At 59.0% G+C, this 57,671-nt stretch carries 46 protein-coding genes, 1 tRNA gene and 6 pseudogenes (2 of these 53 running past the window's edge); 24 read left to right on the forward strand and 29 right to left on the reverse strand.

Annotated features, from left to right (window positions below; genetic code table 11):
- The 10 genes from LIY36_RS14180 to LIY36_RS14225 all read left to right on the forward strand — a co-directional run.
- Positions 1 to 658, forward strand: partial view of a xanthine dehydrogenase family protein molybdopterin-binding subunit gene (locus LIY36_RS14180; protein ID WP_226456029.1) — the final stretch only. It extends 1,559 nt beyond the left edge of the window; the window shows 658 of its 2,217 coding nt (coding positions 1,560-2,217); its start codon lies off the left edge, out of view; the stop codon is at positions 656 to 658.
- Positions 659 to 673: 15 nt separating this feature from the next.
- Positions 674 to 2,005 (forward strand): c-type cytochrome, encoded by a 1,332-nt coding sequence (locus tag LIY36_RS14185; RefSeq protein WP_226456030.1) that lies wholly within the window; start codon positions 674 to 676, stop codon positions 2,003 to 2,005.
- A gap of 444 nt (positions 2,006 to 2,449) precedes the next feature.
- A complete protein-coding gene (locus tag LIY36_RS14190) occupies positions 2,450 to 2,746 on the forward strand; it encodes a DUF6124 family protein (RefSeq protein ID WP_226456031.1) in 297 nt (98 codons plus the stop codon).
- 813 nt (positions 2,747 to 3,559) lie between these two features.
- The gene (locus LIY36_RS14195; RefSeq protein ID WP_226456032.1) at positions 3,560 to 4,573 is read left to right on the forward strand and encodes an iron ABC transporter substrate-binding protein; all 1,014 of its coding nucleotides are present in this window, start codon (positions 3,560 to 3,562) and stop codon (positions 4,571 to 4,573) included.
- A 39-nt stretch (positions 4,574 to 4,612) separates the two neighbouring features.
- The gene (locus LIY36_RS14200) at positions 4,613 to 6,166 is read left to right on the forward strand and encodes an ABC transporter permease (protein ID WP_226456181.1); all 1,554 of its coding nucleotides are present in this window, start codon (positions 4,613 to 4,615) and stop codon (positions 6,164 to 6,166) included.
- Complete coding sequence (locus tag LIY36_RS14205; protein WP_226456033.1) at positions 6,163 to 7,230, forward strand: ABC transporter ATP-binding protein; 1,068 nt, start codon at positions 6,163 to 6,165, stop codon at positions 7,228 to 7,230. The genes LIY36_RS14200 and LIY36_RS14205 overlap by 4 nt, the downstream gene beginning before the upstream one ends.
- A 61-nt stretch (positions 7,231 to 7,291) precedes the next feature.
- Positions 7,292 to 8,056, forward strand: coding sequence for a COG4705 family protein (locus LIY36_RS14210; RefSeq protein WP_226456034.1), 765 nt, complete (start codon positions 7,292 to 7,294; stop codon positions 8,054 to 8,056).
- 23 nt (positions 8,057 to 8,079) lie between these two features.
- Positions 8,080 to 8,502, forward strand: coding sequence for a hypothetical protein (locus tag LIY36_RS14215; protein ID WP_226456035.1), 423 nt, complete (start codon positions 8,080 to 8,082; stop codon positions 8,500 to 8,502).
- 85 nt (positions 8,503 to 8,587) lie between these two features.
- Positions 8,588 to 9,253, forward strand: coding sequence for a response regulator transcription factor (locus LIY36_RS14220; RefSeq protein ID WP_226456036.1), 666 nt, complete (start codon positions 8,588 to 8,590; stop codon positions 9,251 to 9,253).
- Positions 9,229 to 10,575: an ATP-binding protein gene (locus LIY36_RS14225; protein ID WP_226456037.1), complete on the forward strand. Its 1,347-nt coding sequence runs from the start codon at positions 9,229 to 9,231 to the stop codon at positions 10,573 to 10,575. The genes LIY36_RS14220 and LIY36_RS14225 overlap by 25 nt, the downstream gene beginning before the upstream one ends.
- Before the next feature lie 218 nt (positions 10,576 to 10,793).
- Here LIY36_RS14225 and LIY36_RS27830 read toward each other — a convergent pair.
- Positions 10,794 to 17,066: pseudogene (locus tag LIY36_RS27830) on the reverse strand (DUF3320 domain-containing protein); the annotation flags it as partial.
- Between the two features lie 85 nt (positions 17,067 to 17,151).
- On the opposite strand from LIY36_RS27830, the gene LIY36_RS14235 reads away from it, so the two are divergent.
- Positions 17,152 to 18,720, forward strand: coding sequence for a sensor domain-containing diguanylate cyclase (locus tag LIY36_RS14235; protein ID WP_226456038.1), 1,569 nt, complete (start codon positions 17,152 to 17,154; stop codon positions 18,718 to 18,720).
- A gap of 77 nt (positions 18,721 to 18,797) precedes the next feature.
- Positions 18,798 to 21,935: a DEAD/DEAH box helicase gene (locus LIY36_RS14240; protein ID WP_226456039.1), complete on the forward strand. Its 3,138-nt coding sequence runs from the start codon at positions 18,798 to 18,800 to the stop codon at positions 21,933 to 21,935.
- A gap of 24 nt (positions 21,936 to 21,959) precedes the next feature.
- Here the strand turns inward: LIY36_RS14240 and LIY36_RS14245 are convergent, their stop codons facing one another.
- Positions 21,960 to 22,502, reverse strand: a complete 543-nt coding sequence (locus LIY36_RS14245; RefSeq protein WP_226456182.1) for a thioesterase family protein — start codon at positions 22,500 to 22,502, stop codon at positions 21,960 to 21,962.
- A 296-nt stretch (positions 22,503 to 22,798) separates the two neighbouring features.
- Positions 22,799 to 23,590, reverse strand: a complete 792-nt coding sequence (locus LIY36_RS14250; protein ID WP_226456040.1) for an EAL domain-containing protein — start codon at positions 23,588 to 23,590, stop codon at positions 22,799 to 22,801.
- 239 nt (positions 23,591 to 23,829) lie between these two features.
- Between LIY36_RS14250 and LIY36_RS14255 the strand changes: the two genes are divergently transcribed.
- On the forward strand, positions 23,830 to 24,843 hold the full coding sequence (locus LIY36_RS14255; protein WP_226456041.1) for an AraC family transcriptional regulator: 1,014 nt from the start codon (positions 23,830 to 23,832) through the stop codon (positions 24,841 to 24,843).
- A 317-nt stretch (positions 24,844 to 25,160) separates the two neighbouring features.
- On the opposite strand, the pseudogene LIY36_RS14260 reads toward LIY36_RS14255, so the two are convergent.
- The 3 genes and pseudogenes from LIY36_RS14260 to LIY36_RS14270 form a co-directional block, all read right to left on the reverse strand.
- Positions 25,161 to 25,987: pseudogene (locus LIY36_RS14260) on the reverse strand (IS3 family transposase); the annotation flags it as partial.
- An 88-nt stretch (positions 25,988 to 26,075) separates the two neighbouring features.
- The gene (locus LIY36_RS14265; protein WP_226456042.1) at positions 26,076 to 26,420 is read right to left on the reverse strand and encodes a hypothetical protein; all 345 of its coding nucleotides are present in this window, start codon (positions 26,418 to 26,420) and stop codon (positions 26,076 to 26,078) included.
- Between the two features lie 303 nt (positions 26,421 to 26,723).
- Entirely contained in the window at positions 26,724 to 27,530 is an 807-nt protein-coding gene (locus LIY36_RS14270) for a hypothetical protein (RefSeq protein ID WP_226456043.1), read from the reverse strand.
- 285 nt (positions 27,531 to 27,815) lie between these two features.
- Here LIY36_RS14270 and LIY36_RS27640 point away from each other — a divergent pair, with 285 nt between their 5' ends.
- Positions 27,816 to 28,199 carry a hypothetical protein gene (locus LIY36_RS27640; RefSeq protein WP_230412767.1) on the forward strand — a complete coding sequence of 128 codons (384 nt, stop codon included), beginning with the start codon at positions 27,816 to 27,818 and terminating at the stop codon, positions 28,197 to 28,199.
- Here the strand turns inward: LIY36_RS27640 and LIY36_RS14280 are convergent.
- From LIY36_RS14280 to LIY36_RS14295, 4 genes are all read right to left on the reverse strand, one after another.
- Entirely contained in the window at positions 28,193 to 29,410 is a 1,218-nt protein-coding gene (locus LIY36_RS14280; RefSeq protein ID WP_226456183.1) for a TolC family outer membrane protein, read from the reverse strand. The two genes, LIY36_RS27640 and LIY36_RS14280, sit on opposite strands and share 7 nt — an antisense overlap.
- A 453-nt stretch (positions 29,411 to 29,863) precedes the next feature.
- Positions 29,864 to 30,784, reverse strand: coding sequence for a homocysteine S-methyltransferase family protein (locus LIY36_RS14285; RefSeq protein WP_226456045.1), 921 nt, complete (start codon positions 30,782 to 30,784; stop codon positions 29,864 to 29,866).
- Positions 30,781 to 31,830 (reverse strand): ABC transporter substrate-binding protein, encoded by a 1,050-nt coding sequence (locus LIY36_RS14290; RefSeq protein ID WP_053139792.1) that lies wholly within the window; start codon positions 31,828 to 31,830, stop codon positions 30,781 to 30,783. Before LIY36_RS14290 ends, LIY36_RS14285 begins: the two co-directional genes overlap by 4 nt.
- A gap of 14 nt (positions 31,831 to 31,844) precedes the next feature.
- Entirely contained in the window at positions 31,845 to 33,905 is a 2,061-nt protein-coding gene (locus LIY36_RS14295) for an ATP-binding cassette domain-containing protein (protein WP_226456184.1), read from the reverse strand.
- Positions 33,906 to 34,227: 322 nt separating this feature from the next.
- Here LIY36_RS14295 and LIY36_RS14300 point away from each other — a divergent pair.
- A pseudogene (locus LIY36_RS14300) lies at positions 34,228 to 34,377 on the forward strand (helix-turn-helix domain-containing protein); the annotation flags it as partial.
- On the opposite strand, the gene LIY36_RS14305 reads toward LIY36_RS14300, so the two are convergent.
- A complete protein-coding gene (locus LIY36_RS14305; protein WP_226456046.1) occupies positions 34,365 to 35,240 on the reverse strand; it encodes an alpha/beta fold hydrolase in 876 nt (291 codons plus the stop codon). The pseudogene LIY36_RS14300 and the gene LIY36_RS14305 sit on opposite strands and share 13 nt — an antisense overlap.
- Positions 35,233 to 35,715: pseudogene (locus LIY36_RS14310) on the reverse strand (ATP-binding cassette domain-containing protein); the annotation flags it as partial. The gene LIY36_RS14305 and the pseudogene LIY36_RS14310, both read right to left, overlap by 8 nt.
- Positions 35,716 to 35,717: 2 nt before the next feature.
- On the opposite strand from LIY36_RS14310, the pseudogene LIY36_RS14315 reads away from it, so the two are divergent.
- The 3 genes and pseudogenes from LIY36_RS14315 to LIY36_RS14325 form a co-directional block, all read left to right on the forward strand.
- Positions 35,718 to 35,993, forward strand: a pseudogene (locus LIY36_RS14315) (ABC transporter permease); the annotation flags it as partial.
- 11 nt (positions 35,994 to 36,004) lie between these two features.
- Positions 36,005 to 36,779, forward strand: a pseudogene (locus LIY36_RS14320) (ABC transporter ATP-binding protein).
- A gap of 57 nt (positions 36,780 to 36,836) precedes the next feature.
- A complete protein-coding gene (locus LIY36_RS14325) occupies positions 36,837 to 37,223 on the forward strand; it encodes a M20/M25/M40 family metallo-hydrolase (RefSeq protein WP_226456047.1) in 387 nt (128 codons plus the stop codon).
- A 5-nt stretch (positions 37,224 to 37,228) separates the two neighbouring features.
- Here LIY36_RS14325 and LIY36_RS14330 read toward each other — a convergent pair whose 3' ends face one another.
- From LIY36_RS14330 to LIY36_RS14360, 8 genes are all read right to left on the reverse strand, one after another.
- Positions 37,229 to 38,140 (reverse strand): ADP-ribosylglycohydrolase family protein, encoded by a 912-nt coding sequence (locus LIY36_RS14330; RefSeq protein ID WP_226456048.1) that lies wholly within the window; start codon positions 38,138 to 38,140, stop codon positions 37,229 to 37,231.
- A gap of 134 nt (positions 38,141 to 38,274) precedes the next feature.
- A complete protein-coding gene (locus LIY36_RS14335) occupies positions 38,275 to 38,523 on the reverse strand; it encodes a hypothetical protein (RefSeq protein WP_226456049.1) in 249 nt (82 codons plus the stop codon).
- A 153-nt stretch (positions 38,524 to 38,676) separates the two neighbouring features.
- Entirely contained in the window at positions 38,677 to 38,808 is a 132-nt protein-coding gene (locus LIY36_RS27680; protein WP_268945288.1) for a hypothetical protein, read from the reverse strand.
- Between the two features lie 203 nt (positions 38,809 to 39,011).
- Positions 39,012 to 39,087: transfer RNA gene (locus LIY36_RS14340), tRNA-Gly, on the reverse strand.
- 60 nt (positions 39,088 to 39,147) lie between these two features.
- Positions 39,148 to 39,708 carry a CDP-diacylglycerol--glycerol-3-phosphate 3-phosphatidyltransferase gene (gene pgsA, locus LIY36_RS14345; RefSeq protein WP_003232771.1) on the reverse strand — a complete coding sequence of 187 codons (561 nt, stop codon included), beginning with the start codon at positions 39,706 to 39,708 and terminating at the stop codon, positions 39,148 to 39,150.
- A 32-nt stretch (positions 39,709 to 39,740) separates the two neighbouring features.
- Positions 39,741 to 41,564 carry an excinuclease ABC subunit UvrC gene (gene uvrC, locus LIY36_RS14350; protein ID WP_192300387.1) on the reverse strand — a complete coding sequence of 608 codons (1,824 nt, stop codon included), beginning with the start codon at positions 41,562 to 41,564 and terminating at the stop codon, positions 39,741 to 39,743.
- Between the two features lies 1 nt (position 41,565).
- The gene (gene gacA, locus LIY36_RS14355) at positions 41,566 to 42,207 is read right to left on the reverse strand and encodes a response regulator transcription factor GacA (RefSeq protein WP_032886613.1); all 642 of its coding nucleotides are present in this window, start codon (positions 42,205 to 42,207) and stop codon (positions 41,566 to 41,568) included.
- A gap of 151 nt (positions 42,208 to 42,358) precedes the next feature.
- Complete coding sequence (locus LIY36_RS14360; protein ID WP_192300386.1) at positions 42,359 to 42,724, reverse strand: helix-turn-helix domain-containing protein; 366 nt, start codon at positions 42,722 to 42,724, stop codon at positions 42,359 to 42,361.
- A gap of 81 nt (positions 42,725 to 42,805) precedes the next feature.
- Here LIY36_RS14360 and LIY36_RS14365 point away from each other — a divergent pair, with 81 nt between their 5' ends.
- Entirely contained in the window at positions 42,806 to 43,045 is a 240-nt protein-coding gene (locus LIY36_RS14365; protein WP_192300385.1) for a DNA-binding protein, read from the forward strand.
- 34 nt (positions 43,046 to 43,079) lie between these two features.
- Here LIY36_RS14365 and LIY36_RS14370 read toward each other — a convergent pair whose 3' ends face one another.
- Together LIY36_RS14370 and LIY36_RS14375 are read right to left on the reverse strand one after the other, a co-directional pair.
- Positions 43,080 to 43,511 (reverse strand): GNAT family N-acetyltransferase, encoded by a 432-nt coding sequence (locus LIY36_RS14370; protein WP_192300384.1) that lies wholly within the window; start codon positions 43,509 to 43,511, stop codon positions 43,080 to 43,082.
- The gene (locus tag LIY36_RS14375; RefSeq protein ID WP_226456050.1) at positions 43,512 to 44,261 is read right to left on the reverse strand and encodes a carbon-nitrogen hydrolase family protein; all 750 of its coding nucleotides are present in this window, start codon (positions 44,259 to 44,261) and stop codon (positions 43,512 to 43,514) included.
- A 609-nt stretch (positions 44,262 to 44,870) separates the two neighbouring features.
- Here LIY36_RS14375 and LIY36_RS14380 point away from each other — a divergent pair.
- Both LIY36_RS14380 and dkgB read left to right on the forward strand, forming a co-directional pair.
- Positions 44,871 to 45,950, forward strand: coding sequence for a 3-deoxy-7-phosphoheptulonate synthase (locus LIY36_RS14380; protein WP_226456051.1), 1,080 nt, complete (start codon positions 44,871 to 44,873; stop codon positions 45,948 to 45,950).
- Positions 45,951 to 46,100: 150 nt separating this feature from the next.
- Positions 46,101 to 46,919 carry a 2,5-didehydrogluconate reductase DkgB gene (gene dkgB / locus LIY36_RS14385; protein WP_226456052.1) on the forward strand — a complete coding sequence of 273 codons (819 nt, stop codon included), beginning with the start codon at positions 46,101 to 46,103 and terminating at the stop codon, positions 46,917 to 46,919.
- Here the strand turns inward: dkgB and LIY36_RS14390 are convergent.
- The 5 genes from LIY36_RS14390 to LIY36_RS14410 form a co-directional block, all read right to left on the reverse strand.
- The gene (locus tag LIY36_RS14390; RefSeq protein WP_226456053.1) at positions 46,916 to 47,338 is read right to left on the reverse strand and encodes a chemotaxis protein CheY; all 423 of its coding nucleotides are present in this window, start codon (positions 47,336 to 47,338) and stop codon (positions 46,916 to 46,918) included. The genes dkgB and LIY36_RS14390 overlap by 4 nt on opposite strands.
- A 124-nt stretch (positions 47,339 to 47,462) precedes the next feature.
- On the reverse strand, positions 47,463 to 51,077 hold the full coding sequence (locus LIY36_RS14395; protein WP_226456054.1) for a transporter substrate-binding domain-containing protein: 3,615 nt from the start codon (positions 51,075 to 51,077) through the stop codon (positions 47,463 to 47,465).
- A 1-nt stretch (position 51,078) separates the two neighbouring features.
- A complete protein-coding gene (locus tag LIY36_RS14400; RefSeq protein WP_192300378.1) occupies positions 51,079 to 51,705 on the reverse strand; it encodes a response regulator transcription factor in 627 nt (208 codons plus the stop codon).
- Between the two features lie 262 nt (positions 51,706 to 51,967).
- A complete protein-coding gene (locus LIY36_RS14405) occupies positions 51,968 to 52,684 on the reverse strand; it encodes an MgtC/SapB family protein (protein ID WP_192300377.1) in 717 nt (238 codons plus the stop codon).
- A 479-nt stretch (positions 52,685 to 53,163) separates the two neighbouring features.
- On the reverse strand, positions 53,164 to 53,508 hold the full coding sequence (locus LIY36_RS14410; RefSeq protein WP_192300376.1) for an FKBP-type peptidyl-prolyl cis-trans isomerase: 345 nt from the start codon (positions 53,506 to 53,508) through the stop codon (positions 53,164 to 53,166).
- 174 nt (positions 53,509 to 53,682) lie between these two features.
- Between LIY36_RS14410 and LIY36_RS14415 the strand changes: the two genes are divergently transcribed.
- Together LIY36_RS14415 and LIY36_RS14420 are read left to right on the forward strand one after the other, a co-directional pair.
- Entirely contained in the window at positions 53,683 to 55,173 is a 1,491-nt protein-coding gene (locus LIY36_RS14415) for a PAS domain S-box protein (RefSeq protein WP_226456055.1), read from the forward strand.
- Positions 55,174 to 55,282: 109 nt separating this feature from the next.
- Positions 55,283 to 55,555 (forward strand): DUF1652 domain-containing protein, encoded by a 273-nt coding sequence (locus LIY36_RS14420; protein ID WP_226456056.1) that lies wholly within the window; start codon positions 55,283 to 55,285, stop codon positions 55,553 to 55,555.
- Here LIY36_RS14420 and LIY36_RS14425 read toward each other — a convergent pair.
- A complete protein-coding gene (locus tag LIY36_RS14425; protein ID WP_226456057.1) occupies positions 55,518 to 56,711 on the reverse strand; it encodes an MFS transporter in 1,194 nt (397 codons plus the stop codon). The two genes, LIY36_RS14420 and LIY36_RS14425, sit on opposite strands and share 38 nt — an antisense overlap.
- 76 nt (positions 56,712 to 56,787) lie before the next feature.
- Positions 56,788 to 57,096: an RcnB family protein gene (locus LIY36_RS14430; protein ID WP_226456058.1), complete on the reverse strand. Its 309-nt coding sequence runs from the start codon at positions 57,094 to 57,096 to the stop codon at positions 56,788 to 56,790.
- Positions 57,097 to 57,360: 264 nt separating this feature from the next.
- On the opposite strand from LIY36_RS14430, the gene LIY36_RS14435 reads away from it, so the two are divergent.
- Positions 57,361 to 57,671, forward strand: partial view of a helix-turn-helix domain-containing protein gene (locus LIY36_RS14435; RefSeq protein ID WP_192300370.1) — the 5' portion only. 247 nt of this gene lie beyond the right edge of the window; the window shows 311 of its 558 coding nt (coding positions 1-311); its start codon is at positions 57,361 to 57,363; the stop codon falls past the right edge of the window.

The following is a 57,671-nucleotide window of genomic DNA, read 5'->3' on the forward strand; positions in this document are numbered from 1 at the left end:
AGGCCCGGCGATGCTGGGTTATTGGCGTTCGGTGGGCAATTCGCTGAATGACTTTTTCTACGAAGCGTTCCTCGACGAGTTGGCGGACAAGGGCGGCCACGATCCTTACGAGTTGCGCCTGCACCTGCTGCGTGACAACCCACGGCTGACCACCCTGCTGCAAGCGGTGGGCGAGTTGTCCGGCGGTTGGAAACGCGGGCCGTTCACCGCCGAGGACGGCAGCCGCCGTGCGCGGGGCGTGGCCATGGCCTCGCCGTTCGGCTCCCATGCGGCGGTGATCGCCGAGGTGTCGATTGAACACGGCCAGGTCAAGGTGCATGACATCTGGGAAGCAATTGACCCGGGCAGCATCGTCAACCCGGCGATTGTCGAAGCCCAGGTGAATGGCGCGGTGGCGTTGGGCTTGTCCCAGACGCTGCTGGAGGAAGCAGTATTCGTCGACGGCAAGCCGCGGGCACGCAATTACGACCTGTACCCGATCCTGCCGCCGTCGCGGATGGCGCGGGTGCATGTGCGGATTGTCGAGAGCGGCGAAAAGATGGGCGGCATCGGCGAACCGCCGCTGCCCGCCGTCGCGCCGGCCGTGGCCAATGCGGTGGCGCAGTTGACCGGCCAGCGCATCCGCAGCCTGCCCCTGAGTCGCCACACCTTCAGCTAACGCCAGGAACCGCCCATGAACAACCGTCGATTCGCAAGAACCGCAGGCTGGCTGGCGCTGCCCTGCCTGGTCGCCGCCGCCGTGCTGGCCTGGTATGTCACCCGCCAGCCCGCTTCGCCCTTTGAGCAAACACAAAGTGTGGATGCCGCATTGGTCAGTCGCGGCGAATACGTCGCCCGGCTCAGTGACTGCGTGGCCTGCCACAGCCTGCCAGGCAAGGCGCCGTTCGCCGGCGGCCTGGAGATGGCCACGCCGCTGGGCGCGATCCACGCCACCAACATCACGCCGGACCGCGACAACGGCATCGGCAACTACTCCCTGGCCGACTTCGACCGCGCAGTGCGCCATGGCGTGACGCCGGACGGGCGCCGGCTCTACCCGGCGATGCCCTACCCGTCCTATGTGAAGCTCAGCGACGACGACATCCGGGCGCTGTACGCGTTTTTCATGGCAGGTGTGCAACCGGCCAACCTGCCGAACATCCCCAGCGACATTCCCTGGCCGCTGAACCTGCGCTGGCCCATCGCGTTGTGGAACGGCGTGTTCGCCCCCAGCACGCCCTACGCGGCCAAATCGGCGCAGGACGAACTGTGGAACCGTGGCGCGTATATCGTGCAAGGCCCCGGCCACTGCGGCAGTTGCCACACCCCGCGAGGGCTGGCGTTCAACGAGAAGGCCCTGGACGAGTCCGGCGCGCCCTTCCTCGCCGGCGCCCTGCTCGACGGCTGGTACGCCCCCAGCCTGCGCCAGGACCCCAACAGCGGGTTGGGACGCTGGGGCGAGGCGCAGATCGTGCAATTCCTCAAGACCGGGCGCAACGCCCATGCGGTGGTCTACGGCTCGATGACCGAGGCGTTCAACAACTCCACCCAGTTCATGCAAGACGCCGACCTGGCCGCCATCGCCCGTTACCTCAAGTCGCTGCCCGGCGACCCGCAGCGTGACGGCGCGCCGTGGCAATACCAGGCGGCGGCCGCCAGCAACGCGCCCGGCGCCCACACCTATGCGACCCGCTGCGCGTCCTGCCACGGCCTGGACGGCAAGGGCCAGCCCGAATGGATGCCGCCCCTGGCCGGCGCCACCTCGGCACTCGCCAAGGAAAGCGCCTCGGCGATCAACATCACCCTCAACGGCTCGCAACGCGTCGTCGCCGCCGGCGTGCCGGACGCCTACCGCATGCCGGCCTTTCGCGAACAACTGTCGGATCAGGAAATTGCCGAAGTGCTCAGCTACATGCGCAGCACCTGGGGCAACAACGGTGGCCCGGTGGATGCGCAGGCGGTAGGCAAGCTGCGTGGGCATACCGATCCGGCGAGCAGCAGCCCGATTATTTTGCATATGCGCTGAGGTCGGGCCTCAGCGATGCTGATGCTGCGGTTCACCGCAACTATAGCGGTGATCCCTTCGCAGCCTCGCTGGGGCTCGACAGCTCCCACATTTTGATCTCCATGCATCAGGGGACTTCGCTGGGTTACTGGCGTTTTGTCATGGTTTGTAAAGGGCCAGCAAGCCGTGTCGCTTTAAATTGCAGGACGTTTCCTAGACAATCCCTGCCGCCTTGTGCCTGCTGGAATCGGTGGCTAGTCTGCGGTCCGTCACTGCTTATCAGTGACCGGGTTTAGTCGCCCGACTTCCAGTTGTGCGCAAGCTGTCACCGTGTTCATGGTGGCTGTGCGCAGGGCACCTTCGGGTGCGCCGGATCCAACTGGCCGGTCGACTAACCTGCGTACAGCCGCCACCCTCGTTTAGTCGCGAGGGGTCGGCTCCTCACCTACCAGTTGGAGATACACGATGAATAAGGTTGTGCCAGATCCCCCCTTCGACCCCGCCAAAGACCGCGCCGCCTTCAACCGCGCCATCGATCACTACCTGCCCACCAGAGGTTTCCACTCGGTCAACGAAGACCTGAGCTTCGAAGACGCCCTGCTCTACACCGCCAGCCTGCTCGACAGCGCGTCGGCCACCGCACTTGATTGTGGTGAACAACTGACAAGCCCCGAGCGGGCAAAGATCCTGGCAGTGTGGCATTTGCTGGAAATTGCCAAGACCACGGTGGATCGCTCTATTAACTGCCTGAAATATAACTAAAAATCTGGGACCTAGCTTGATTGCGATCGCGCCGTGCCAGTCGCCAAAAATGCCAGCCGAACCACCGCTTTCGCAGGCAAGCCAGCTCCCACATTTAAATTTGCGCCTGGCTCAAAAAACAGGCTCACCAGGTATCCCCTGTGGGAGCGGGCTTGCCCGCGAAGGCGGTATGCCAGTCGCCAAAAATGCCAGCTGCCCCACCCTTTCGCAGGCAAGCCAGCTCCCACATTTAAATTTGCGCCTGGCTCAAAAAACAGGCTCACCTGGTATCCCCTGTGGGAGCGGGCTTGCCCGCGAAGGCGGTATGCCAGCCGCCAAAAATGCCAGCTGAACCACCGCTTTCGCAGGCAAGCCAGCTCCCACATTTAAATTTGCGCCTGGCTCAAAAAACAGGCTCACCTGGTATCCCCTGTGGGAGCGGGCTTGCCCGCGAAGGCGGTATACCAGTCGCCAAAAATGCCAGCCGAACCACCGCTTTCGCAGGCCAGCCAGCTCCCACATTTGAATTTGCGCCTGGCTCAAAAAACAGGCTCACCTGGTATCCCCTGTGGGAGCGGGCTTGCTCGCGAAGGCGGTATGCCAGTCGCCAAAAATGCCAGCTGCCCCACCCTTTCGCAGGCAAGCCAGCTCCCACAGAGAAGCTCCAGCATCTGATAGCCCTCATCACAATTGTTAACCGTTTCTTTGACGTTTTTTTCTCATCTGCCGCTCTACATTCGCCGCGCCCAACATGCAAATGATTCCTATTGGTCTAGGCTCAATCGACCACTAGCGGACTTCCCGTGCAGTTATAAAAACCGGAGCGCTCACCGCATGACCAGCCGTCTTCCTTCCTTTATCAAAAAAGCCCTGCTCGCCACTGCATTGGTCAGCGCGGGGCATGTGTATGCCGCTGATTCGGTGGGCATCGTGGTGTACAACGCCCAGCACGAAAGCCTGACCAAGGCTTGGGTCGAAGGGTTTACCCAGGAGACCGGTATTCCGGTGACTATCCGCAACGGCGATGACACCGAGATGGGCAACCAGATCGTGCAGGAAGGCGCCGCCTCTCCGGCCGATGTGTTTCTCACCGAGAACTCGCCAGCCATGGTGCTGGTGGACAACGCCGGGCTGTTCGCGCCGGTGGCACCGACCACCCTGGAGCAGGTAGACGCCGCTTACCGTCCGGCCCATGGCAAGTGGATTGGCATTGCCGCGCGTTCGACGGTGTTTGTGTACAACCCAAGCAAGCTCAACGCCGGCGACTTGCCGAAATCCCTGCTGGACCTCGCATCACCAAGCTGGAAAGGCCGCTGGGCCGCGTCCCCGGCCGGGGCCGACTTCCAGGCCATCGTCGCCGCTGTGCTGGAACTCAAGGGCGAAGCCGCGACCCTCGATTGGCTCAAGGCGATGAAAGCCAACGCGGCCATCTACCGTGGCAACAGCGCGGTGCTCAAGGCTGTCAACGCAGGCCAGATCGACAGCGGCGTGATTTATCACTACTACAGCTTCGTCGACCAATCCAAGACCGGCGAAAACAGCAAGAACACCCAGTTGCACTACTTCAAGCACCAAGACCCGGGCGCATTCGTGAGTATTTCCGGCGCCGGTGTATTGGCCTCCAGCAAACACCAGGAACAGGCCCAGGCCTTCGTGAAGTGGATCACTGGCAAAGATGGCCAGGCGATCTTGAAAGACGGCAACTCGTTCGAATACGCCGTTGGCCAGAACGCGCAATCCAACCCCAAGCTGGTGCCGCTGGCGCAACTGGACGCGCCGAAGGTCGACGCCTCCAAGCTCAACAGCAAAAAAGCGGTTGAACTGATGACCCAAGCCGGACTGCTCTGATTGTTGCCTGAAACGTCCCTCCCCGGCATTGCCCACGCGATGCCACACAAACGCACCCACGGCCTGTTCAGAGGCCGTGGGGGTACGTGGGTCACCGGCCTGTCGGTGCTGGTTTCGCTGCTGGCGCTGTTGCCGATTGCGTTTGTGATCGGGGTGTCCTGGCAGATCGGCTGGGCGCAGATCGAGGCGTTGGTGTGGCGGCCACGGGTCGGCGAGTTGCTGGTCAACACCGTGCTGCTGGTGATGTTCACCCTGCCCCTGTGCATTGCGCTCGGCGTGGCCCTCGCGTGGTTGACCGAACGCACCAACCTGCCCGGCCGCCGCGTCTGGTCGCTGCTGGCGGTTGCGCCGCTGGCGGTGCCGGCGTTTGTGCACAGTTACGCGTGGGTCAGCCTGGTGCCGTCGATCCACGGCTTGCCGGCCGGTGTGCTGGTGTCGGTGATTGCCTATTTCCCATTTCTGTACCTGCCGGTGGCGGCGACCCTGCGCCGGTTGGACCCGGCCATCGAAGACGTGGCCGAATCCCTGGGCCTCAAGCCCTGGGCGGTGTTCTGGCGCGTGGTCTTGCCACAGCTGCGCCTGGCGATCTGCGGCGGTGCGCTGCTGGTGGGCCTGCACCTGCTGGCCGAATACGGCCTGTACGCGATGATTCGCTTTGATACCTTCACCACGGCGATTTTCGATCAATTCAAATCCACCTTTAATGGCCCGGCCGCCAATATGCTCGCGGCGGTGCTGGCCCTGTGTTGCCTGGCGATGCTCACCGCCGAATCCGCCGCGCGCGGCCATGCACGGTATGCGCGGGTCGGCTCCGGCAGCGCCCGCGAACAACGCACCGTGCAACTGAGCAAGAGCACCACCCTGCTCGCCCTGACCCTGCAAGGCGTGACCTGCGCGTTGGCCCTTGGCGTGCCGCTGATCACCCTGGGCCAGTGGCTGGTCGCCGGTGGCGCGCAGGTCTGGCAGTTCGACGAGCTGCTGCCGGCACTCCTGCAAACCGTGCAACTGGGCGTTGCTGGTGCACTGTTGACCACCTGCGCGGCGGTGCCGATAGCCTGGCTGTCGATTCGCGCACCGGGGCGCTTGCAACGCCTCCTGGAAGGCTGCAACTACATCACCAGTTCGCTGCCCGGCATCGTCGTTGCGCTGGCGCTGGTCACGGTGACCATCCACTTCGCCCGGCCGATCTACCAGACCACCATTACGGTGCTGCTCGCCTACTTGTTGATGTTCCTGCCACGTGCCCTGGTGAGCCTGCGTGCCGGTATCGCCCAGGCGCCGGTGGAGCTGGAAAACATGGCGCGCAGCCTCGGCCGTTCACCGGGCCGCGCGTTGTGGATGATCACCATGCGCCTGGCCGCACCGTCCGCTGCGGCGGGTGCGGCGCTGGTGTTCCTGGCGATCACCAACGAGCTGACCGCCACCCTGCTGCTGGCGCCCAACGGCACCCGCACCCTGGCCACAGGTTTCTGGGCGATGACCAGTGAGATCGACTACGCGGCAGCAGCCCCTTACGCGCTGATCATGATCCTGTTGTCACTGCCGTTGACCGGCCTTCTCTACCACCAATCCAAACGCACGGCAGGCCGATGAACGCCCTCGAACTGAACGCACTCTGCAAATCCTTTGGCACCCAGCGTGCCCTGGCGGATGTCAGCCTGTCGGTGCCCACCGGCAGCCGCACCGTGATTGTCGGGCCGTCCGGCTCGGGCAAGACCACCTTGTTGCGCATGATCGCCGGCTTTGAATTTCCCGACTCCGGCAGAGTCACCCTCGACGGCCAACCGCTGGTCGACAGCACCCACGCCGTGCCGGCCCATCAGCGCCAGATCGGCTATGTACCGCAGGACGGCGCGCTGTTCCCGCACATGACGGTGGCCGACAACATCGGCTTCGGCCTGGCCACCCAAGGCCAAGCGCGCCACACACGCATCGCCGAATTGATGGACAGCGTGGCCCTCGACGCCAACATGGCGCGGCGCTGGCCCCACGAACTGTCCGGCGGCCAGCAACAGCGCGTTGCGCTGGCCCGCGCCCTGGCGCAACAACCCCGGCTGATGTTGCTGGATGAACCGTTCTCGGCCCTGGACACCGGGCTGCGCTCGGCGATGCGCAAGATGGTTGCGCGGCTGCTGAGCGACGCGGGTATCACCACGATCCTGGTGACCCACGATCAAAGCGAGGCGCTATCGTTCGCCGATCAACTGGCAGTGATGCGCCAGGGCCGCCTGGTGCAATCGGGCCATCCGATGGACCTGTACCAATACCCCGTCGACGAGCAGACCGCGTTGTTTCTCGGCGAAGCCGTCGTCATGCCCGCAAGGATCGAAGCCGGCTGGGCCCACTGCGGCCTGGGCCGCGTGCCAGTCGACAGCAAGCTCGACCACGAAACCTCGCGGATCATGCTGCGCCCGGAACAACTACAACTGAGCGCCAGTCACGATAGCGGCTGCCGTGGCGTGGTGACTGAACGCGAATTCGGCGGAAATACCTGCACGCTGACCGTGACGCTGCCCGCCAATGAGTTCGCGCCCGGCCAGTCAATCCTGGTGCGCAGCTCCGGCCTGCAGGCGCCGCCCAACGGCAGCGAGGTGCGCCTCACCACCGTGGGCTTGGCCCATGTCCTGAAAAAAACCGCGGCCCTCAGTCCCAGCTAAGTTTCGTGCCGTACCTTCTCCCCTGCGCCAACCCCCGCGCAGTCAAGGAGAGGTAAGCCCGATGAATGCCACAGCAGCCCGTTGGCTGAACAAAGTACCCGAGGTGACGCTGTCCTTCTGGGTGATCAAGATCCTGTCCACCACCGTGGGCGAAACCGGCGCGGATTACCTCGCCGTCGATGCCGGTTTCGGCGCCGGCTGGACCAGCATCGGCATGGCTGCGCTGCTGGCCGTGGCGTTGCTCTGGCAGATGCGTACCAAGGCCTACACGCCTTGGATCTACTGGCTGACCGTGGTGCTGGTGAGTATCGTCGGCACGCAGATCACCGACATCCTCACCGACAAGCTCGACGTCAGCCTGTACGCCAGCACGGCGATTTTCTCGGTGTTGCTCGGCCTCAACTTCATGGTCTGGTATCGCACCGAACACAGCCTGTCGATACGCGACATCGTGACCCCGCGCCGCGAGTGGTTCTACTGGATCACCGTGCTCTGCACCTTCGCCCTCGGCACCGCTGCCGGTGACCTGGCCACCGAAGCGCTGGGCCTGGGCTTCACCCTCGGCGCCTTCATTTTCGCCGGTCTGATCGCGGCGGCACTGGCGGCCTGGCGGCTGGGCGTCAACTCAGTGCTGACGTTCTGGGTCGCTTACATCCTGACCCGCCCGTTCGGCGCTTCCCTCGGCGACCTGCTGACCCAAGCCAAGACCTACGGCGGCCTGGGCATGGGTGCCAGCTGGACCAGCGCACTGTTCCTCTGCGTCATCGTGTTGTTGGTGGCCGTTGCGCAATTCAGCGTCGGCAACCGCAAAGCCATTACCCAATGAATTTTCACCCTAAGGAAACCCTCATGCGCCCTGTTCAAAACCTGATTCGCCGCGTGGCTATCGCCTCCGCCATTCTGATGCTGGGCATCGCTACCGGCTGCTCCAAACCGGCCGATAAACCCAACGAAGCCGCAGGCTCGGCGACCAGCCAACGCCAAGCGTCGAAACTGGGCGACCTGTCGGAGTTCCGCAATATCGCGGTGGACGTCTCGGCACTCGTCGCCAAGAACGACCTGGCCGGTGCCAAAGCCCGCATCAAGGACCTGGAAACCACTTGGGACTCCGCCGAAGCCGGCATCAAGCCGCGCGCCGCCAACGACTGGCATGTGCTCGACAAAGCCATCGACCGTGCCCTCTCGGCGTTGCGCGACGGCAACCCGAACCAGGCGGACTGCAAGTCGTCGATGGATGACCTGCTCAAGGCCTTCGACGTGATGAAAGGTTGATACCGGACAAAAACCTGCACGGGTGCTTCAATACACACGCGGCGATCATTTCGCCGCGTTTGGTTTTTCTGAGGACGCACGAGACATGCGGATACTGCTGGTCGAAGACGACCCGATGATTGGCGACGCGATCCAGCGTGCGCTCAGCGATGCGAGCTATGCCGCCGACTGGGTCAAGAATGGCGTGACCGCCCTGGCCGCACTCGACACCCATCCCTACGACATGGTGCTGCTCGACCTCGGCCTGCCGGGCAAGGACGGGCTGGAGGTGCTGGACTGCATCCGCGCACGCAACAACCCCGTGCCCCTGCTGATCATCACCGCCCGTGACAGCCTCGACGACCGTCTGCGCGGCCTGGATGGCGGCGCCGATGACTATTTGCTCAAACCGTTCGACATCCCCGAGCTGCTCGCGCGCATGCGTGCGGTGCTGCGCCGTAAGGGCGGCAGCGCCTTGTCGTTGCTCGGCAACGGCGTGGTCTCGCTGGACCTGGTGTCCAAACAAGCCAGCACCGACGAGTTCGCCGACGTGGCATTGTCCAGCCGTGAGTTTGCGCTGCTGCAAGCGCTGCTGATCCGACCGGGGGCGATCCTGTCGCGCAGTGAGCTGGAAGACCGCCTGTATGGCTGGGGCAACGAAGTCGAGAGCAACGCCATCGAGTTCCTGATCCACGCCTTGCGGCGCAAGTTGGGCAGTCATGTGATCAAGAATGTCAGGGGCATGGGATGGATGGTTTCAAAAAACGTTTGAGTGAGTCGGTGCAACTGCGGCTGTCGGTGACGCTGTCGCTGGCGATTTTGCTGGTGGCGGTGCTCGCCAGCGTGTTTGCGTTTGTCTCGGCGTTTGACGAAGCCCACGAACAGCAGGACGACACCTTGCGCCAGGTGGCCATGCTGTTCGATCGCCAGCAGATGACCCTGCAATACCCCCAAGCCACGCGCATCGAGGGCGATGACGAAGAGTCGCGGGTGATCATCCAGCACCTGGGCGACGGCCAGCACGCGACGAGCACCACCGATGAAGCCCTGCCCCTGCCCTTTCCCACGACCCTCGCCGATGGGCTGGCTACCGTGGATGTCGCGGGTGAAGCCTTTCGCGTACTGGTGCACACCACCGCACGCGGCGAGCGGATTGCCGTGGCCCAGGAATCCGACGCCCGCGACAAGGACGCCCGCGAGAGCGCCTGGCGTAGCCTGCTGCCGTTCCTGATCCTGTTTCCGGTGCTGCTGCTGGTGGTCGGCGACCTGGTGCGCAAGCTGTTCCGTCCGATTGGCGTGCTCGCCGCCGAGATCGACCGGCGCGCCGAACAGGAACTGCATCCCATTGAGGAGCAGCACCTGCCCACCGAAGTGCGGCCGTTTGTGGTCGCAATCAATCGCCTGCTGGCGCGGGTCGCGCAGTCCATGGACAGCCAGCGACGCTTTGTCGCCGACGCCGCCCACGAACTGCGCTCGCCGATGACCGCCTTGTCCCTGCAAGCCGACCGCCTGGCGGCCACCGACCTCTCGCCAACCAGCCGCGAGCGTTTTGTGCCGCTGTCCCGTGGCATCGAGCGCGGTCGCAAACTGATCGACCAGTTACTGAGCCTGGCAGCGGCCCAATCCACCTCGACGCGGGTGCAAACCACGTTGTCGGTGCATGAACTGTATCGCCAAGTCCTCGAAGACCTGCTACCCCTGGCCGAGCGCAAGCAGATCGACATCGGCGTTGAAAGCCCCACCGACGTACAGGTGCAGTTCAATGGGATGGACCTGCTGACCCTGGTCAAAAACCTGGTGGACAACGCCATCCGCTACACCCCACCGGGCGGGCGCATTGATCTGTCGGTAGAACAGTTGCCGGACGCTGTGCTGCTGCAAGTCAAAGACACCGGGCCGGGTATTGCCGTAGAGGAACGCACGCGGGTGTTCGACCCATTCTATCGCAGCCTGGGCACCGACGAAGCAGGTTCCGGGCTCGGCTTGTCGATCGTCAAGGCCATCGCCGACCGTACCGGCGCGCGGGTGGAGTTGTCGTTTATCGATGAGGTGCAACAGCGGGGATTGTGTGTGAGTGTCTGGTTGCCGACTTGACCTAATCTGGAATAAACCAGCTCAACTGTGTTTACCCTGCTGCACACTCGCCCACTCCCGGACCGCCGCCACAAACAAGCGCAACGCCATCGGCGTGTGACGGTTGGCCGAGCAGTAGACGCAGGCGCCGGCGTAACAAGGCCCCCAGGAGAGCAAGCCCCCTGGAAAACTCGGTGAATCATACGAACTGCTCGAGGCTAGCGTCGTGAAACTCCCATCTAGAGTTCTTCTGCCGAGAATCGAATAGCCTTTTCGATCCTCAGTCGCCCAGCTTGTGCCAGCTTGCTGACGCCCGCCTCCTTGGCGACGGCGTAAATCAAGGCCTCCGCGGTATGGCCGCAACCAACCATCTCATCAACTAGCGCCGAAAGCTCTGGAAGACAGATCTCTGCAAGCCCCCTCATAGACTCATCATCCGCTGGCCGTCGAAACACAGTCGTTGAATGCTCGTCAGCGTGAGCCGGCCAGTAGAACGTACCGACCTGCTCCTCTTCATGTGATCTAAACTGTGCGCGTACGAGCTGGTCGACACGGTCGCGAATACGCGAGCCTGTCCGAACCCATCCATGAGCACGTGCTATTCGCCGCGCAATGACCACATCCAGAACAGGTCCTTCTTCATTGATCACATGGGTGATCATTTGCATCAGGACCGGGGCATAGCTCGTATCAAAGAACTGATCAGCATCTACACCGTCAACTGCCCGGGCGGGCTCAGCTGCTCGGTACAGTAAGTGATCAGTCGTGACCAAAGGGGAGACCGTCGCTGCAGAAGTTCGGACTACTGCTGCCTTAGCGTACTTCAGCTCTGGCAAAGCACCGTTTGGATCGTTAGCAACGACTGCAACGCCCTCCGCGACAACTACTGTACTTACCTGATCTATAACTTCTAGGGCCTCGGCCACAACAGCATCTGCCTTGATTCGCTCAGCCTCTTCCTCGGCATCAATTACCGCTTGCTTGGCGCGAGAGTCCGCAAGGAGCTCATTCAGCCGTTGATGAACTTTCTCTGCGGTGCCAACTGCATCCACCCACCAGTCAGTCGACCAGATCCGCACAATCTCCCAGCCAAGGCCACGAAGTACACTCTCGCGAAGTTTGTCGCGATCTCGAGCAGTAGCACTACGGTGATAGGTCGCGCCATCGCACTCAATGCCTGCTAGAAAACGACCTGGGGTATCCGGATGGACAATCCCGAGATCAATCCGGAAGGAAGACACACCAATTTGGGTATGAACTCGCCATCCTTTCTTCGCGAGGGCCGCGGCCACAGCTTCCTCAAATGGACTGTCGAATCCACCAACGCTGCCAAAATCCGCCTCTACAAGCGCACGAGGACCGCGCTCGGCAAACTCCAGGAAGTGCTTCAGGTCCCGCACGCCCTCACCTTTAATGCGTGCGAGATCTATGTGCTCTGGACGCAACGTCGAAAAGACCACCAACTCTTGACGCGCCCGGGTTACAGCCACGTTTAAACGCCGCTCGCCACCAGGTCGGTTCATCGGGCCAAAATTCATCGAAATCGCCCCGCTGGCGTCCTTCCCGAAGGTGATTGAGAAATAAATAATATCTCGCTCATCACCTTGTACGCTCTCGAGGTTCTTGACGAATACAGGTTCAAGTTCTGATTCTGAAAAATAAGAATCGAGTGAAGGATCCTTACGGCACGCATCATCAAGCAAATCCATGATGAGCTTCTGCTGCTCACCGTTAAACGTCACGACACCAACAGTCCGCTTGCTTTCACGGAACGTTGGAGATTTAAGACGAGCAACCAGATCAGCAACAAGCGCCCGAGCCTCGATCACATTCGTCCTTGAAGCCCCCTTATCGTAAGCGCCCGCTACAGGGATAAGTTTCACGGCCTTGTCGGCAGTGAATGGAGACGGAAACGTGACAAGCTTGGACTGGTAATAGCGCTGGTTCGAAAACGCAATCAAGCTCTCGTGGCGACTACGGTAGTGCCAATTGAGGTTGCGCATGGGCAAATTGGCGCTGATGCACTCATCAAGAATACTTTCCAGGTCAGCCTCGACATCTTCGTCTTCGTCGGTCGAACCGGCCCTATCAAAAAACGACGTCGGTGGAAGCTGCTTAGGATCACCGACCATCACAACTTGTCGGCCGCGAGCCATTGCACCAATCGCATCCCAGACAGGGATTTGAGAAGCCTCATCGAAGATCACCAAGTCAAAAGGAGCAGAAGCAGCAGGCAGGTACTGAGCAATGGAAAGTGGGCTCATCAACAGGCAAGGCGTAAGTTTGGTCAACGCCTCAGGAGCACGCCCCATCAAATCTCGCAGAGGAATGTGCTTGGTCTTTTTACTCATCTCATGTCGAAGCAAACCCCACTCCGACGAGCGACTTACACTTTCCTGGCTAGGAAGGTCCGAACACAATCGAGCTCGCAGCCAGTCACGGGTCAAGGCAGTAAACTTGTCATCCAAGGCTCGGAAGTCACGTATGCGTTGCTCGTGTTCAACACTCACAAATGTTCGGATGACGGCCTCATTATCCACTGTCGCGTTCAGCCACCAACGCGCGTAATTCACCTCAAAAACCTTGCGGACTCTGCCCGACGCAATCGTGCCGTTCTCCATCGCCTGGACAATATTCGCAAGACCAACGCTATAAGCCTCGTCTCGCACCTTTCGCCATGAACACCATGCTTTCAAGCGTGGTGCCGATGAGACAACCTGATCACAGTTGAACTTAAGATCAGCCAATGCCAGATCCGATACTTCGTCCATCCCCTGCTCGGTGAACGCCCCCACAGAAGTAAATGAGGTAGACCGCAAATGTAGTTGTTCGAGTTTCTCGCGCAGAATCACGCCACTGATCGCTACCGCACCGTCAGGCTCTAGCAAGGTATTACCATCACCCAACAAGGTATGAAGCGGAGCCTTGTATTCAACGATTTGCTCAGGGCTTATAGCGAGCCTGGCGATTGCAGCGGATAGCTTCCCTTGGAATTCAATGGCCGCACGAGCGTTCTCGACTTTTGTCTTCAAATCCTGCCAAAGCGGAACGGTTTCTCGAAAATCATTCAGCTCTGACAAGTCGCGCTCAATGCCAGCCCGTCGCTTGAGTAACACAAAGTCAGCTTTTAAAGCCGTGCCGCACCGACCTTCTTCCACAAGTGCATGGTCATCAGACAAACGGCCACGATCTTCAATATCCCGTCGCTCTGATTGAAACCTCAGAGCCGCCGTCAATAGCTCACAGTCAGTGTGTAAACCGTTCCACAGCTGTTCCGTCTGCCCGCCAAAATCCGCCAACTCAGTAAGCTCACTGTCGAGCCGAGTGATGGTACGCAAACGCACGAGCTCTGACTTTAACGCTTCACCCAAGTGGCCTTGTTCGACGACACCAAAGCCGTCATCGTTCCAATGTGCGTCTTCTTGCTGAAGCCTGATCGCCTCCTGCAACCCGAGCGCTGCCACAAGATGTGAGCGATTGGATTTCGCGCCGAGCCAAATACCGAAACAAGCCTCGCCTGGTTCTAGCTCATCAATAGCTTTACGCGCATTGCGAATCTCAACCCACGTGGATAGATCTTGCTCAACATCAGCCTCCTCCTGCACGGATTGCGTCGATATGAGAAGCCCAGAAATACGGCGTTTCCCTATCCAGGATTTAGGCCAAAACGAACCAACGGCTTCTTTCCACTCATTGTGCAGTAGCTCTATATCAAGTGCTTCGATACGGTCGTCATAGCTCACCGACAACTGCTGAGTGAGCGCATCAACTTGATCCAGCATAACGATTGCTTGCTGAATCGCTTCGATAGCAGTTCGTGGCCATACCGGACCAAAACCCGACAAAGCAGTTCGTCTTTGTTGAAGTAACTCCAATCCACGTTTGGCTTCGCTAACAACGCGAGCAGGCCATATCTGTGATAAGTCGCTGTTGATGCTACGGTGCTGCTCGATCCATTCGCAGCCTTCACTCAAACGCTGGCTTATGGATCGCGCATCAGGACGCAGAACAAACCGCCAGTCCTGTCCCGCGGCTGTTGGGAGTGCTTGAGATAGGATTGAAAGCCCCTAAAGAACTCTAGGCGTATATGCGGTAACCGGTAACCCGGCCAATTCCAAATACCGAGTAACCGCTGTCTCCGCTTCCAGAATGGCAGGGAGGAGGTCACGGGCCGCCTGTATGAATTGCTCCTGCCAATGGGGAGACCACTCTGCTTGCCCGACCGCAGATAAAGCCTGCCCCGAAAGCTTCTCGTACCCCACCGCCTGCGCGTTGACTTCAAGGCGATCGCCGAGTTAGCGAAGATCCAGAATCGCTTTCTGATCGTGAACGTCCGGTGATACCCAGGCTAAAGAGGCGAGAGGATCATCCGCGCCGGATGTGACAACGCCAATCGCATCATAGATGGAGTATCCATTGCGATGCCGACGGTGCAAACGTTCAACATAGATATTTAGACTGTCACGAAGAGACGCAAGTCGCTGTGCTTCCAGCTCCCAAGCAGCCGAGTCAACCTGCCCCTTTGCTTCCCACGCCGATTGAAGCTGGGCAAGCACATCCGCTTTCCGGGCCTTGCTGGAGTGAAGCTCGAGGCAGAACTCGCCGAGGCCAATCTCACGCAGTCGCCTATACACGACATCCAACGCTGCAATTTTTTCTGAAACGAATAATACGCGTCGACCCTGCGCAATCGACTGAGCAATCATGTTGGAAATCGTCTGGCTCTTGCCCGTCCCCGGAGGGCCGATGAGAACGAAATCCTTCCCTTTAGCCGCCGCCATCACAGCAGCAAGTTGAGATGAATCAGAAGGTAGGGGGCAGAATACGTCGGTCGGACTGTAATCTCGATCAAGCGATGCAGCGTCTGGAAATGGCGTTGCTGATACAAAAGATTCACGAGGAGTATCAAGTAAATGCTGAACAACCGGGCTTTGCCGTAAGTGTTCAGCGTTCTCTGCGAGATCCTTCCACATGAGATATTTGGCAAAGGAGAACATCGACAATACAACGTCCTCGCTCAGCTCCCACCCCGGTATATCCTTGATGGCGTGTCCGACCTTATTCCAAATACTTGCTATATCCAGCCCTGAATCATCCCGGGGAAGCTCTTGCTCCAAGGACCCAAGACCGAGTTCATAGTCTTGTCTCAACATTTCAATCAGGGTTGGATTGAAACGTGGTTCGTCGTCATGCAGCACCATAGAGAAACCGGAGCGAGCACTCTTGCGTTCCAGTGTCACGGGAACCAATACCAATGGTGCACGATACTTTTGCCCCGCCCTGTCCTCACGAGTCCAGCTCAGAAAACCGATGGCCAAGAATAGCGTGTTGGAACCACCTTCCTGTAAGGCAGTTCTGGCGCTCCGATAAAGTTCAGTGAGGCGGGTATCCATCTCTTTGGCAGATAACGCCACGAATACTTCTTTACGTCTCAGTGCATCTTCAGCATGGCGCAAACGCACGTCCTCTCGTTCACGTTGCTCATATAGCGCACGTTCACGAGGGTCGGCCCCATCCATAAGATCTGGCCTGGTGAGCAACTTGAGCATCTGACCGCTGGACAAGACATCCTCAAGTTCCCCTGGGTTGGGAGCCTCGAGCTTGAGAGCTCGCTTCCCCATTTTGAAATTGAGCAAGTTGTTTTTGAGTGAGAGGTCCAAGAGCTTGCGCTGCCAGCGACCGAGTCGATCAGCAGGATTGAGCTTGGACAAATCCTCGACTTCAACCTCAAGCAGGTCGTCCGGAATATCATCCCCTTCATCGATCAGCAGAGGAGGCGCTTCATTTGACTCAGAGGTCGCTGCTCGTGTGACTTGAACTTCCGAGCTAGCCAAAGGCTTGATACGTTGCATACGAGCGCGACGTATATCCAGAAGCATTTCGAAGTCGTGTTCAACGTCTTCACTGATCTGCTTGAATCCTTGCTCAACGGCATATGAAAAAGGAGGTATCGGCTGCTGAGTGATGAGCGTGGTTTCAAACAGCACCAACTCCTTGAGTTTTACTCGCTTACGCACAGCACTGACATCGTCAATGACCGTAGTCGTGAATTCTTCCGGCTTGAGCCAGAGCCCTGCAAAAGAATGCCCTCGAGTAAACACGATGACGGGGTTGAGGCCAATTTGCTCCAGGGCTGCGCAGAAGAAGAGTGTCAGATCGAAGCAGGTGGCTAAACCAGAGTCAGCGATTTGACTAGGACTGCGAACCTTTTGCCCCGTTTGCTCGAAGCTGGCTGGAGGCAAAGCGTAATCAAGCTTCATCCTTGCGACTGCACCCCAGACCGCTGAGGCAAGTTGCCACGCACGCTTGGAACCTCCCTCGTAGCCATTAAGCGCGGATGATTTTTCGCTCAGTCGAAGCAATTCAGCGGCTTGCTTCAATAGACGCTCAACAGCGGCGTCGTTTGGCTGAACAAATGCCGCCGTCATATCCGGAATGTGTCTAAGACCACCCCATTGGTTACGCGGCAGTAGGTCAACAACCTGTTCCAGCCGAGCGACTTCCTTACCCCCCCGTATTCCCCCTCATTGTTGAACCGCTTAGCCATTGAAGCTGTTGTCTTGCGTTATTGCAGAGCAGCACCACAAGGACACGCACATGCTCGGACGCAAACAGCCAGATGCCAAGCTGGCTGGCCCCACAAGCCCCACGCCCATCAGCGCCGGGGCCGCATTCCACCTGACGGTGAGCTTCATGCTCGCGGTGATCCTTGCGTTCCTGGCCGTGGAAGGCTGGCGCACCTGGCGGGACTACCATGCAGCGTTCGCCTCGGCACGCGACTCCGTCACCAACCTCGCGCGGGCCACTGCGCAGCATGCCGAGGATGCCATCCGCCAGGTGGATGTGTTGACCGCTGCGCTCAGTGAACGGGTGGAAGGCGACGGGTTGCACAATATCGATGTGCCGCGCATCCACAATTTGCTGGTGCAGCAGGCCAAGCTGATGCCGCAATTGCATGGCTTGTTTATCTACGGCCCGGAGGGTGACTGGATCGCGACGGACAAGGAGGTCCTGCCCGAGCCTGCGAACAATGCCGACCGTGATTACTTCCAATATCACCGTACCCACACCGATCCCAATGTGCGCATCGGCGCGGTGGTAAACAGCAAGTCCACGGGGGATTTGATCATCCCGGTTTCGCGTCGGTTGAATAACCCTGACGGCTCATTCGCGGGGGTATTGCTGGGGACGATCAAGGTCAGTTATTTCGTCGATTACTACGGCGATTTCAAAATCGATGACAAGGGCGCGCTGGTGCTGGCCTTGCGTGACGGGACCATCCTGGTGCGACGCCCGTTCATCGCCGCCGTGGTGGGCAAGAGCCTGACCGCGAGCGAGATTTTCAAGCGTTACCTGCCGATGTCCAACGAGGGTGTCGCCGAGGCCAGGGCGGTGGTCGACGACACTGAGCGCTTGTATGGCTACAGGGCCCTTGCCGCATATCCGTTGGTGGTTGAAGCGGGGCTTTCCCGCGAGTCCATCATCGCGCCGTGGCGTTGGGATCTGTTCAAGACCGGCTTTGTGCTGTTCTTCCTGATTGGCGCGTTCACTGTGTTCGGGTGGGTGGTGTTGAACCAACTGCGCCGGCGCATGGTGATGGAGGGCGAGCTGCGCCTGGCCCATCAGTCCATGCGCGACATGGCCTTGACCGACAGCCTGACCGGGCTGGGCAACCGTCGACGCCTGGACAGTGCGCTGCTGGACGAGATTCGCCAGGCCATCCGGCAGCGCTCGACGCTCTCGTTGATCATGCTCGATGTCGATTACTTCAAGCGCTACAACGATACCTATGGCCACGCGGCAGGCGACGATTGTCTGAGTGCAGTGGCTACCGCAATCTTGCAAGCGGTCAAGCGACCCGGAGACCTGGCGGTCAGGTATGGCGGGGAAGAATTTGCCGTGCTGCTGCCGAACACCGATAACCCTGGCGCCGCGACCGTCGCCCGCGACATCCTCGAGGCCATTCGCGCAATGGGCATCGAGCACAGCGCCCACCCACTCGGCCATGTCACGGCCAGCGCCGGGATCGCCAGCGTTCAACCCACCGGGCAACACGTCACGCCGGCCAGCCTGATCACGGCGGCGGACAAGATGCTTTACGCGGCCAAGCAGAACGGCCGCGACCGCTGCTGCAGTGCTTCGGATGAGGAGGGGCAGCCGGTTTAGTGCAAAGCACTCGCGGCGCACCGTGCCTGTTATCCTACGCATCAGGATTCCAAGCCAGAGTGCTTTCAAGGACGTAAATGACTGCGCAAAACACCGTGCGCTATTGGCACGCCGTCGAGTTGCTGCAACCCCAAGCCGCACCCAAGCTGAAAAAGCGCGACAGCGACTACCAGCCGTATTTCCAGGATGTGCCCTCCAGCGCCCAGATCCTGCCGTGGATGCCAGCCAACGCGCTGAGCCGGCAACGGCTGCCGCCCAAACGCACCTGGAGCCACACCCTCTACGCCCATCTTTACGACAACCTGGATGTGGCTCGCCAACTGGAGCGGCTATTCGGTGCTGACCAGGGCTACAAGGAGCCGCAACGGCGCACTTCGGCGCTGTTCGCATTGAAGTTCAATGACCGAGGCATGATGCTGGCCGACAGCCTGGTGCTATCGAGCGAGGCCTGGTTCGTCGGCTGCGCCATCCACCGCAAGGATTGGACCCGCGGTTTCGACGAAGCCCAGCAATCCCTTCGCGAACAGGCCAGCCGTTTGCTCGGCGGCGTGGTCCTGGCCGCGGACCTGGAGCGCCTGACCACCTGCGTACGCCAAGCCTTGGGCCTCGATGCATTTTTCGGGGATAAACCACGTACCCACCGCTTTCGCTCGGCGCCAATCAACCCGGAAAAACCCGAACAGGAAGACGATCCGCTCAACAGTTTCCTGCTCAGCGACCTGGCCGACGTCGCCGACGCCCTGGCGCGCGGCGAAAACAGCCAACCACTCGCCCGCTATCTGAGCCAGCATGACGCCAACCAACGATTGCATCTGGATCAGCCTGGCGCGGACCTGGCGCTGATCGACCGCTTGGCCCCGTCACGTTATGCCGCCGGCTGCTGGCCGGCCGAGCGCCATCTGGGCCTGGTGCACTCCCAGCAACTGGCGGTCAACAGCCTGCTGCAAAACCTGAGCAGCGACAGCGGCGTGATGGGCGTCAATGGCCCGCCAGGCACCGGAAAGACCACCTTGTTGCGCGACTTGATCGCCGCCGTGGTGACCCAGCGCGCCGATGTCCTGGCCTCGCTGGGCAAGGCATCGGACGCCTTCGTCAAGAATGGCCGGGAATCTGCCAATGATGGCGGTCGGGAGCGCTTCGCTTACGTGCTGGACCCGCGCTTGTTCGGCTTCGAAATGGTGGTGGCCTCGTCCAACAATGGCGCTGTCGAGAACGTTACCCTCGAACTGCCTCAGCGCGACAAAGTCGACCCTTCCTGGCTGCCCGACGCCGAGTACTTCAGCGAACTGGGCGAGCTGATCAGCGGCAAGCCGGCCTGGGGCTTGATCTCGGCAGCGCTGGGCAGCAAATCCAAACGTTCACAGTTCGTCGACCGTTTTTTCTATGGCAACGGCGGGTCCACGCCCGACACCCCCAGCCCAGAGGACGTACCACCGCCCAAGGGTATGCGCGAGTGGTTGAGTGAACAGGCACAGCAGATGAAGCTGCTCACATCCGCCGACAAGGCCAGCCACTGGCGTGCGGCCGTCAAACAGTACCAGGACGCCAAAGACGCAGAGCGCTCATTGCGCGCTCAAGCAGACGACATCCTGGAGCGAATCCAAGGCGTTATCAGTGCCAAGGCACGCGTCAAACAACAGGAACATGAGCGCCAGGCACGACTGGCTCAACGGCGTAGCCTCGATGGCGAACACGCCGCGCTGGAATCACAGCAGCTCCCCCCCACCCGCGAACACCTGCAACGTGCCCTCCTGGCGCTCGAAGCGCACCTGGCAAAAAAACCCGGGCTGCTCGCCAACCTGCTCAGCCTATGGGGGGCACACCGTACCTGGACCGCCCACCAACGCGTGCTCGTTGGCACCCATATGCTGGCGAAGGATGCCTTCGACAGCGTGCAGCGCCAGCTGGAACGACTGCGCCTGCAACTTGGCCAGCTCAATCAGCAGTTGGCGGCCGACGAACAGGCTATTGACGAAGCCATACGCCACGCCTCCTTGCAGATAGACAAGGCCCGCAGCGTTGCACAGGCGGGTCAAGCCGAGCATCTGCTGACCTGGCTGGAGCAAGGCCAACTGGGCAGGGGCACACACATCGAGCTGCGCGAACCCTGGATTCTCGAAGGATGGCGTCAAGCACGGGCAAACGTCTTCATCGAAGCGCTGAAGCTACACCGCACATTCTTGCAGATTGAAGCCTCACGCCTGGGCTATAACCTGAGCTTCATCACCAGCCTGCTGACCGGCGGCCGTTACCGTGGTGTATCCCAGGCCGTGATACGGTCGGCTTGGGCTTCGCTGTTCATGGTGGTGCCGGTCCTCAGCAGTACCTTCGCGTCGTTCGCGCGCTCGTTCGGCAGCCTGGGTTGCAGTGAGATTGGCTGGCTGCTGGTGGATGAAGCCGGCCAAGCAAGCCCGCAGGCCGCGGTCGGCGCCCTGTGGCGCGCACGGCGGGCGGTACTGGTCGGCGATCCGCTGCAATTGGAACCTATCGTCACCGTCTCCGACGCGGTGCTCGAACATATGCGCACCCGCTATCACGTCGACGCGCATTGGCTGCCTAACCGACAGTCCGCACAGACCCTGGCCGACCACGCCACACCCTGGGGCCGAATGGCCGGCCCTCAGGGCCAGAAATGCTGGGTCGGCCTGCCACTGGTGGTACACCGTCGTTGCGATCGTCCGATGTTCGACCTGGCGAACCGTATTGCCTACGACGGCGCCATGGTCTACGGCACCATTGCCCCGTCTGCGGCCAAGGAAACCCCCGCTCGCCTGCTCACCGGGTGGGTGCATGCCAGCGGCCCCTCTTCAGGCAACTGGGTCGATAACGAAGGCCACGCCCTGGATCGCCTGCTCAGCGTGCTCGAGGCCGACGGCGTGCCGCCCGGCAGCATTGCAGTCATCACCCCTTTCCAGGATGTCCGTAATCAACTCAAGGACCGCGATCTCGGCAAGCGCGTGCACGGCACCATTCACACCATGCAAGGCAAGGAAGCTGCGGTGGTCATCCTGGTACTGGGCGGTAACAGTGAAAACGGCGGCGCACGCAATTGGGCCGTCTCACAACCCAACCTGCTCAACGTCGCCGTGACCCGAGCCAAGCGCCGCCTGTATGTGATTGGCGACCGCAGCGACTGGCAACAGCGCAATCTGTTCTGTGATGTCATGGAGTTGTTACCTGCCCTTCACCCGGTGACTGCCGACACGGGCGCATAAAAGGCGAAAAGCGTTTTACAAACGTCACAATGCCTCTTCGTTTCGCAGTTGTTGGCGCATGTCATCACAGGCTTTCGACCAATCCGTAAGCCATTGCGGCATGCCTGGCGAATCCTCTGGCAACCCCAATTCGCGGCAGAAGGCAGAAGGTGAAATGGTGCCTTCTGCCGAGCGAAACAGACCGCGCATCACGACAACGGCAACCACGCGTTTGCGACTGATAAATCGATGCTCGAGGTAGCTCCACTTCGCGTCCCAGCCAAGCATCCTCGTATGGATTTCGAAAGACTCGAAAAGCTTCAGTTCACGGCGAAACTTACCCCAGGTGTCTCCAACGATAGGCAACGCCTTGGCACGCAACGCGACCCGAAATGCACCGCTGCGCAGCACATAGTCCATTCGGGCCACATCGGCCAGCGTGAAGTATCGACCGTTGGTAACGTGGCGATTGAAGTCCAGATCCAGAGGCCAGACCCGCAGGCGGGTTACGGTGGTTGCCAACCCATCGACAGGTCTACGCCAAGGTCTACGAAAAAGCAGGAATAAAAGCCGAAACCAGAGATTCATATGCGCCCGGATGTCTGAATGAGCAAAAAACTTTAGAGCAATGCGAGGCACTCAGATATGTCCGAAACTGACTGTTTTCATCCAAGGCGCACAATTGGGTTTGCACGGGTCAGAAGTACATCTACCGTGCCGGCCGGTTAGACAGTGGTCAAACAAGGCTACTGGAAACGTTCATTGCCGCACCAGGCTAGCGTGTGACTTGGTCCTGCTCTTCCGAGGTTTTCAACTTTCTCAGGTACCTCAACAAAAGCCCCAACTATTCAAAAATCAAAAATCTTACGCACACAACAAAACGCTTATATTTTATTTTCAACCCAACAAGGCGCCTTAATACTCCCGGGGAAAAGTGCTGGTTTACCCAAGTAAAATCCCTGCGCCCAATCAGCACTTGCCGCCAGAAGTCTTTGACGATCAGCTGAGCGTTCGACACCCTCTACAATCACGCAAGGCGCCAATGTCTTGCATAGTTTTACAAGGTGTTCGAACGTGTCACTGGCACGCGTACTTTCCCGTGCACGGTGCAAGTACCCCATGTCAATTTTTATAATGTCCGGTTCAGCATCACGCACAAACGACAGCGTACTGAAACCTGCGCCAAAATCGTCGATTGCTATTCGACCGCCCAAGCGACGCATACGCAGGACGAAATCAACCGATGTGTCGCAAGAAGAGATCGACGAACTTTCGGTGATTTCGATAATCAAGCGCCGTGCAATATCAGGCTCGCCTCGCAGGGCATCAAGAATGGGCTCCCATAGAGCGTCCAGCGTCGCACTCTGCGCAGAAATATTGCACCCCAAGCTGATTTCCGGATGGGCCCGCAGCGTTTTTATGAGACTCATCACGACATAACAATCAAGCAAACGAATGGAGCGTTGCGCCTCAAGTATAGGAAAAGGGTTGATATTCATCCGACCACTGACATGCCGCAGCAAACCTTCATGGTACAAAATGCCGGCCGCGCCCACAGCCATAATAGGCTGAAAGGCAAGCCTGAAATGTTTACGCGAAAGTTGCTTATAGAACCAGCGTACGAATTCAGCCTCTTTATTTTGCGTCAGACTACAAAAGTCCAATTCCGAGCTCATGAAACCCCACTAACTTGAGCGCTCTGCCCGATCCAAATATTGGCAACAACCTCCCCGACATCAATTATTACAGCCGCTTGGCTGTAAGGTGCATCCATCACCCAGCAGAATACTCACATCAAAGTTTCAATTTGGACAGTGTTCCCAGATACCATTATCATGTCCGCACACACCGACATAGATAGAGTATTTACTCTGACGTGTTCATTATCGGCTCACGTGAGTGGCGGACGTCAAAGATGCGCAGCATTTCAACAGCTATTTTTGCACCTTTCGTACAAGCACTCGCTCAGAACGGCATTCAGGAAGACCTCATATTCCGCCGCCTCAATGATCTGGTTGAACTCGATGTTTCAACAGCGCATCGCATTGAGTTGGCAGCTGTTTATAACATTCTTGATCTCGCTGTCGAACTCACCGGAAACCCGGAAATTGGACTTGACGCGTATAGTTATAGCCATCTCGGCAGCCTGGGTGCTGCCGGGTACGCAATCATGTCCAGCCCCACTCTGGGAGTAGCTATAGAAAGAGTGGCCAGCTATCACCCTCTTGCCACCGACGGTTCCAGGATCACCGTAGAACGACACACAGGCGTGATACGCGTGAGCGGTTTCGAGGAGGGAATGCCTCATCTTCCGGCCCCTCGATCATTCCTGGATGCCGGTGCAGCACTGTTTATAGGCTTGATGCACTGGTTGGTGCCCCACGTAAAGCCACTGCCCTTGGCAGCGCACTTTCCGTATCCAAAGCCTGCAGACACTCAACGACTCGAGCAGATGTTCGGCTCCGATCTGAGTTTCAACGCCCCTCACATAATGCTCATCTTCAGCAGTGAAATTTTCGATCTGCCCTTGATCACCGCAGACCCCGCACTGGAACTCATCCATTGCCATTACGCCGATGCACAGTTGAGGGCGATCAATGGCTCACCCGAGTTGCAGATACGTCGATACTTATCAGACGCCATGCCCCGTGGAGAGCCATGTACCTTGGAAATGGCGGCCGCTCATCTCGGTAAAAGTGCAAGAAGCCTTCAGAACGCGCTGGAAAAGGAAGGCACAAACTTCACTTATCTCCAGGACGAGTGTCGCCGTCTATTAGCCCGTACGTTACTGCTCGACTCTTCGCGCAGCCTCAAATACATAGCCCTCACCGTCGGCTTTCGCGAGCTCAGCAGCTTTCATAAAGCCTGCCTACGCTGGTTCGGCGCGTCGCCGGCGCAGTTGCGCGAGGCCAAACACATTCAGCCTTGAAGAATACAGCGCAAGAGCACAATGCACGTGTGCGCCCTTGCGTGCCATCCAAGTGCTGAGCGCCAGTCAGAACGGTATTTCCCCGTCAATATTTCCCACCACATTCGCCTGTCCCCACCGAAACTTTCCAACGAAAGAGGTCGAACCGCCCACTCGCTAAATCGCAGGCAAAAAAAAGCCACTCGTTAGAGTGGCTTTTTCATAATGCTTGGAGCGGGAAACGGGTCGTTTGCTGTTCATCTATGCCTCTGAATAGCTTTATCTCTATCCAAAATAATCGCTTTCAATGGACAGGATTTCGGACTGCTGAATCGCCCCGGATTACGCCTCCAAACCGCCATCAACAACGCATCAATGGCTAGATCACTGGTCATCTGCGATTTCATTGACCAGCCAACGACCTGACGAGAAAACAGATCCAGCACCACCGCCAAATACAACCAGCCTTCATACGTACGGATGTAGGTGATGTCGGTGACCCAAACCTTGTTGGGTTCCACGACATCGAACTGACGCTTCAGCAAATTGGGTGAGGCGACCGCTGGCTTACCGCCATACTTTCCTGCGCGACGTCGATAACCTGTCTGAGAGCGCAGTCCCTCAAGACGCATTAGCCTCGCCACACGGTGCCGACCACAGTCTTCACCGACCTCGCGCAGATCATCATGAATTTTGCGATAGCCATAAACTCCGCCGCTCTCTAGCCATGAATGCTTGATCAAACCCAGCAGTCGTTGGTCGTCTTTAGCGCGTGCAGATTGCGGCTCAGACAACCACGCGTAATAACCACTGGGGTGGACTTTCAGCGTCAGGCACAGCCGTCGAATCGAATAGTCCCCCGCGCGCAGCTTGATAAAGGCGTACTTCAGCCGCACTCCTTGGCAAAGTACGCGGCGGCCTTTTTTAAGATGTCTCGCTCTTCAGTGACCCGCTTGAGTTCAGCTCGCAGACGACGCAGTTCAGCGTGCTGATCATCGTCCTGCTGTCGCTCTTCTAGAGGTTTGCTGTAGCGCTTTATCCAGGCATAGAGGCTATGCGTCGACACGCCAAGACGTGCTGCCACATCGGCGACGGGCAGCTTCTTTTCGATCACTTGATTGACCGCTTGGATTTTGAATTCTTCGGGGTAACGCGGGTTGCTCATGGCACCTCCTAATAGGCCTCAGTTTAAGGCAAAGAGGTGTCTACGAAACCCGGGGCGATTCAGTTGACGATATTCATACACCAGCACCTTAGCGAATCAAATGTTCAGTGAGAAATGACAGCACAGCGTCATCCATGACTTTTACGTCCTTATGCCGTGAAGAGTATTGATAAGACAAAGCCCCCCCCTGCGCGAAAATCCGAGTCGCTACATAGCTATTACCCATATCACTGACAAAAACGACAACACCATCCTTTCCATGAAAGCGGTATACCTCTAATGAGCCAATGATATAAACATCGATATCATCGATGTGTCTCTGCGGTGCAAGCCCTGCAATTACCCTATCCTGGTCATATAGTTCAGGATCAACATGACTCACCCGCAAAATAGCCAACTCCCTGTCCAGGACTCTTTCGCCGACCAGTTTCATGTCAGGATACTGAACGTAGAGCGTCAATGTACTGCCGTCGCGGGTAACGATGCGCTGACACTCTGTCTTTGAAAATCGAACTTGAAAGACGTTTCGCTACCCTGCCCCTTGCTTTCAAATATGCAGGGCACCGTGGCACTCCCTTCAAGTGGAATCGACGCAGCGATCATTGCAGCTATAAGTATTATCGGTTTTAGCTTCACAGAGTATGTCATCGTAAAAAGGCCCATTAACCTATGACGGTATGTACTACACAAGATTGCCCCCCCAAATACTTCGCCTAACACTCCTACAAACGCTGCATCAATGTTTGACTTTTGAGAGAGCAAAGGTGCTCAAGGCGTCAATGACTGCCGACCATTCCTTGATTTTATCCGGCGACATTTGGGCCTTCGTAAGAACCCCTGTATGTTTAATTACAAAATAAGCCGTACAACTGGAACGCGCCTTGCCCGTTTTTTCACGTTGACAAGAAAACACCAATGGCACTTGTCCCGCCTTACGTAGCCAGTAATAACCATTTATCACGCCGGGCATGTATTCATTGTCTCTTTCCTGAAAATACAGCCCCGATGTCTCCCGATAATTGTCCAAATATTCTAGAGCAGACGCAGGTTCATCCAGCAGGGCGTCGATCATTTTCTCAAGATGGCCATCGACAAAAGACGCACTCTCAAGTGTTAGCACCACGCCTTGAAATTCCCCATAGGGGATCTTCGTATATTCATCAGTGCTAACAGACCGCAACTCCGGCCACGTCAATGGCATCGACAAAGAGGAAAAGTTGGCGTCACAGCCTTTTTTGTTTTCTGTAAAACCTTTCTCCCAAGAACTTTTCCCCTCGTACTCAGGCCAAAACAAAACGTAGTGCCTGGGCACTTCTATCACCGTGCCTGATATTTTCCCGCATACCCAACCTGGACGATTGCCTGCTGAAGAATCTGTCTCACTGTGTCCGGTTTCTTTCATTTGAGACCACGCAGTAAAAACAATCACTGCCAACGCAGCGCTCAGACACATCAACACAATGGCCGCCATCCCTCTTGATGCCTGCCAAAAAAACCTGAAAACCCCGCGCAGACGTTGGCACCAAACAACATTCAAGCGCATACAAACGCCTCTAAAACGACCAATCGAATCATGCTCCACTACCCCGACCGTGTTTGTTCAAGGACTCTGAAACCGCCCCCTGGAAACCAAGCCCTTGTCTCTATAACGGTTCGAACCGCGCAAGACCGAACCCCATCGGCCTAACGCTCCCGCAAACTCTCTTGAACATGCTGCTGCAACGGGCTCAAGAAGTAATCCAACACCCGCCGCGAATCGGTCTTGACCTCCGCCGTCACCGACATGCCCGGCGACAGCGCCACACGCTGGCCCTTGATGTTCAGATAATTGAGTGGCGATCGGCAACGTCTGGCGCAAGCTCGCCACCTGTACCTGCGCCGCCTGGATGTCCGCCGTGCGTTGCAGAATCTCGGCGTCAGCCAACGCCAGTTGGCTGCGATACTCCTGGTACTGCCCTTGCAACCAGCGCTCGGCGCCCAGCGTTTGCTCAGCGCTGGCCACCTGCAAGCTATCGCGGGCCAATACCGGCACCTGCTGCGCGTCGATGGCTTGCAGCATCGCAGCACTGCGCGCGCGGTCGATACGCGCTGCCAACAAATCGCCTTGAGTGCCGCGTATCTCGGCATCGGCCGAAGTGGCATCCAGTTCGATCAACACCTCGCCCATCTGCACCACCTGGCCATCACTGACGTGGATCGTCTTGATCAGTAATCCCTGGCTGCGTTGTAGAGCTGACGCTGGGCATTGAGCACGTCGGCCGTATTGCGTGAGCCCAACTCGCGCCCGACCTGGTTGGCCTTCACGGAAGCCTGGCTGGACAAGATCGCCTGGCGCCTGGCGACCACTTGCTCGGTATCGGAGTTGATTGCACGGTGCAGGTTGCGCACGGTCTGTACCACTTCACGGCGTTGATCGTCACGTTCGTCCTCGCTCTGTGCCAGGCGCTCGGTCGCTTCGCGCACCTGAGACCGAGTTGAGCCGCCCGAGTACAACGGGATATTAAGCTCAAGCCCGACGCTGCGTTGCGCGACGTCACCGTAGTATCCGGAGCGGCCAAAGTCCGTGGGGTTGCTGTAGCCGAAGTTGTCGTTGTCGCCCTTGCGATAGGACACCACGGCATCCAGCGTTGGCGCAAAGCCAGCCTTGCGCTGGCTGCGCGTATGCTCGGCGGCGGCAACGGCATAATTGCTCGCCAACAATGCGAAATTCTGCTGCACCGCGCGGCCGACCCAAGCGTTGGCGTCATTGGACTGCGGCGTTTCGATGGGCAATTGGTGCGCAATCGCCTCAATGGATGCATAGCGTTGGCGGGTCAGCCGAGAGAGCGCTTCAAACCCGTCCTCGACTTTTCGTTCGGCCAGCTTTCGGTTGGCGCTGGCGCTATCGAATGCGGCCTGTGCGTCCAGTGCATCGGTGATACTTGAGGCGCCATTGTCCAATCGCGCCTGGGCTTGTTGCTGTTGGCGCAACAATGCAGCCTCTTCGGCCTTGGCGGCAGACAACAGATCTTGTGCGCGCAACGTTTCAAAATAAGCCTGTGCGGCACTGAGGATCAACGCTTGTTCCTTGGCCGACAGCTCCAGTTCGGCCTGGGTGGCCGTGGCCTTCGACGCTTCCAGCGCGAACCAGCGATCCAGGCGAAACACCGGTTGGTTCAGATTGGCCTGGAACACCTTCTGGTTCCGAGTGCGGGTCAAGGCGGGCTGATCACGCTCCAGCCGCACCGCTTCCACCGTGGCGCCCGCGCTGAGGGTGGGCAGCAGCCCCGCCAACGCCTGCGCAACCGCCTCGCGCTGCGCACCGAAAGCGTGGCGGGCGGCGGACAGTCTTGCATCGTTGAGTACGGCCTGCTGGTAAACCCCCATCAGGTCGGCGCGCGGCACATGTTCCTCGGCAAGCGCGGGAGTGCCGACGTACAACATCCAGCCAAACGCACAGCAAATCCTTATGCAGACGCCCATGACACTCCACTTCCATTAGCCAGACACTTCAAACCGGCCCGGATTGTAGAGCGTCGATTGTGACGATTTAGAGTCCGCTCGGTTGCGCCGGATCAAGCAGTGTGCGCCCCTGCTCCCACAAGCCCATCATGCGCCCCTGCTGCCCCGGCACACCGGCCGCACGTCCCGAAGTTCCCCACTGCACCTGGAAGTAAGCGCCCTCTTCAAACAGCCAGATCCACTAGGCCGATTGCAACAGGTCAGGCCCGAAGAACGTCGCGCCGCCATTGACTTTCAGCACCGCTGGCGTGTGCGGATTGGCGGCAAGTACGTCCAAAATGCGCCCGGCAACGATCTGAATGCCGCTTCAGCCCCCCCAAAAACAGCCGGCACCGAACGTCGCCTGCTCAACAATCACGTCTTGGCGAAAATCAGTCATGCGCTGACCACCGCTTCGTTTGGCAGCAGATGCGCATGCAACTGCGCAATATGTTCAGGCCCGATACCGCAGCATCCACCGACAATACTGGCACCCGCCGCTACCCAGGTTCTGGACCAGTGCAGGTAGGATTCAGGGCCCAGGTCGCGGCGAATCTCCAGCAGCGTGCTGTTGGCCTTTGCCTCTGTGCTGACAGGCGGAAACGCGTTTGCGTAAACCCCCAGCTCGATGCTTTGATCGAGGCGCAGAAGGACATCCCCCGCCACCGCCAGCGCCGCTGCCATGACTTCCGGCTGGCTGCAATTGAACAGCACCGCCCTCGCCCCCAATTCGACCGCTACGTGTACCGCCTGGGCGACTGACTCCGAGGAACGCAATCGCGGTGGCTCGCCGGCTTCATCAAGCAGCGTGAACGACAGCCAAAGCGGTTTCGATTCTGCGCCAAGCGCCTCGACGACTGCCCGGACTTCAGCGATGGAACTCTGGGTTTCCGCCAGCCACACATCAACGTGCGCCTGCAATCCGGCGATGAGCTCGCGATGGATCACGACCGAACGTTGATGATCAAACAAGTCAGGTCGATAAGACCCTAGCGCCGGCGGCAACGATCCGGCCACCATGACCGGTTCGGTGCTGCCGGCCGCCGCCTGACGAGCCAGGCGTCCGGCCCGCTCGGCCAGCACACGGCCCTGCTCGGCAAAGCGCTCATCACCGATGTGAAACGGCACCACCGCGTAGCTGTTAGTGGTAATGATTCGCGCACCGGCCTCAATAAATGCCTGATGAGCCTGCAGCACATAGTCAGGCGCCTCGATCAACGCGAGGGCCGACCATTCCGGCTGGCGAAACGGTGCCCCGATACGCTGCAATTCGCGGCCCATGCCACCATCGAGCAAACGCAAGGACGCCTGGCTCATTGGATCGCGCTCACTTTCGGCGCCGAGGCGGCGAGCCATTGATCAACCGTGGCACTGTTCGCCTGTACCCACGCCTTGGCCGCGACGTCCGCTGGCTGTTTTTCCTTTTCGATCTTCAGGATCAGCTCATTGAGTTGCGCAGGTTCGATCGCGACATTACGCAGGAACTCGGCAATTTTCGGTGCGCGTTTCTGCAAGGCAGCGGACGCCAGGATATGCACCTTGGCATCCGGGAAGGCGCAGGTGATCTGACTCTTGTTCAGCCAGTCCGGGTCGACGGTCGGACTGATGAATTTCCAGCAACCATCAGCCTTGTAAAGCGGGTCATCTTTTTTGTTGTCCTGGGCGTAACCGTCGAATGCCGGCTCTTCCAGGCGACGCAGGTCAAAGGCCGAAAAGATCCAGTCCGGGGTGTAGGCATAGAACACCACGCCACGTTGCGCCTTGTAAGCCGAGGCGAGTTTGGCGTAGGTCACCGAGGCTTCGGTGGACACCGACTCGAATTTATCGGCAAACCCGTAATCCTTGGCCTTGATCTGGCCGATGTAAGTCGACTCCCAGCCCGCCGGCCCCACCAGCAACTCAGCCTTACCGCCGCCCAGTGGCTCAAAGAGCTTGGCCACTTCAGGTTTTTTCAGGTCGTAGATGGATTTGACCCCGTACTTGTCCTGCAAATAACCGGGAATGTAAAACCCTTGTTCGCCCGCATACGGATGAGTGTTCGGCACCAAGGACCGGGTGCCGCCCGTGACGTATTTAGCCCAGGCTGCCGACTGGTTAGGCAGCCAGATATCGGTCAGTACGTCGACCGAACCGTCGCCTTTGGCGGCTGCGCTGAACAGCACCGCGACATCCCCGGCCAGATACGACACATCGCCATCCAGTCGGCTTTTGATTACCTCACCAAGGATGTGTTGAATGGCGATAGCCCCCGTCCAGTTCTGCTCGCCAATGACAATTTTGTCCTTGGCGAAGACGGTGGCCGGGAGGATCAAGGATGCCAGCAATGCGGCCGCACCGAAGGTACGCGACAGATGTGTCTTCACGATAAATCTCTCAGTTAGTTGTGCCGGTGGTCTTGCTTGCGCAAGCTCGATTGAATGATTCGGTCAGGGATCAGTGCACACAGGACGATCGCCACGCCGGCGAGCACGCCTTCGCCGCCCTTGATGTTGCGCAGCGCCGTCATCACGTCATAACCCAGGCCGCCGGCGCCGATCAGGGCAGCGACCACCACCATCGACAAGCTCATGACGATGGTCTGGTTGATCCCCAATAACAGCGAGCGGCGAGCCAAGGGCAGTTGCACCTTGATCAGGGTCTGCCAAGGACTGGCACCGTGTGCCACCGCCGCTTCGACAACATCCTTCGCAACTTCCTGGATACCCAGCGACGTCAGACGAATCATCGGCGCCAGGGCGAAAATCACGGTCGCGATCACGGCGGGGGTCTTGCCGACAGAAAAGAACGCCACGGCAGGAATCAGGTACACAAACGTCGGCAGGGTCTGCATGACGTCCAGCAGGGGCGTAATCACCCGCCGTAAAAGCGGACGCTTCGCCAGCAGGATGCCGGTGGGTACGCCAATGACCAGGGCAATCAGTACCGAAGAACCGACCAGCGCCAGCGTGGCAATGGTTCGCTCCCAAAAGCCAAACAGGCCGATGTACAACAAGGCTGCGCTGCTGGTCAGTGCCAGCGGCAAGCCAGCTGAACGCCACGCCAGAAACACCAGCGCCAGTGCCGAAACCGGCCATGGCAACCAACCTAGGAGGTTTTCAATGCCTTCGATGACGGTGCGAACGGCAACGATCACGCCGACGAATGCACCCTCGAACGTCACCTGCGACCAGCCAATGAATTCATCAATGCTCTGTGCCGCCAGCAGCAAGGCCTGGCGATTGGCCGGGAACTGCAGCAACACACCAGTGGCGTCAGGTGTGACGACGCGCCAGATCACCAGTGCCTGACTGACCACCAGCACAGCCAAAGGCAGCCCCCAACCCGATACGTTGCGTAGCACAGGCTGGCGGCTCAACGAGAGCGCTGTGAAACGACTGGCCGCGAACACCATCACCGCCGCCAGAATCGCCAGCCATGATGAACTGGCAATGCCCTGGGCCAGTGCCGCTAGCGCTGCGAGTTCAACGGCGAAGCCGAGCCAAAACAAACCGCCCTTGCCTCGCGCAGCAAGCGCAGCAGGCCCCAGCAACAATGCCTGCCACCCGCGCAAGCCGGGCTGGACGTGCGGCCCACGAGGAGCGGTTTCGGGGGGCTGAAGGCCAACGCTGTCGACGCTGTGAAGGGGTGTATGGGTTGAATTGAAGTCCCGGAAAAAGTCCGCAACTTCGGCGTCAACCGGATGCTCGAGCAACTGTTTGGGCGTGCCCAATTGCACCAGCCGTCCTCGGCGCAGCACTGCGATGCGGTCAGCAAGGCGTATGGCTTCGGCCGGGTCATGGGTGACCAGCAATGTGCTGATACCACGCTCACGCACCAGTGCCAGGAAATGACTTTGCAGATCGCGTCGAATGGTCGGATCCAGCGCACTGAACGGCTCGTCCATCAGTAGAATGTCGGGATCAGTCACCAATGCGCGTGCCAGGCCAACCCGTTGCTGCATGCCACCGGACAACTCATGGGGATAATGTTCGCCCCACCCCTCCAGACCTACCGCCTGCAACTGCAGAATAGCCGCAGCATGACGAATCGACTCGGGTTCACCACGCAATTCGAGGGGCAGCGCGACGTTGTCCAGCACCGTACGATGGGGCAACAGGCCAAAATGCTGGAACACCATCCCGATGCGGCGCGATCTCAAGTCGCGCAAAGCTTTGTGGCTCAAACCGCTGATGGTCTGCCCTTCGATCAAGACATCGCCACTCGAGGGCTCAATCAAGCGATTGATATGCCGCAGCAGCGTGGATTTCCCGCTTCCTGATGTGCCCATCAGGCACAGAACTTCACCGCGCCGCACCTTCAAACTGACATTGCTGACGGCCGGCAGCACTGACGAACCTTTGCGCAGATAGGCTTTGGTGACGTCTCGCAACTCAAGCACAACGTCGGCCTCATTGGCGTGATCGCTGGAGGGTTGCGCACGCTGTTGAGATGAGTCGATCCGGGCAGTTGCCAAAGAGGTTTGAATAAGTGTCACAGAAGCTCCGGGCAAGCGACCCCTGGATGCGGGCAACGCGCTCGCCCCAGAGTAGAAAATTGGCTGAGCCTCAGGCCATGATCCGAACACCGTGTCCTGAAGCAAAAAAGCGCCGCGCAGGGAGCGCAACGCTTTTCACAGACATAAAGCTAATCGATCTTAAAAATAACAAATAAATATCTTTTTGGAATTAACTTAAGCCTTCTCGCTCCGGCTATCTGCGTCTGATTATTAAAATAAAAATAACTAAAAGGTATCAATAAGTACAAAATATGAATTTATAGTTATAAAAGTGTCGGAAACCGCCTTTCTCGAGCATTGGGCTTTCGAAGGCGTGGCCGTGTTGTCGGCGAGCCGGAGCAAACGCCTGGTCAGCGCCAACGGTGCATTTATCAGCTGCGCACTTTATCAACTGAAGCCAGCTCAACCGGACGAACCTGGACGCTGATCAAGTTTTTTCATCAGCCTCTGGAACGCCGCCAGCACCTGTGCAGGCCGCTCCAACATCAATTGATGACCACACCGCTCCAACACCTCAAAGCTACCCGTTGGCAGCTGTCGGGCGAGCGCTTCCCCCCCACTGGAGGGCGTCAGCCCGTCGCTGTCTCCCGCTAACACATAAGTCGGCAACGTCAGTCGGGCCAGGGCATCGGCGTCGGGCCATTGGGCGTTTTGCAGTAGAGACTTGAACACATACAGACGATTGCGACGGGTCAGGTTTTCCTCGTAGGCCACCAGCCGGGGATCGGCTGCGCAGTGCCACGCACGCTGACGAAAGCCCTTGGCCAGCAACGGCCGCAGCAGCTCCAACACCCAGGCAGGCAGAGACATCAGACCACCACGGCTCAACGGGCGATGCAGTTGTGTGCCTAGCAACAGGGCGCCATCCATGGTCACCTGCGGCAACCTGCGTGGAAGCTCCAGCAAGGCACTCAACCCCAGTCCGGTACCAAAGGAATGTGCAACCAGGATATTCCGACGTGCAGCGTAGCGGCTCAGTATTTCCAGCTGATCTGCCACCAGTTCCGACCAGGCATAGGCCTGCGGCTGGCGCGGCTTTTCACTATCGCCGTGCCCCAACAGGTCCCACGCCACCAGGCTGTATCCCTGATCGGACAACGACTGCCATAACTCGCGCCATTGATCCTTGTGGCCGCCACCACCATGCCCGAAGAACAAGACTGTATCTGCCTGATGCGTGCCTGGTTGATAAGCGATGCTCAGGTACCGTCCTGGACGGATTTCCACCCGCTCGCCCCGCACCAGAGGTAAATCAGAAAATGCGTGTAAATCAGTCATGAGTGGGACAAGCCTCTTTGAATTCAAGGTTTTGAGGAGTGACTGTCGAAGGGAGGACGGTTCTGGAGAAGCCACGCAATAAGGTCTGGGTATAAGCGTGTTGCGGATGGACCAGTAGCGTTGCCGCTTCCCCCTGCTCCACCACATGCCCGCCCTGCATCACGGCAATGCGATCACACAGTCTGGCGGCCACTCGCAAATCGTGGGTGATGAACACAATGCTCAGCTTGAGCCGACGTTGCAGGTCTTCAAGCAACTCGAGAATCTGTACCTGGATCAGCGCATCCAGAGCGGAAACGCATTCGTCCGCGATGAGTATTTTCGGCTCCACAGCCAAGGCACGGGCGATACCGATACGTTGGCGCTGGCCACCGGAGAACTCATGGGGATAGCGCTCGAACGCCGTGGCGGGTAGCCCAACCAACGCCAAAAATGAGCGCGTGCGCCGCTCGGCCTCGGCCTTTGAGTGCCCCTGTTCAGCAATTCACCCAGGTGCTGCTGCCGGCGGCGTTGCCGAGTATCGCCACCGGCGTGCTGCACGCGCTGGCATTCGCCTGGGTCACCGCGATAGGCAGTGAATTGTTCCTGTCCTCCGGGTCGGGCCTGGGCAATCTGATGATGAACGCAGAGGCCGGCTCGCGCATGGAAGTGATCGTGCTCAGCGTGCTGTGCATCGGCTTGCTCGGCTACCTGATGACCCTGTTATTCACCCTGCTGAGCCGCCACCTGTTGCGCTGGCGCAACCTCCGTTGAAAGGCCCTGATATGAACGCAATCGCTTCCCCGCTATACCTGCAAACCGGTGCGCTGCAGATTCGCGGCCTGAACAAGACATACCAGATCGAAGGCCGTCCACTGCCGGTGTTGCACGACATCCAGCTCGACGTGCGCCCTGGCGAGTTTGTCAGCATTGTCGGCGCCAGCGGCTGCGGAAAATCCACTCTGCTGCGACTGATTGTCGGCCTGGAAGCCGAATACGGAGGCGATATTTTGCTGGACGGCAAACGTATCGTCGCCACCAGCCTGGAACGCGGCATCGTGTTCCAGGACCATCGCCTGTTCCCCTGGATGACCGTCAGCCAGAACATCGCCCTGGCCCTACCACAAGCTGGCCCAGGTGGAGAAAGACCGTCAGGTAGCTGAACACATCACGCTGGTGAACCTTGAAGGATTTGAAAATGCCTACCCCCATCAGCTCTCCGGCGGCATGGCGCAACGCGCCGCGATCGCCAGGGCGCTCATCAACAAACCCAAAGTGTTGCTACTGGATGAACCGCTGGGCGCCCTCGATGCCTTGACCCGCGTGCACCTGCAACGCGAACTGCAACGCATCTGGGTACAGCAGCGTTGCACGGTGATTATGGTCACCCATGACATTGAAGAGGCGTTATACCTGGGAGATCGAGTGATCGTGATGGACGCACATCCGGGCCGGATCAAGCATGAAATCCGGGTAGACCTGCCCCATCCGAGGGATCGGACATCATCAGTGCTACAGGGGTACAAGGAGCAGTTGCTGGAAGAATTGGTAGGGCATTGAACCTGCCGCTTACCGGGCAACTGGAGCAGGCCACCACCCGCTACCTGGCGTTTCATCATGGCGATTGCGGTGTGCGGGATCATCGGCGGGCCGCTGTCGACTTCGATCATGGCGCACTTCGCCGGTGACTTTCGCAGCCGTGGCAAGAACGTTGGGGTGATGCACGCTTGCGGTCACGACGCGCATATGGCGATGGCGCTAGAGGTTGCCGAGGTGTTGGCGGCCCATCGCGAGCAACTGCCAGGCACGCTCAAGCTGATCTTCCAACCGGCCGAAGAAGGGCCGCCGCTCGGCGAACAAGGCGGTGCGCAATGGATGATCAAGGACGGCGCGCTGCAAAGACCGCCAGAGGCATGCGACCTTTCCGTGGACCGGCATCGACCCTGTACCCGTCGTGCCTGCAATCGGTCTGCTGATCGCGGATTAGTCCACAACGATGGGTGAGCGTCCTAATCAAGCTCACCCACCTGCATCAACGCATCGGCAGTCGCCTGAATATGCTCACGCATCCACACCTTGCCCAGCCAATCCCCCGGAATACCCTGCACACCATAATACGCACCGGCAACCTGCCCAGCGATTGCCGCCGTAGTGTCCGCATCATCCCCCAAATTCGCAGCCATCAACACAGCCTCAGCGAAGGTACTTGTCTGGTGAAAACACCAGAGTGCCGCTTCCAGCGAAGCGACTGCATAGCCAGAGCCCACAATGTCTGCGCGAGACTTTTCACGGTAGGTCCCTTCAGCGATTGCAATCACGTTTGGCTCGATCAAGCCGGAACTTTCTACCTGCAGCAGCTGCTCTTTTGCCTCGCCATTTAGCGCATTGGCAATCACCATCGAAAGTACCAGACAGCACTCCACCGCTTCCTGAGCGGCGTGTGTCGTACGGGAACTGTCGGCCGCAAAGGTGTGGATTCGATGGGTATCTGGGAAGTAAAACAGCACGATGGGGGCCAGACGCATCATTGAACCGTTGCCGGCCGAGTAGCGATCCGTGGATCCGGCAAAGGGATCGCCATTTCTTTGAAAGTCAGCCAATGCCTGGCGCACCGTCAGGCCGATATCGAAGCATTCGCCGGTAGAGCTCCAGTAACCCGACGTCCACCATTTCAGATAGCGTTCCATCTGATCTACGGGGTCGAAACCGTCTTTCTGCAACATGCTTTCCGCCAAGCATAGCGCCATGGATGTGTCGTCGGTCCACTGCCCAGGCTGAAGATTAAAAGGCCCTCCGCCCGTCATGTTCGTGACCGGTGTAAAGGACCCGCGCGGCATAAACTCGACAGTTGTTCCCACAGCATCGCCACAGGCCAGGCCAAGTAGGCAGCCACGAAAACGATCCGATAGAGAGATAGGCATTTGTGATGAACTCATAGACAGATTCAGATCACGCCACTATTCCAGTTCCGCCCCGCTCGGTCTGTAGGTCACGACTGGCTGAGTTGTGCGATGCGCGTAATCGCTGCGGCGCCCTTGAGAAGTGGCTATCGCCACTACATTGACTTGACCAAAACCACTTCGGCAAAGCGGAACTTTTTTCTGGCTGCCTTGGTAGCTTCTTGCTCGACAACGAGGGAGCTAAGGGTATCTGCCTCATGCACTATTTCGAGCATTTTACCTTCAAACTCATTCCCAACTCGTAGCGTCACTCTGAGCCTGGGCGTGAAGCCTTTTGATACCTTGTTTTTCTTCACCGCTTTTACTGGCGGCGTAACCGCCACTTCCGCGACGGTTTCCTGCATTAGGGAGGGATTTCACCGGCTGGATTATTGCGCTTGCGCATCTTGAGTTGGATGCTGTTTGACCGCCTTGCGCGCTTCGTCGCAATATGCACGTGCTTGTTTCAGGCTGACTGCAAGGTACCAGCCAAAAGACATTTTTACTTGCTGACCCGCTCAGTAAAAACGGAACAACCATCGTTTTTTGCCGTCGACAGGCACCATGAAGCACAGGCCGTCAAAGTTGCCAAGGGTGTAGGTTTTATCTGTAGGCTGGGCGTGCCGGATGGCCATATCTGATAGAGGCATGGTGAGCTCCTGTTAGAGAGCCAGCACCCGATGCTCGTCTGGCGACCTGAGAGGATCCAGCAACAATACGAATTTGAGCCTTTCCGAAAAAACCACTCAAAAAGGTACTGGATTACCCTGGTTTTCCGCAGAAACGAAAAAAGACGCCGAAGCGTCTATTTCGCTGACCTCCAGAATCCAGTGGATGTCTGTAGATCTATATTTGGAGCGGGAAACGAGACTCGAACTCGCGACCCCGACCTTGGCAAGGTCGTGCTCTACCAACTGAGCTATTCCCGCTTGGTGATGCGCATTCTATAGAATTCTTGAAGCCCGTCAACCTCTTGATTCAAAAAAGTTTTATTTCTTTTCAACGGTGGTGCGCAGATGAGGCCAGGCAGCGCGTAAATACTGGAGCATGGACCACAACGTCAGGCCCGCCGCGATCAGCAGCAGCGCGTAGCCAGTCAGCACCCAGAAGGAGAAGTCCGATGGGTTGGCCAGCAGGATGACCAGCGCGAGCATCTGCGCGGCGGTTTTCCACTTGCCCATGTTGGACACCGCGACGTGGGCGCGGGCGCCGATTTCGGCCATCCATTCGCGCAGGGCCGAGACGACGATCTCGCGGCCGATGATCACGGCGGCCGGCAGGGTCAGCCACAGGTTGCCATGTTCCTGCACCAGCAAGACCAGCGCCACCGCCACCATCAGTTTGTCGGCCACCGGATCGAGGAAGGCACCGAATGGCGTGCTTTGCTCCAGGCGGCGCGCCAGGTAGCCGTCGAGCCAGTCGGTGGCGGCCGCAAAGGCGAATACCGAACTGGATGCGGCATAGCTCCATTCGTACGGCAAATAGAACAACAGAATGAAAATCGGAATAAGCAGGACGCGTAGAACGGTAATCAGATTAGGGATATTCATCGGCACAACTGGCTACGAGGTGGAAAGGCATTCTATTCGCTATGCAGATTCGCATAAATCAACTCAGCGAGCTTTTTACTGATACCGGGAGCTTTGGCTATTTCGTCAATGCTGGCACGGGATAGCTCCTGCAAGCCACCAAAATGTTTAAGCAAGTCGCGACGTCGCGTCGGGCCGACCCCCGCCACCCCTTCCAGGGTTGAGGTTCGCCGGGTTTTACCACGGCGGGCACGGTGCCCGGTGATGGCGAAACGGTGGGCTTCGTCGCGGATTTGCTGGATCAGGTGCAACGCAGGTGAGTCGCCCTTCAAAGTGAACTCATGGGCGGCATCATTCAAGTACAACGTTTCGAAACCGGCCTTGCGTGTGGCGCCCTTGGCCACGCCGAGCAGGATCAGGTCAGGCACCGCCAGCTCGTTGAGCACGTCACGGGCCATGGACAACTGGCCCTTGCCACCGTCCACCAGCAGGATGTCCGGTAGCTTGCCCTCGCCGTCCTTCAATTTGCTGAAGCGTCGCGTCAGGGCCTGGTGCATGGCGGCGTAGTCATCACCGGCGGTGACGCCTTCGATGTTGTAGCGCCGGTAGTCGGACTTGATCGGCCCTTCCGGCCCGAACACCACGCAGGACGCCACAGTGGCCTCGCCGCTGGAGTGGCTGATGTCGTAGCACTCCAGGCGCTGTGGTGGTTCGTCCAGGTTGAGGACTTCGGCCAGCGCATCGAAACGTGCGGCGACGTGCTGTCGATTGGCCAGGCGCGCGCCCAGGGCCTGTTCGGCATTGGTCACCGCCAACTGCTGCCAGCGCGCGCGGGTACCGCGTACACGGTGGCTGATGTCGAGCTCACGGCCGCGCAGCTCGTGGATCGCCTCGATCAGTGTCGGGAAGTCTTCGTGCACCACGTTGACGATCAGCTCGGACGGCAAGTCGCGTTCGGGGCTACTGACGTAATACTGGCCAAGGAACGCGGCCATGACTTCGGCCACTTCCTCATCGATACCGGTCTGCGGGAAGAAATTCTTGCTGCCCAGCACACGCCCACCGCGCACGCTGATCAGGTGCACACAGGCGCCACCGGGGTTGACGAAGGCAGCGATCACGTCGACGTCACCAGTGCCGCCTTCCATGCTTTGCTGGTCCTGCACGCGACGCAGCAGGGAGATCTGGTCACGCAACTCGGCGGCGCGCTCAAAATCCAGGGTGCTGGCGGCCTGCTCCATCGCGGCGGACAGCTCGTCGGTGAGCGCATTGCTGCGTCCTTCAAGGAACATCACCGAATGGCGTACATCTTCGGCGTACTCGGCCGGCTCCACCAAACCCACGCAAGGCGCCTTGCAGCGCTTGATCTGGTATTGCAGGCACGGCCGGGTGCGGTTCTTGTAGAAGCTGTCTTCGCACTGGCGCACAAAAAAGGTCTTTTGCAGCAAGCTCAGGCTTTCACGAATCGCCCCGGCGCTGGGGTACGGCCCGAAATACTTGCCCTTCTGCTTCTTCGCACCGCGGTGAATGCTCAGGCGTGGGAAGTTGCCGTCGGACAAAAACACGTAGGGGTAGGATTTGTCGTCACGCAGCAGGATGTTGTAGGGCGGCCGCCATTCCTTGATCAGCGTCTGCTCAAGCAACAGCGCTTCGGTTTCATTGGCGGTGATGGTGGTTTCGACCTGGGCGATGCGTGCGACCAACGCTGCTGTCTTGGGCGCAAGGCCGCTCTTGCGAAAATAGCTCGCCAGACGGTTCTTCAGGTTCTTGGCTTTACCGACGTAAAGCAGGCGCGCCTCACTGTCGAACATGCGGTACACGCCGGGGCGGCCACTGCAGGTTGAGAGAAAGGCACTCGGATCGAACGGCGTGGTCATGTCAGGCGCTGGCGTCCACCATGCCGTGGCGCACTGCGAGCAGGGTCAGTTCAACATCACTGCTGATGGCGAGCTTCTCGAAAATGCGATAGCGGTAGGTGTTGACGGTCTTGGGCGACAGGCACAGCTTGTCGGAAATCGTCTGCACCTTCTGGCAACCGACGATCATCAAGGCGATCTGGATTTCCCGCTCAGACAGCGCATCGAACGGCGAATCGCTGACCGGCTGGAAGGATTTGATCGCCAACTGCTGGGCAATCTGCGGGCTGATGTAACGCTGGCCGGCAAACACCAGGCGAATGGCTTGCACCATCTCGGCCAGGCCGGCGCCCTTGGTCAGGTAACCCGCCGCCCCCGCCTGTAGCAAACGGGTCGGAAACGGATCTTCCTCACACACCGTCACCACCACGACCTTGATGTCCGGATGGCTGCGCAACAATTTGGTCGTGGCGCCAAGACCGCCGATGCCAGGCATCTTGACGTCCATCAACACCACATCGGGTTTCAACTCCCGAGCCTTGATCAGGGACTCTTCCCCGGACTCGGCCTGGCCGACTACTTGCAGGCCATCGATGTCAGCCAGCATTCGTGTAATGCCTGTACGAACGAGATCATGGTCATCGACTACTAGCACCCTAATCAAGCAGACACCTCGCGATATGGTCTTATAGGTTGCTGAACACCTTAGCAAAAAACCAAGGCGCAGACCTAGCTACACGCGTCATATATATAGAGTTTGGGTACACGGCAGTCGTCCGCCAAACAGCGAACGCCCGGGTTTGCGGGGGAAAGGCTCAGGAATCCCGGTGCTGCGGCTTGGCCTTGCCATTCAGCGAGGCTGAATGCTCAGCCAGGGTCGACGTCAGGCGGCGGATTGCATCCTGGTCTTCCTTGAGCATCGAGCGGTAATCGACCAACACTTTCTCTTCAACTTGACTCAATTGGTCCAATTGAATCGGCGTGGGACTGCCTGTCAACACGAACAAAATATCCACACCTCGCTCGGCAACCCTGGAGAGGTAGTCGGCTTTGGGCGCCCGCCCGCCACTTTCATACTTGCCTTGTGCGTTAGCTTCAACGCCTCCTATCTCACCAAAAACTTTTTGCGACAGGCCAAGTCGCTCTCTTTCTTGCCTCAAACGCGAACCGATTCCACTCATTTGGATGTATGATCCTATTTTGCACACCTCAAGAGGTGACACATCATCTCTTTATTAAACAAACTTGAACGGTTTTGAACTATGCCCGGAATCCGTACTGCTGCACAAGCCAAGGCCTGGCTAGAACATCAAGGAAAGTCAGTGCAAGCGTTCGCCCGAGAACATGGCGTTGATCCGGCAACCACCTATCAAGTGCTCGCTGGGCGCAAAAAGGGACGACGTGGAGAAGCCCACAAGGTAGCGGTCCTTCTGGGCATGAAAGAAGGGATCATCCTTTCTGAGGCTGATGGCCAAAACAACGATCAGGAAATCGTCTCCTGAAGCCAGTATGCGCTTATTAGGATTCAGTGCAGGGTTAGCTTGATCGACAGGTGCGCTCCATGCGCCAAAAGCAGTCTTCCTCACCGACGATACTCAGCCCCATGCGCTGATACAGCCCTCTTGCCGGGTTGGTCTTGAACACAGTCAAACGCAACAAACCCTGCCCGCATGCCTTGAGAGCCATCTGCTCCAGCACCCAACTCCCTGCACCCTGCCGGCGACAATCTTCGAGCAAATGCAGTTCGCGGATATACAGTGCCCGGCTGTCTCGGCTCAGGCTGATAAAACCCAGGACACTGTCGTCACGGCAGATCAGCCAGTTTTCCCGGCCGGCCCAAGCCGTATCAAACCCCTCGTTGGACCACAGCAAACCGTACTGCGTGTAATAGCGACCCATGGCCTCATGGGTCAGCGTTCGTGCGAACGGCAGGTCGCGGTCTGTGGCTGCACGCAGGTGGAATGCCATTTACACGACCACCACTTGGCCAGCCCATTCCCCGCCCTCACGCCGGGCAAGCACTAGCGCGTCACCGACGCCCGGCGCAGCAGCAAGCAAACGACCACCAGCGGCCCAGATCGCACTGCGACCGGCACACACATAGCCACCGGACGGGCCGCCATGATTGGCCATCAACACCAGCAAGCCATGTTTGGCGGCATAACCTTGCAACAACGTGCTGTCAGTTGCGTAGCCTGCTTCGCTGATCAATACACCGGCGGCGTAAACCGTCGCACCCGCTTCAGCGGCAGTATGCGGATGACTGGCGTGGGAGAAGTCTGCACAAACTGCCAACGCAATCCGGTCGTCCGCCCACTCCAAAACCGCACCGCCCTGCCCCGCAATAAACGCGGCTTCTTCGCCTGGATGCAGATGCTGTTTGGTGTACACCGCCAGGGAGCCGTCCGCCCCCAGTACCAATGCGCCGATCATCACCCCCGCTTCAGGTGTCAAGCGGATTGGCATCCCCACCACGGCGGTCAATCGCAGCTCCCGCGCCATCTCACGCAACGGCGTGAGCAACCTGTCCTCTGGTGTTATCGCCAGCTCGGCAGCCAAACACGGCTCATAGCCAGTCAACGACAACTCCGGAAACACCAACAACTGCACGGCGTGCTCCGCCGCCACACGCATAAAGGTCAGGTGCCGCTGCAGATTGGCCCGCACGTCGCCCGCGATAGAGAGGGATTGAGCAGCAGCAAGGGTTAAGGCAGTCACGGTCGCGTCCCGGCAATCATTGTCAAAGTATGACAAGCATATCTCGACCGATAGCCGTGGGTAGCCCCGCGCCATAGAAATTACTGATTGAATCCTCCTGCATGCCTCGAGTAAGCTCCCCCCATCATTTGGAGACACACCATGTTGCAACTCACCCACACTCAGGTTTGCCTTGCTGCCAGCGCCCCGCGCCTGGTGTCGGCTACCCGCGTGAACGGTTCGAGCGCACCTGTCAGCTTTTATTTTGGGTATTGGTTTAGCCACTGGCGCGCCTGATACCTGAAATCGGCGCACACTACTCAAGGGGTCGCCTACCAGAGAAATCTAACCCCCGGTCGGCTCCCCGACCGGGGGTTTTGTTTTTCAGGCCCTTATAAATTCAGCAAGAACACTTAAAGGACACACGACATGAACTACGCCACCTATTACCGCTACGACACTTCCACTGCATGGCGATTTAGCAAGCTCCGTTCGGGACAGCCTGCCGCCTCCGATCGGTCACCTATTGGTGGCAAGCCAACACACGTAGCCGATACGGCCAATTGTCGAACACCCCAGTAGGGCCAAGCGTGCGGGAATAACCCGCCGCTTGCCCAGGAAGCCTTGAATATGAACTCTGCCACCGCCGCTTTGCCTGTCACCGATCTTTCCAGCGCCAATGAAGCCCTGACCCTGCGCCTGCCCAGCTCGCTTGAGCTCAAGCATCAGTTGCCCCTCAGTCCGTTCCTCAACGAACAAGTCCACAACCATCGCCAAGCCGTGCGCGCCATCCTCAATGGCGAAGACTCACGCTTGCTGGTGATTGTCGGCCCGTGCTCGATCCACGACCCCGAATCGGCCATGGAATACGCTCGCAACCTGAAGAAACTGGCCTTGGATGTCAGCGACCAGATGCTGCTGGTGATCCGTGCCTACGTCGAAAAACCGCGCACCACTATCGGCTGGAAAGGCCTGGCCTACGACCCGCACCTGGATGGCAGCGATGACATGGCCGCCGGCCTCACCCTGTCCCGCCAGCTGATGCGCGAAATGTTGCGCCTGGGCCTGCCGGTTGCCACCGAGCTGCTGCAACCCATGGCCGCCGGCTACTTTGATGACCTGCTCAGTTGGGTCGCGATTGGTGCGCGCACCACCGAATCGCAGATTCACCGTGAAATGGCCAGCGGCCTGGGCATGCCCGTGGGCTTCAAGAACGGCACCGACGGCGGCGTCGCGATTGCCTGTGATGCGATGCGCTCGGCGTCCCACCCGCACCGCCATTTCGGCGTCGACAGCCAGGGCCACCCGGCGATCATCCAGACCTCTGGCAACCCCGATACCCATCTGGTGCTGCGCGGCGGTCACCGTGGGCCGAACTACGATGTGCAAAGCGTCGCGCAGGTGAAGCACGACCTGGCCAAGTCCAAGGTGGCGGCGCGGATCATGGTCGATTGCAGCCACGCCAACAGCGGCAAAGACCCGCTACGCCAGCCGACGGTGTTCAATGAGGTGTTGGAACAACGCCTGCAGGGCGATACCTCGCTGGTGGGCATGATGCTCGAAAGCCATCTGTTCGAAGGCTGCCAGCCGCTGAGCGCGTCGATGAAGTACGGCGTATCGGTGACCGATGGTTGCCTGGGTTGGGACGGCACCGAGCAACTGTTGCGCAGTGCGGCCGAGCGTTTGCGCATGCAAAACAGAACCGACTGAGAGATGACGGCCAACCGATGGGAGGGCGCCCCCTCCCACGGTCGGATTCGTGACCTGCGGTAAAGACTCCTTTTCAGATTCGACGGTTTTTCCGAAGGCGTGAGCAGCAGATACTCGACGCTACTGTTCACCCCCCTTCAGGAGTTACTGATGTCTGTCCCTACCCAAACCGTTCCGGCCTTCGGCCTTGGCACCTTCCGCCTGCAAGGCAAGGTGGTGATCGACTCCGTGAGCACCGGCCTGGAGCTGGGCTACCGCGTGATCGACACCGCGCAGATCTACGAAAACGAAGCCGACGTCGGCCAGGCGATTGCCGACAGCGGTATCCCGCGTGATGAACTGTTCATCACCAGCAAGATCTGGATTGCCAATTTCGCTGAAGGCCAACTGATCCCAAGCCTGCGCGAAAGCCTGCGCAAACTGCAGACCGACCACCTGGACCTGACCCTGATCCACTGGCCGTCGCCGGAAGACCAAGTACCCGTCGCCGAATTCATGGGCCAGTTGCTGGAGGCCAAGCGCCTGGGGCTGACGCGCCATATCGGCATTTCCAACTTCACTGTCGACCTGATGAAACAGGCGATTGCCGCGGTCGGCGCCGAACACATCGCCACCAACCAGATCGAGCTGCACCCCTACCTGCAAAACCGCAAAGTGGTGGATTTCGCCAGCGCCAACGGCATTCAGATCACTTCGTACATGACCCTGGCCTATGGCGAAGTACTGAAAGACCCGGTCATCCAACAGATCGCCGAACGCCATCAAGCCACGGCAGCCCAAGTCACCCTGGCCTGGGCCATGCAGTTGGGTTACGCGGTGATCCCATCGTCAACCAAGCGCGCCAACCTGGAAAGCAACCTCAAGGCCTTGGAGCTGACCTTGAGCGCCGCCGACATGGCACAGATTGCCGGCCTGGAGCGTGGCCATCGCTTGACCAGCCCCAAGGGTATCGCGCCGAAATGGGATTAAACCCCGGGCGCCGGCGTACGGGATAATTCCCGCAGCCACGGCAACACGCGCAAGCCACGGGCCGCCGTCGGGGGGTCGATGATGTCCATGAAGTGTTCAAGGTTGACGTGGTCCGGCACCCCCGGCAAACGCACGAGCACCGCTGGGGCGATACCAGCAGGTTGGCCAAGGTCCAGGTGGTCGTAGACCAGCACATGACGTACCTGAGGCTGCGGCCCGCTGGCCTGGGCCGCGAGCCCCGCGTTGATGATCAGCACATCAAACGGCTTCGCCGGGATGGCAGTGAGGATCTGGACTTCATCGAAGGTCTGCACCGGCACTATCCGGTGATACCCCAGTTGGTTGAGCATTTTTTCGATGTGCAGCCGCTGCAGGTGCTGTTCATCGGCAATCAGGATGGTTAGTGCTTTGTTCGGCATGGCAAACCCCTGGGCAGGCAGCGCTCGTCAGTGAGCGCCGCCCATTTTCCAGACATCTTCCGAAGACAAAATCAGGCTTGTTCCCCCTTCGCGTAGGAGTTCTCCCAAACCCACCGAACGGTACTCAAGGTTGATTGCAATAAACGCTCAATCTCTGCTGCAGATCAGCGCAAGCGTCACTCACCGCGTCAACCGCCGCCCCAAGGGCCGTCTTGTCCTTGGCTTCACACACCGCCTCCAGCGTTTCACAACAGCTGATCAGCGCCTGCGCCTTGACCATGCGCGCTCCGCCCTTGGCCCGATGCGCAACGTCGTGCAACCTGGCAAAGTCGGCCTCTTGTCGCAGCGTCGGCAATAACGCGCGATCCGCTTCCAGGCTGTCGAGCAGCGGCGTCAACAATTCCTTGAGAGCGCCGCGATCATTTTCCGTCAACGCGATCAGCGCGCTCAAGTCATACGCCTCGACGGCATTCGCCGCAGCGACGCTCGCCACCCGCGAGGCCAACGCCGCTCGCAAGTCATCCAGCCCGGTGGGTTTGAACAGGCAGCCATCCATTCCCGCTTGCCGGCAGCGCTCGGTTTCTTCCGGCTGCGCATTGGCCGTAAACCCCAGGAGTAAACACGGCACCAGCCCCCGTGCCTGCTCTTGAGCACGAATATCCTGCGCCAGCTGGTAGCCGTTCTTGAGCGGCATATTGCAATCGGTGATGACACCATCAAATTCCCCCGACTGCCAAAGCGCCAGCCCCTGAACACCGTCTTCGGCGGCGGTGATTCGGTGCCCCAGGAAGCTCAACTGTCGCGCCAACAACAAGCGGTTGGCCGGATAGTCATCTACTACCAGGATGTTCAATGCCCGGGCGGGTGGAGTGTGTGCAACCGCTGCTCCCGTCTCGAGCGCTGACGCCGCTGCCAGGTCCAGTTGCATTCGCACATCAATCCGCGTGCCCTGCCCCAGCACACTGCTCAACTGCAACTGCCCCCCCAGCATTTCGCACAAGTTGCGGCTGATCACCAAACCCAGGCCGGAACCGCTGCGCACCGACTGCTCGTTGTTGCTGCCCTGGATAAACGGGTTGAATAGCCGCTGCTGATCTTCAGCGCTGATGCCGATCCCGGTGTCCAGCACCCACAGCCGCAATATCAGTTGGTCGGCCGTCACCTCCCCTTGCGCACCGAGCAACACCTGGCCGCTGGCGGTGAACTTGATGGCATTACTCAGCAGGTTGGACACCACCTGCTTGAAACGCAGGGGATCGATCAGCACCGTGCGATCAATTGATGGGGCCAGTTCAACCTGCAGCGCCAGGCCCTTGGCCCGCGCCAAGCCCTCGAATACCCGCGCCACGGACATCAACAGGTCGCGCAGGTTGGCCGGCTCCAACGCCAGAGAAATATGCCCGGTCTCAATGCGGGCAATGTCGAGAATATCGCCGATCAACTCCAACATGCCGTGGGACGCCACCGAGGCAACCTCCAGCGCATCACGATCAGCCCGGCCCTGCTCGGCGTTTTTCAACGCCAACTCGATCATGCCGATCACGGCGTTCATTGGCGTGCGGATCTCATGGCTCATGGTCGCCAGAAAAGTCGTCTTGGCGCGGTTGGCAGCGTCGGCCTCGTCCTTGGCGTCCTGCAATTGGCCCAACAGGCGCTGGCGCTCGCTCACATCCACCCAGCCAGCGATCATGCCCACGACCTTATCGTTGCCATCGCGGTACGGCAGCATCCACTGGTAGATCGTCAGGACATCCCCCGAGGGCAACCGAAGTATCCGGTCATGAATCTGCGGCTCGCCCCGGGCCATCAACTGCAGGTAGTCCTCATGAAACGACTGGGCCTGCGGCGGGTTGCCGGTGTCGGTTTCCACGACAGTCTTGCCGATCACATCCTCGAGCTTGAAGCCGAACACATCGAGGTAGGCGTTGTTGCAGGCCATCAAGCGGCCCTGGCGATCACGCACATAAATCGGGTGCGGCGTGCCGTCGATCAGCACACTCATAAAGCGCATCTGATCACTCAGCGCCCGCTCCGCCTGGGCCCTTCGGCGAATCAGGTTACGCAGGTAGATCGCCCAGCCCAGGGTAATCAGCAACAACAGCGCCGCGAGGCCGAACCCTTGAAGAATTGCGTTGCGATGCCGCAGCCAATAGCTGTCCTGGATGATCACCTCACTGCGCCAGTGGTTGCTCAGTTCGTCCATTTCTTCGGGCGTGATGCTCAACAGTGCCTTATCCAGGATCGAGTACAACTCCAACTGGCTGCGGTTGACGCCAAACGTCACACGTGCCGGTTCCGTGCCGACAGTGCTGGTCACCCTCAAGCGATCGCGGTAATAGCGGGCAATCATGTAGCGCGCACTGAGGAGCGACAGCACGGTCGCGTCGACGTTGCCACTGGCCACCATCGCCATGGCTTGCTCAGGGCTTTCGGTATCAACAAAGACGATGCCGGGATAGTCGCGGGCAATTCGCTCGCCCAGGCTGTTGCCACCGACAAAGGCCAGGCGCTTGCCGTGCATATCTTCCAGCGTGATCGGGCTATTACCCTCAATGCGGCTGACGAGCACATAGGGACTGCTCAGGTAGGGCCGGGTAAAACGGATCTTGTCAGCGCGTTCATTGCTGGGGGTGACGACCGCGAGCATATCGACACTGCCCGCACTGGCTTCGTCGATTTGGCGAGGCAGTGAGTTGCCCTTTACCACGTCGAATTTCAGCCCCGTACGCAAGCTGATCCGCGACAGTACCTCGGCACTCAAACCCTCGAGCTGCCCCTGCTCGTTGAAAAATGACAGTGGCAGAAACTTATCCAGAGCGGCCACTTTCACCCGCGGGTGTTTCTCCAGCCAACGTTGCTCGCGTTCACTCAGGCGCAGCCGGTCAACTTCCATGGCCCCGCCGCCACCGGCGCTCCAACGGCGCAGGATTTCCATCTGCGTGGTCACCGGCACGGCCGCCAACGCGGCATTGAGGATACGTAGCAATCGATCATCACCCCGGGTGACCGCAAACGCGAAAGGGTTGACTTCCAGGGCGGAAAAATCCGCCATGCGCACGTTATTCAGGTAGTTTTTATTGATCAGGTAACGCGTGCTGATCGCGTCGCCCAGGTACACATCCGCCTGCTCGAACGCGACGGCCCCCAGCGCCTCAAAGGACGAGGCGTAGAGCAGCAAATGGGCGCGGGGGTAAAATTTCTGTACCGCCTCGGGCTGCATATAGTGATACAGCATGGCCACGCGCTTGCCGGCCAGGTCGGCACTCAAACCCTGGGCTTCTGCGCTGCGGGTCGCCAGCACCGGTTGGTCATTGGCATAGGAGCGCGACAGCGCCAGTTGCGGGTCTACCGCTTCAAAACCGTTGGCGGAGCCGAGAAAATCCACTGCGCCCTGCTTGAGCGCCTCGATGACTTCGTCGCGGGTGTCGTAGCGACGGACCTCTACCCGGATATTCAACGCCTGCGCCACCAGCGCCGCGTAATCGGCGGTGATGCCTTCGAAATCCTCACTGTTGCTCATGTCGAAGGGTGCGTAGTCGGGGGCCGATACGCCCATCGATAACACCCGCCGTTCGCGCAGCCAGCGCCAGTCGGCTTCGTCCAGCGCGACATTGGGGTTTTCGAGGCGAGAGTGGCCCAGCAACTGCAGCGAGTAAGGTTCGTCAAGGGCTTGCGCCGCCAGGGGCAACAGGCTCACCCAGAGCAGCGCGACCAACCCTCGCAGCGCGCGGGCGTTCATTTCAGATCAGCTGATTACGTTGCGCGAACTTGGACAAGTGCACCACCGACGACATGTGCAATTTCTCCTTGAGTCGCGTCTTGTAGGTGCTGATGGTCTTGTGGCTCAGCAACATGTCCTCGGCAATTTCCTTGTTGCCCAGGCCCAGGGCCAACTTCTGCAACACCGTCAATTCGCGATCAGACAGTGCTTCCACCAGTTCAATCTCGGACGCTTGCAAATCATCACGGCGCACTGAACTGGTGGGCAGGCTGGGGAAACAGCTGTAGTTGGACATCACTGCCTTGATTGCTTTTTGCAACTCGTGCAGCTCACCCGTCTTGGCAACAAAACCCATGGCTCCAGCGCGCATGCAGCGGGTGGAAAAAAACACTGCGAGGTACGAGGTCAACACCAGGATCTTGCATGGCAAGCCCAGCGCCTTGATTCGGCTGATCACTTCCAAACCGCCCAGCTTGGGCATCGCCAAGTCGAGGATAATCAGGTCGGGGCACTGTTCGCGAGCGATCTGCATGGCATCGGCGCCATTGCCCGCCTCGAAGATTTCATTGAAACCTTCCTGCTTTAGCAGAAAGCGAACCGTGGCACGGATGAACGGGTGGTCATCCACAATTAAAGCTTTGCTCATTAAGACTCCCCTGAAGGACAAATTAATCTGACACATCACACGGGACCCAGCTACCTGTGAGAATTGACAGTTCCGACGAGCGGTTCCGCACTTTTCCAGATGCCAGCCAGGCAGTGCCTGGTCCCTCCAATTGAACAACACCATTGATGCCTGAAGTTCTGCGCAGCCTCTTAGGTAGCAGCAAGCGCGCAACCTTAACAATGAAGTGATGTTTGAACTGAAGGGATAGTCCTGACTGCGTGTAGGATTTATCCGTAGGAAATCAGTCAGTCGTGCTCGGGCTCCAGAACGCCTGCACCACCAGGCTGGAGTTGGATATGCGTGTCACCAGTGCATCCAGCTCATCGCCATCGACCGACGTCGCAACCAAAGTGGCCTCGATCTCCACCTCTTCACTGCCGAACGGCCGCACATCCACGTCGCTGGCCGGGTAGTTGCACCGTGCGAGCTCGGCTTCCAGCAACACCATTACCGCCTGCTGCTGACTGCGCTGCGCGATCACATACAGAATGTTGGTGACCTCCGCCGACACCACATCCAGCGGCTGGCGGTTGATGTTATTGACGATCGGCCGCAGCAACGTGTTCGCTGCCAGCACAAACAACGTGCCCAGCAGCGCTTCGAGGATCAGGTCGGCACCGGCGCAAGCGCCGACGGCCGCCGACGCCCACAGGGTGGCCGCAGTATTCAGCCCGCGCACATTGCCCTCTTCGCGCATGATCACGCCGGCCCCCAGGAAACCGATGCCCGAGACCACGTACGCCACCACCCGCACCGCCCCTTCCGCGCCGCCCAGGCGGTTGGCCATATCGACAAAAATCGCCGCCCCCACCGCCACCAGCACGTTGGTGCGCAAACCAGCCGTGCGCTGGCGATACTGGCGCTCGAAGCCGATCAAGCCGCCGAGGATAAACGCCGCACTGAGACTGACCAGGGTGTCGACCAGCGAGTCGAGGTTGATGTTGTTGATTGCCTGCATAAGAAATCTCCTCAGTTCATTGCCAGCCACATTGATGGATGTGGCTGCTGCGCGAGAACACCGTCATGCAGGTACGACCCGCTGCGCCGCGCCCATCGGGTAGGCGCAGTCAGCTTGGCCCGCCCGCCGTAAAAGGCAGGCGCGTCCGTAGCATCCCGAAATGGCTCGGGTGCTGGTCAGCGTCGATGAGAGGGAGTCCGGCAGGCGCCAGGACTGGCTGCTGCCGGGATGCCGCTTCTCGCGTGTATTGGCGAGACAACGGCATCGAAAGAATGCGCGTTACCTTGCCGAGTATGTGCCGGTAACCAGAACCGGCCGACGACTGTCGCTCGAACAAGTACCCACTGAGGGTCTCCGCTATTGATAAAACCGCGCCAAGGTTACGCCCCGACTACAGACGAGTAAACCGTAGGAAAGTTACTACATGACGAATAAGACGCTTCTTCAGGAGCGGTTCAGCCTGCTTGCGTCAGGACACTTCAATCATCCCGCGTCAGCACTTCGAGCAATTCAATCTCAAAACGCAGGTTGCTGTTGGGCTGGATATGCGCGCCCATCGAGCGCTCGCCGTAGGCCAGGTGCGCCGGCACGAACAGCGTGCGCACACCACCGACTTGCATGCCCATCAGGCCTTGATCCCAGCCCTTGATCACACGGCCCGTGCCAATTACGCACTGGAACGGTTTGCCACGCGCCCACGAGGAGTCGAATACGGTGCCGTCTTCCAGGGTGCCCGTGTACTGGGTAGTGATCAGTGCACCTTTGACCACGGTTTTGCCATCGCCCAGGCGGATGTCAGTGATCTGGAGTTGGTCGTTGTTCATGGCAAATCCCGTTGAATGCGCAAAGGCTGGGGTTTTCCCAGAATTGGTTGGGTTTGGCAAGCGCTTCAGGGTGGCACACGCAAGCCCCTTGCCAGTGGTTTGACCGCGTACCTTGCACTATCGCGAACCACAACTGTCCTAATCTCATGCCCCCCTCGCCCGCTCGGAGCCCCCATGACCCAGGATGTCCTCGCCAAAGAAACCAACCGCCGCCAACTCCAGCAGATCATCTCCGGCCTGTCCGACGGGATCATCCTTGCCGAAGTCGACCAGACCCTCCTCTGGGCCAATGAGGCGGCGCTGAACATGCATGGCGTGGACGACGTGATGGCATTGGGCGCCAACACCCAGGAATACGCCGAGCGCTTCACCTTGCGCTATCGCAACAACCACCCCGTGCTGCTGGACAACTACCCACTGGCCCGTGTGGCGGCAGGCGAGGAGTTCAGCGACGTGGTGGTGGAAGTCACCCCCACTGCCGATCCGGACAGAACCTGGGTCCACCGCCTGCGCAGCCTGGTGATCAGCGATTCCCACGGCGCACCGGAGCTGCTGGTGCTGATCCTCAGCGATGCCACCGAGTGGGCCAGCGCCGAGCAACGCTTCGAAAAAACCTTCAACGCCAACCCGGCACCCGCCGTGATCTGCCGCTTGAGCGACCTGCGTTACATAAAGGTCAACCAGGGGTTTCTGGAGATGACCGGCTACAACCGCGATCAGGTCATCGGCAAATCCGTGTACGAGCTGGATGTGCTGGAACAGGCCGAACGTAAAGACCTGGCGATTGCGCGCCTGGGCGAAGGCGCGACGATCCCGCAGATGCAGGCCGAGCTGAAATTGCCCGGGGGCGGCAGCAAGCTGGTGATCGTCGCCGGGCAACCGCTGGACATGAACGAGGAAGACTGCATGTTGTTTTCCTTCACCGACCTGGAGCCGCGACGCAAGGCGGAAACCGCCCTGCGCCAGAGTGAAGAGCGCTTCGCCAAGTCGTTCCGCCTGACGCCGGTGCCGACATTGGTGTGCAACGCCGGCAACCGCCAGGTGGTGGATGTCAACGAAGCCTTCATGAGCATTACCGGCTATATCAGTGAGGAGCTGGTCGGCAAGGCCATCGAAGACATCGATTTCATCGACAGCCCCCAGGCGGGCACACAGTTGTTTGCCACCCTGGAAAAGTCCGGCAACCTCGACGGCCAGGACCTCAAGGTGCGTAAGAAAGGCAACGAGGTGATCGATTGCGTGGTGTCCGCCGACACCGTGATCATCGATGACGTGCCCTGCTACCTGCTGGTGATGATGAACATCACCGAACGCAAGCGCTCGGAGCTGGAGCTGGTGGCGGCCATCGAGGAGGTGATGCAGGACGCATCTTGGTTCAGCCAGACACTGATCGAAAAACTGGCCAACGCCAAGAGCGTCAACAGCCCCAACCAGCCTGCCATTGCCTTCACCGACCTCACGGCCCGTGAACGCGATGTACTGGGACTTATCTGCGAAGGCTTGGCCGACAAGGAAATCGCCGCGCGCCTGAAATTGGCGCCCAACACCGTGCGCAACCACGTGGCCACGGTGTACTCCAAGCTGGGGGTGCACAGCCGCAGTGCGGCCATCGTTTGGGCCCGTGAACGCGGGCTGTTTGCCGGTGAACTGCGCCTGAAAAAATAGGCCGGCCAAGTGCAAATGCACTAGTGCAGCTAGTGCGAATTCGCCTTATTGCGGCGCCAGGCAAGCCATAACCTTCAAGACATCGAACTTGTGTCTTGAAGGAACCAGCATGTTTACCCTCGCCCAACTGCGCAACTGCATCGAAGAAGGCCTGTCGCCGCTGACATGCGAGTTCACCCTGTGCCGGGATGCCTCCTTGACCCTCAAGGTATTTGACGCTGATACCGGCCGGGTGGACCTGGTGGTGACAGGGATCAGCACCAACCGGCTGCAGACCCCGCACGAAGTGGAAAAGATGGTCGAAGAGTTGCGCTACGAATTGCAAAGCAACAATGTCGGCAAGCTCACGCTGAAGGACTGGCCTTCAACGACGAACCAATGAAATAGAACACCCCACCCGCGACGATAAACGCCCCGAGCATGTAGAACATGGCGTAGGCCGGCAGGTTGGCCAGCACCAGCCCACACAACACCGGCCCCAGGGCGGCGCCCAGGTTGGACAGGTTCTGCGCGCCGTAGTACATGCCGCGCAGGTGGTCCGGGGCGATGCGGTCGATAAACATATATTCGGCCGGAAACACGATGATCTCCCCCACCGTGAACACCGCCATCGCCAACACCCACCACAGCACGCTGGTGGACAGCGCAAAGCCGATCAGCCCCAGCATGAACATGCTCAAGCCGAAAATCAGCCACTGGCTCAGGTGGCGGTGGGAAATGCGCCGACCAATCACGTACTGCAAGGCAATCACCAGCACGGCGTTGGTAGTAAGGACGGCGCTGATCACGGTGTAGGTGTATTCGGCCGAGGTCGTGGTCACCAGGTATTGCGACAAGTAGGCCGTGAATTGTCCAAACACCACCGCGCTGAGCAAACCGCCGACGGTAAAGCACACCAGGCGATGATCCCTCAACAGCACACGCCCGACGGCAAGGAATGACACAGGCTTGTGTGTCGCGTCGACGGTGGTCAACGTGCGATCGCCCCAGCGCCAGTACAGCAGGAAGAACCCCGCCCCCAGCAGCGCCGACAGGATGAACGGCAGGCTGATGTCCAGCTTGGCCACCACCGCACCGAACGCCGGCCCGACGGCATAGCCGATGTTGGTCAGGGTGTACTTGATCGAGAACACCTCGCTGCGCGCGTCTTCAGGCAACAGGCTGGCGAAACCGGCCTTCACGGCGATGTCGATGACCGCGTAAGCGAGGTTGATCAGGATCAGGCAGCTGTAGAACACCCAGATATTCTGCGCGAGGACCGTGCCAATAAAGCCCAGCACGAACAGTACGCTCAGGCAGAGCAACAGCCGGTAACTGTTGATGCGGTCGACGAGAAAACCACCGTACACGCTGAGCAATGAACCGACGATCAATGAACTGCCGATCACCAGGCCGACCTGGGTGATGTCCAGGGAGAAATGGCTGGTAAGGTAAATCACAAGGTAGGGAAAGGTAATTGCCTTGGCCAGCGTCAGCATCAATGTGGCGGACAACAACAGGTTCACGGTGCGGGGGTAGTTTCTTATTGTGGCAAGCATCCTGCTCTCTTTCCTTGAAGGTAACGCGGCCTTTTCAGCCGCCTACCTTAACGCAAGAATCAGGACAACAGGCAGGTCATTTTTTGACGGGCGTGATCTCAAGGATGGTGCCGTTGGTGGTCTTGAGCAGCACGAATTTATCGTTCACCCGCGCCCATTGGCTGTCGGCTTCAGGCTGCTTGAGGCCGCGCTTTTTCCAATCGCTGACAGCGGATTCCTTGCGCATCAGGATGTCTGGGGCTCGATCGCCTTCTTTCAGATCACGGGTGTTGATATTCGAAGGTTGCACGGTTTCCTGGGGGGTGTCTGCGGCTTGCACGACGAAGCTCGTGCCTGACAGGCTGGTCGCAACAAACAGGCAGGCGGCTAGGCATTTGGCTTTCATGGGTGCTCCTTCAATGAATGATGCGTACCCAGATTCCGACCGCTGCCACGCAGGATCATTCAACCCATATTTCATACCTGTGGTTTGCCTTTATAGCCCGCATGCATCTTTTGCAAAGGGTGCTCGGTGGGTGTCTTGGGGCTGCCGCGCAGCCCAGCGGGAGCAAGCTCCCTCGCCACAAGGTCCTCACCTTCGTCCCATCCGGCCATTGCCCTCGTGAAATAATTCCTGTAATTTTTCATGAAATTTATAGAAATAAATTTCATGACCCCACAAGAAGAACTTGCCACCCTCGCCGCGCTGATCCACGACCTGCGCAAGCACAAGAAACTCACCCTCGCCCAGCTCGCACAAAAAATCGAGCGCTCTGTGGGTTTCCTGTCCCAGGTCGAACGCGGCCTGTCGCGCCCCACCGTGGCCGACTTGACGGCCATCAGCCACGCCCTCGACGTGCCCACCACCTACTTCTACAGCCAGCCAAAACCCAAGGCGGTGGACTGGATCACTCGCCCCAACGAGCGGCGCACGGTGTATTACGCCAATGGCATCACCGACATCCTCGTTTCGCCGAGCAT

The organism is Pseudomonas sp. AF03-9 (genome assembly GCF_020515815.1).
Taxonomy (GTDB): domain Bacteria; phylum Pseudomonadota; class Gammaproteobacteria; order Pseudomonadales; family Pseudomonadaceae; genus Aquipseudomonas.

What these genes read in the sequence shown, in the direction of transcription:
- LIY36_RS14365 (WP_192300385.1), top strand. Translation starts at nt 42,806, where the DNA reads ATGCCCGGAATCCGTACTGCTGCACAAGCCAAGGCCTGGCTAGAACAT.
- uvrC (WP_192300387.1), bottom strand. Translation starts at nt 41,564, where the DNA reads ATGACCACGCCGTTCGATCCGAGTGCCTTTCTCTCAACCTGCAGTGGC.
- LIY36_RS14235 (WP_226456038.1), top strand. Translation starts at nt 17,152, where the DNA reads ATGCTCGGACGCAAACAGCCAGATGCCAAGCTGGCTGGCCCCACAAGC.
- LIY36_RS14425 (WP_226456057.1), bottom strand. Translation starts at nt 56,711, where the DNA reads ATGCTTGCCACAATAAGAAACTACCCCCGCACCGTGAACCTGTTGTTG.
- LIY36_RS14415 (WP_226456055.1), top strand. Translation starts at nt 53,683, where the DNA reads ATGACCCAGGATGTCCTCGCCAAAGAAACCAACCGCCGCCAACTCCAG.
- LIY36_RS14325 (WP_226456047.1), top strand. Translation starts at nt 36,837, where the DNA reads ATGGCGATTGCGGTGTGCGGGATCATCGGCGGGCCGCTGTCGACTTCG.
- LIY36_RS14370 (WP_192300384.1), bottom strand. Translation starts at nt 43,511, where the DNA reads ATGGCATTCCACCTGCGTGCAGCCACAGACCGCGACCTGCCGTTCGCA.
- LIY36_RS14395 (WP_226456054.1), bottom strand. Translation starts at nt 51,077, where the DNA reads ATGAACGCCCGCGCGCTGCGAGGGTTGGTCGCGCTGCTCTGGGTGAGC.
- LIY36_RS14405 (WP_192300377.1), bottom strand. Translation starts at nt 52,684, where the DNA reads ATGCAGGCAATCAACAACATCAACCTCGACTCGCTGGTCGACACCCTG.
- LIY36_RS14270 (WP_226456043.1), bottom strand. Translation starts at nt 27,530, where the DNA reads ATGCGCTTGAATGTTGTTTGGTGCCAACGTCTGCGCGGGGTTTTCAGG.
- LIY36_RS14335 (WP_226456049.1), bottom strand. Translation starts at nt 38,523, where the DNA reads ATGCAGGAAACCGTCGCGGAAGTGGCGGTTACGCCGCCAGTAAAAGCG.
- LIY36_RS14360 (WP_192300386.1), bottom strand. Translation starts at nt 42,724, where the DNA reads ATGAGTGGAATCGGTTCGCGTTTGAGGCAAGAAAGAGAGCGACTTGGC.
- LIY36_RS14285 (WP_226456045.1), bottom strand. Translation starts at nt 30,784, where the DNA reads ATGAGCCAGGCGTCCTTGCGTTTGCTCGATGGTGGCATGGGCCGCGAA.
- LIY36_RS14210 (WP_226456034.1), top strand. Translation starts at nt 7,292, where the DNA reads ATGAATGCCACAGCAGCCCGTTGGCTGAACAAAGTACCCGAGGTGACG.
- LIY36_RS14225 (WP_226456037.1), top strand. Translation starts at nt 9,229, where the DNA reads ATGGATGGTTTCAAAAAACGTTTGAGTGAGTCGGTGCAACTGCGGCTG.
- LIY36_RS14430 (WP_226456058.1), bottom strand. Translation starts at nt 57,096, where the DNA reads ATGAAAGCCAAATGCCTAGCCGCCTGCCTGTTTGTTGCGACCAGCCTG.
- LIY36_RS14220 (WP_226456036.1), top strand. Translation starts at nt 8,588, where the DNA reads ATGCGGATACTGCTGGTCGAAGACGACCCGATGATTGGCGACGCGATC.
- LIY36_RS14250 (WP_226456040.1), bottom strand. Translation starts at nt 23,590, where the DNA reads ATGAGCTCGGAATTGGACTTTTGTAGTCTGACGCAAAATAAAGAGGCT.
- dkgB (WP_226456052.1), top strand. Translation starts at nt 46,101, where the DNA reads ATGTCTGTCCCTACCCAAACCGTTCCGGCCTTCGGCCTTGGCACCTTC.
- LIY36_RS14280 (WP_226456183.1), bottom strand. Translation starts at nt 29,410, where the DNA reads ATGTTGTACGTCGGCACTCCCGCGCTTGCCGAGGAACATGTGCCGCGC.
- LIY36_RS14390 (WP_226456053.1), bottom strand. Translation starts at nt 47,338, where the DNA reads ATGCCGAACAAAGCACTAACCATCCTGATTGCCGATGAACAGCACCTG.
- LIY36_RS14410 (WP_192300376.1), bottom strand. Translation starts at nt 53,508, where the DNA reads ATGAACAACGACCAACTCCAGATCACTGACATCCGCCTGGGCGATGGC.
- LIY36_RS14185 (WP_226456030.1), top strand. Translation starts at nt 674, where the DNA reads ATGAACAACCGTCGATTCGCAAGAACCGCAGGCTGGCTGGCGCTGCCC.
- LIY36_RS14215 (WP_226456035.1), top strand. Translation starts at nt 8,080, where the DNA reads ATGCGCCCTGTTCAAAACCTGATTCGCCGCGTGGCTATCGCCTCCGCC.
- pgsA (WP_003232771.1), bottom strand. Translation starts at nt 39,708, where the DNA reads ATGAATATCCCTAATCTGATTACCGTTCTACGCGTCCTGCTTATTCCG.
- LIY36_RS27680 (WP_268945288.1), bottom strand. Translation starts at nt 38,808, where the DNA reads ATGCCTCTATCAGATATGGCCATCCGGCACGCCCAGCCTACAGATAAA.
- LIY36_RS14305 (WP_226456046.1), bottom strand. Translation starts at nt 35,240, where the DNA reads ATGACTGATTTACACGCATTTTCTGATTTACCTCTGGTGCGGGGCGAG.
- LIY36_RS14330 (WP_226456048.1), bottom strand. Translation starts at nt 38,140, where the DNA reads ATGCCTATCTCTCTATCGGATCGTTTTCGTGGCTGCCTACTTGGCCTG.
- LIY36_RS14200 (WP_226456181.1), top strand. Translation starts at nt 4,613, where the DNA reads ATGCCACACAAACGCACCCACGGCCTGTTCAGAGGCCGTGGGGGTACG.
- LIY36_RS14240 (WP_226456039.1), top strand. Translation starts at nt 18,798, where the DNA reads ATGACTGCGCAAAACACCGTGCGCTATTGGCACGCCGTCGAGTTGCTG.
- LIY36_RS14190 (WP_226456031.1), top strand. Translation starts at nt 2,450, where the DNA reads ATGAATAAGGTTGTGCCAGATCCCCCCTTCGACCCCGCCAAAGACCGC.
- LIY36_RS14255 (WP_226456041.1), top strand. Translation starts at nt 23,830, where the DNA reads ATGCGCAGCATTTCAACAGCTATTTTTGCACCTTTCGTACAAGCACTC.
- LIY36_RS14265 (WP_226456042.1), bottom strand. Translation starts at nt 26,420, where the DNA reads ATGAAACTGGTCGGCGAAAGAGTCCTGGACAGGGAGTTGGCTATTTTG.
- LIY36_RS14205 (WP_226456033.1), top strand. Translation starts at nt 6,163, where the DNA reads ATGAACGCCCTCGAACTGAACGCACTCTGCAAATCCTTTGGCACCCAG.
- LIY36_RS14380 (WP_226456051.1), top strand. Translation starts at nt 44,871, where the DNA reads ATGAACTCTGCCACCGCCGCTTTGCCTGTCACCGATCTTTCCAGCGCC.
- LIY36_RS14245 (WP_226456182.1), bottom strand. Translation starts at nt 22,502, where the DNA reads ATGAATCTCTGGTTTCGGCTTTTATTCCTGCTTTTTCGTAGACCTTGG.
- LIY36_RS14420 (WP_226456056.1), top strand. Translation starts at nt 55,283, where the DNA reads ATGTTTACCCTCGCCCAACTGCGCAACTGCATCGAAGAAGGCCTGTCG.
- LIY36_RS14195 (WP_226456032.1), top strand. Translation starts at nt 3,560, where the DNA reads ATGACCAGCCGTCTTCCTTCCTTTATCAAAAAAGCCCTGCTCGCCACT.
- LIY36_RS14400 (WP_192300378.1), bottom strand. Translation starts at nt 51,705, where the DNA reads ATGAGCAAAGCTTTAATTGTGGATGACCACCCGTTCATCCGTGCCACG.